Source organism: Sphingobium wenxiniae (assembly GCF_007830065.1).
Lineage (GTDB): Bacteria > Pseudomonadota > Alphaproteobacteria > Sphingomonadales > Sphingomonadaceae > Sphingobium > Sphingobium wenxiniae.
Window position 1 is genome coordinate 166534 of the sequence record NZ_VLKK01000006.1, and the last position, 57206, is coordinate 223739.

Annotated in this window: 55 protein-coding genes (2 of these 55 only partly in view); 21 read left to right on the top strand and 34 right to left on the bottom strand. The window is 61.1% G+C overall.

Translation table 11 applies throughout. From position 1 onward, the window contains the following. The 8 genes from IQ35_RS10095 to IQ35_RS10130 all read right to left on the bottom strand — a co-directional run. A protein-coding gene (locus IQ35_RS10095; protein ID WP_145073093.1) for an alpha/beta fold hydrolase crosses the window boundary here: on the bottom strand, positions 1 to 61 show its beginning. Its footprint begins 854 nt before the window's first position; the window shows 61 of its 915 coding nt (coding positions 1-61); it begins with the start codon at positions 59 to 61; the stop codon falls past the left edge of the window. A 183-nt stretch (positions 62 to 244) separates the two neighbouring features. Next, positions 245 to 949 (bottom strand): 2-oxo acid dehydrogenase subunit E2, encoded by a 705-nt coding sequence (locus IQ35_RS10100; RefSeq protein ID WP_021245444.1) that lies wholly within the window; start codon positions 947 to 949, stop codon positions 245 to 247. Beyond that, the gene (locus tag IQ35_RS10105) at positions 949 to 1182 is read right to left on the bottom strand and encodes a biotin/lipoyl-containing protein (RefSeq protein ID WP_021245445.1); all 234 of its coding nucleotides are present in this window, start codon (positions 1180 to 1182) and stop codon (positions 949 to 951) included. Before IQ35_RS10105 ends, IQ35_RS10100 begins: the two co-directional genes overlap by 1 nt. 3 nt (positions 1183 to 1185) lie before the next feature. Next, positions 1186 to 2247: an alpha-ketoacid dehydrogenase subunit beta gene (locus IQ35_RS10110; RefSeq protein WP_021245446.1), complete on the bottom strand. Its 1062-nt coding sequence runs from the start codon at positions 2245 to 2247 to the stop codon at positions 1186 to 1188. Next, positions 2234 to 3235: a thiamine pyrophosphate-dependent dehydrogenase E1 component subunit alpha gene (locus IQ35_RS10115; RefSeq protein WP_199739936.1), complete on the bottom strand. Its 1002-nt coding sequence runs from the start codon at positions 3233 to 3235 to the stop codon at positions 2234 to 2236. The genes IQ35_RS10110 and IQ35_RS10115 overlap by 14 nt, the downstream gene beginning before the upstream one ends. A gap of 14 nt (positions 3236 to 3249) precedes the next feature. Then, positions 3250 to 5394, bottom strand: coding sequence for a TonB-dependent receptor (locus IQ35_RS10120; RefSeq protein WP_145073096.1), 2145 nt, complete (start codon positions 5392 to 5394; stop codon positions 3250 to 3252). 89 nt (positions 5395 to 5483) lie between these two features. Continuing rightward, complete coding sequence (locus tag IQ35_RS10125; protein WP_021245449.1) at positions 5484 to 6596, bottom strand: NADH:flavin oxidoreductase; 1113 nt, start codon at positions 6594 to 6596, stop codon at positions 5484 to 5486. 44 nt (positions 6597 to 6640) lie between these two features. Further along, a complete protein-coding gene (locus tag IQ35_RS10130; RefSeq protein WP_021245450.1) occupies positions 6641 to 6997 on the bottom strand; it encodes an EthD domain-containing protein in 357 nt (118 codons plus the stop codon). Positions 6998 to 7178: 181 nt separating this feature from the next. On the opposite strand from IQ35_RS10130, the gene IQ35_RS10135 reads away from it, so the two are divergent. From IQ35_RS10135 to IQ35_RS10160, 6 genes are all read left to right on the top strand, one after another. After that, positions 7179 to 8864 (top strand): FAD-binding protein, encoded by a 1686-nt coding sequence (locus tag IQ35_RS10135; RefSeq protein WP_145073099.1) that lies wholly within the window; start codon positions 7179 to 7181, stop codon positions 8862 to 8864. A 147-nt stretch (positions 8865 to 9011) separates the two neighbouring features. Next, positions 9012 to 9686: a GntR family transcriptional regulator gene (locus IQ35_RS10140; protein ID WP_158636640.1), complete on the top strand. Its 675-nt coding sequence runs from the start codon at positions 9012 to 9014 to the stop codon at positions 9684 to 9686. 310 nt (positions 9687 to 9996) lie between these two features. Further along, the gene (locus IQ35_RS10145; RefSeq protein WP_199739937.1) at positions 9997 to 10440 is read left to right on the top strand and encodes a nuclear transport factor 2 family protein; all 444 of its coding nucleotides are present in this window, start codon (positions 9997 to 9999) and stop codon (positions 10438 to 10440) included. Positions 10441 to 10620: 180 nt separating this feature from the next. Then, the gene (locus IQ35_RS10150; protein ID WP_145073104.1) at positions 10621 to 10983 is read left to right on the top strand and encodes a hypothetical protein; all 363 of its coding nucleotides are present in this window, start codon (positions 10621 to 10623) and stop codon (positions 10981 to 10983) included. Then, positions 10962 to 11336, top strand: coding sequence for an EthD domain-containing protein (locus IQ35_RS10155; protein ID WP_145073107.1), 375 nt, complete (start codon positions 10962 to 10964; stop codon positions 11334 to 11336). Before IQ35_RS10150 ends, IQ35_RS10155 begins: the two co-directional genes overlap by 22 nt. Further along, positions 11333 to 12997 (top strand): FAD-dependent oxidoreductase, encoded by a 1665-nt coding sequence (locus IQ35_RS10160; RefSeq protein ID WP_145073110.1) that lies wholly within the window; start codon positions 11333 to 11335, stop codon positions 12995 to 12997. The genes IQ35_RS10155 and IQ35_RS10160 overlap by 4 nt, the downstream gene beginning before the upstream one ends. A 3-nt stretch (positions 12998 to 13000) precedes the next feature. Here IQ35_RS10160 and IQ35_RS10165 read toward each other — a convergent pair whose 3' ends face one another. The 3 genes from IQ35_RS10165 to IQ35_RS10175 all read right to left on the bottom strand — a co-directional run bounded on the left by IQ35_RS10165 (position 13001) and on the right by IQ35_RS10175 (position 17405). Beyond that, the gene (locus tag IQ35_RS10165) at positions 13001 to 13846 is read right to left on the bottom strand and encodes a TIM barrel protein (protein ID WP_021245458.1); all 846 of its coding nucleotides are present in this window, start codon (positions 13844 to 13846) and stop codon (positions 13001 to 13003) included. Positions 13847 to 14016: 170 nt separating this feature from the next. Next, positions 14017 to 16353 (bottom strand): TonB-dependent receptor, encoded by a 2337-nt coding sequence (locus IQ35_RS10170; protein WP_021245460.1) that lies wholly within the window; start codon positions 16351 to 16353, stop codon positions 14017 to 14019. Positions 16354 to 16490: 137 nt separating this feature from the next. Further along, entirely contained in the window at positions 16491 to 17405 is a 915-nt protein-coding gene (locus tag IQ35_RS10175) for a 3-keto-5-aminohexanoate cleavage protein (RefSeq protein ID WP_145073116.1), read from the bottom strand. Between the two features lie 286 nt (positions 17406 to 17691). On the opposite strand from IQ35_RS10175, the gene IQ35_RS10180 reads away from it, so the two are divergent. From IQ35_RS10180 to IQ35_RS10205, 6 genes are all read left to right on the top strand, one after another. Further along, on the top strand, positions 17692 to 18303 hold the full coding sequence (locus IQ35_RS10180; protein ID WP_158636642.1) for a TetR family transcriptional regulator: 612 nt from the start codon (positions 17692 to 17694) through the stop codon (positions 18301 to 18303). Positions 18304 to 18656: 353 nt separating this feature from the next. Beyond that, positions 18657 to 18821 (top strand): helix-turn-helix domain-containing protein, encoded by a 165-nt coding sequence (locus tag IQ35_RS10185; RefSeq protein ID WP_199739938.1) that lies wholly within the window; start codon positions 18657 to 18659, stop codon positions 18819 to 18821. Beyond that, complete coding sequence (locus tag IQ35_RS10190; protein ID WP_199739939.1) at positions 18788 to 22345, top strand: helicase-related protein; 3558 nt, start codon at positions 18788 to 18790, stop codon at positions 22343 to 22345. Before IQ35_RS10185 ends, IQ35_RS10190 begins: the two co-directional genes overlap by 34 nt. After that, complete coding sequence (locus IQ35_RS10195; protein WP_145073124.1) at positions 22342 to 22779, top strand: hypothetical protein; 438 nt, start codon at positions 22342 to 22344, stop codon at positions 22777 to 22779. Before IQ35_RS10190 ends, IQ35_RS10195 begins: the two co-directional genes overlap by 4 nt. Further along, positions 22776 to 25568 (top strand): DUF1156 domain-containing protein, encoded by a 2793-nt coding sequence (locus IQ35_RS10200; RefSeq protein ID WP_145073127.1) that lies wholly within the window; start codon positions 22776 to 22778, stop codon positions 25566 to 25568. Before IQ35_RS10195 ends, IQ35_RS10200 begins: the two co-directional genes overlap by 4 nt. Before the next feature lie 12 nt (positions 25569 to 25580). Then, a complete protein-coding gene (locus tag IQ35_RS10205; RefSeq protein ID WP_145073130.1) occupies positions 25581 to 28880 on the top strand; it encodes a DUF499 domain-containing protein in 3300 nt (1099 codons plus the stop codon). Positions 28881 to 28948: 68 nt separating this feature from the next. Here IQ35_RS10205 and IQ35_RS10210 read toward each other — a convergent pair whose 3' ends face one another. From IQ35_RS10210 to IQ35_RS10250, 10 genes are all read right to left on the bottom strand, one after another. Next, a complete protein-coding gene (locus IQ35_RS10210) occupies positions 28949 to 29143 on the bottom strand; it encodes a hypothetical protein (RefSeq protein WP_145073133.1) in 195 nt (64 codons plus the stop codon). Positions 29144 to 29208: 65 nt separating this feature from the next. After that, entirely contained in the window at positions 29209 to 29745 is a 537-nt protein-coding gene (locus tag IQ35_RS10215) for a TIGR02594 family protein (protein ID WP_145073136.1), read from the bottom strand. Positions 29746 to 29762: 17 nt separating this feature from the next. Next, positions 29763 to 29921, bottom strand: coding sequence for a hypothetical protein (locus IQ35_RS21055; RefSeq protein ID WP_158636644.1), 159 nt, complete (start codon positions 29919 to 29921; stop codon positions 29763 to 29765). 69 nt (positions 29922 to 29990) lie between these two features. Continuing rightward, positions 29991 to 30317: a phage head closure protein gene (locus IQ35_RS10220; protein WP_145073139.1), complete on the bottom strand. Its 327-nt coding sequence runs from the start codon at positions 30315 to 30317 to the stop codon at positions 29991 to 29993. Next, positions 30317 to 30859 (bottom strand): head-tail connector protein, encoded by a 543-nt coding sequence (locus IQ35_RS10225; RefSeq protein ID WP_145073142.1) that lies wholly within the window; start codon positions 30857 to 30859, stop codon positions 30317 to 30319. Before IQ35_RS10225 ends, IQ35_RS10220 begins: the two co-directional genes overlap by 1 nt. Next, entirely contained in the window at positions 30856 to 31056 is a 201-nt protein-coding gene (locus IQ35_RS10230) for a hypothetical protein (RefSeq protein WP_145073144.1), read from the bottom strand. The genes IQ35_RS10225 and IQ35_RS10230 overlap by 4 nt, the downstream gene beginning before the upstream one ends. A gap of 74 nt (positions 31057 to 31130) precedes the next feature. Next, the gene (locus IQ35_RS10235) at positions 31131 to 32390 is read right to left on the bottom strand and encodes a phage major capsid protein (protein WP_145073147.1); all 1260 of its coding nucleotides are present in this window, start codon (positions 32388 to 32390) and stop codon (positions 31131 to 31133) included. Between the two features lie 98 nt (positions 32391 to 32488). Continuing rightward, the gene (locus IQ35_RS10240) at positions 32489 to 33085 is read right to left on the bottom strand and encodes an HK97 family phage prohead protease (RefSeq protein ID WP_145073150.1); all 597 of its coding nucleotides are present in this window, start codon (positions 33083 to 33085) and stop codon (positions 32489 to 32491) included. After that, complete coding sequence (locus IQ35_RS10245; RefSeq protein ID WP_145073265.1) at positions 33082 to 34317, bottom strand: phage portal protein; 1236 nt, start codon at positions 34315 to 34317, stop codon at positions 33082 to 33084. Before IQ35_RS10245 ends, IQ35_RS10240 begins: the two co-directional genes overlap by 4 nt. Next, a complete protein-coding gene (locus IQ35_RS10250) occupies positions 34317 to 36170 on the bottom strand; it encodes a terminase large subunit (RefSeq protein WP_199739941.1) in 1854 nt (617 codons plus the stop codon). The genes IQ35_RS10245 and IQ35_RS10250 overlap by 1 nt, the downstream gene beginning before the upstream one ends. Before the next feature lie 120 nt (positions 36171 to 36290). Between IQ35_RS10250 and IQ35_RS10255 the strand changes: the two genes are divergently transcribed. Beyond that, positions 36291 to 36785: a hypothetical protein gene (locus tag IQ35_RS10255; RefSeq protein WP_145073153.1), complete on the top strand. Its 495-nt coding sequence runs from the start codon at positions 36291 to 36293 to the stop codon at positions 36783 to 36785. A gap of 35 nt (positions 36786 to 36820) precedes the next feature. On the opposite strand, the gene IQ35_RS10260 is transcribed toward IQ35_RS10255, so the two are convergent. The 12 genes from IQ35_RS10260 to IQ35_RS10315 form a co-directional block, all read right to left on the bottom strand. After that, the gene (locus IQ35_RS10260) at positions 36821 to 37303 is read right to left on the bottom strand and encodes a phage terminase small subunit P27 family (RefSeq protein ID WP_145073157.1); all 483 of its coding nucleotides are present in this window, start codon (positions 37301 to 37303) and stop codon (positions 36821 to 36823) included. Between the two features lie 12 nt (positions 37304 to 37315). Next, positions 37316 to 37633 carry a hypothetical protein gene (locus tag IQ35_RS21890; protein ID WP_158636646.1) on the bottom strand — a complete coding sequence of 106 codons (318 nt, stop codon included), beginning with the start codon at positions 37631 to 37633 and terminating at the stop codon, positions 37316 to 37318. Between the two features lie 112 nt (positions 37634 to 37745). Continuing rightward, positions 37746 to 39032, bottom strand: coding sequence for a site-specific DNA-methyltransferase (locus IQ35_RS10270; RefSeq protein ID WP_145073160.1), 1287 nt, complete (start codon positions 39030 to 39032; stop codon positions 37746 to 37748). A gap of 92 nt (positions 39033 to 39124) precedes the next feature. After that, complete coding sequence (locus IQ35_RS21895) at positions 39125 to 39391, bottom strand: HNH endonuclease (protein WP_145073164.1); 267 nt, start codon at positions 39389 to 39391, stop codon at positions 39125 to 39127. A 167-nt stretch (positions 39392 to 39558) separates the two neighbouring features. After that, positions 39559 to 40041: a hypothetical protein gene (locus IQ35_RS10280; RefSeq protein ID WP_145073167.1), complete on the bottom strand. Its 483-nt coding sequence runs from the start codon at positions 40039 to 40041 to the stop codon at positions 39559 to 39561. Between the two features lie 82 nt (positions 40042 to 40123). Continuing rightward, positions 40124 to 40360: a hypothetical protein gene (locus IQ35_RS10285; protein WP_158636648.1), complete on the bottom strand. Its 237-nt coding sequence runs from the start codon at positions 40358 to 40360 to the stop codon at positions 40124 to 40126. Continuing rightward, complete coding sequence (locus IQ35_RS10290; protein ID WP_145073172.1) at positions 40353 to 43025, bottom strand: DUF3987 domain-containing protein; 2673 nt, start codon at positions 43023 to 43025, stop codon at positions 40353 to 40355. The genes IQ35_RS10285 and IQ35_RS10290 overlap by 8 nt, the downstream gene beginning before the upstream one ends. A gap of 58 nt (positions 43026 to 43083) precedes the next feature. Then, positions 43084 to 43377 (bottom strand): hypothetical protein, encoded by a 294-nt coding sequence (locus IQ35_RS10295; protein WP_088474382.1) that lies wholly within the window; start codon positions 43375 to 43377, stop codon positions 43084 to 43086. A gap of 11 nt (positions 43378 to 43388) precedes the next feature. Next, positions 43389 to 43592 (bottom strand): hypothetical protein, encoded by a 204-nt coding sequence (locus IQ35_RS10300; RefSeq protein ID WP_088474383.1) that lies wholly within the window; start codon positions 43590 to 43592, stop codon positions 43389 to 43391. Positions 43593 to 43676: 84 nt separating this feature from the next. Beyond that, a complete protein-coding gene (locus IQ35_RS10305; RefSeq protein ID WP_145073175.1) occupies positions 43677 to 44399 on the bottom strand; it encodes an RNA polymerase sigma factor in 723 nt (240 codons plus the stop codon). Positions 44400 to 44498: 99 nt separating this feature from the next. Then, the gene (locus IQ35_RS10310; protein WP_145073178.1) at positions 44499 to 44741 is read right to left on the bottom strand and encodes a hypothetical protein; all 243 of its coding nucleotides are present in this window, start codon (positions 44739 to 44741) and stop codon (positions 44499 to 44501) included. A 79-nt stretch (positions 44742 to 44820) separates the two neighbouring features. Continuing rightward, positions 44821 to 47079 (bottom strand): hypothetical protein, encoded by a 2259-nt coding sequence (locus IQ35_RS10315; protein ID WP_145073181.1) that lies wholly within the window; start codon positions 47077 to 47079, stop codon positions 44821 to 44823. A gap of 298 nt (positions 47080 to 47377) precedes the next feature. On the opposite strand from IQ35_RS10315, the gene IQ35_RS10320 reads away from it, so the two are divergent. From IQ35_RS10320 to IQ35_RS10345, 6 genes are all read left to right on the top strand, one after another. Continuing rightward, positions 47378 to 47581, top strand: a complete 204-nt coding sequence (locus IQ35_RS10320) for a hypothetical protein (RefSeq protein WP_145073184.1) — start codon at positions 47378 to 47380, stop codon at positions 47579 to 47581. Beyond that, positions 47578 to 48054, top strand: a complete 477-nt coding sequence (locus IQ35_RS10325) for a DUF2924 domain-containing protein (protein WP_242003319.1) — start codon at positions 47578 to 47580, stop codon at positions 48052 to 48054. Before IQ35_RS10320 ends, IQ35_RS10325 begins: the two co-directional genes overlap by 4 nt. Further along, positions 48051 to 49370 carry a recombinase family protein gene (locus tag IQ35_RS10330; protein WP_145073187.1) on the top strand — a complete coding sequence of 440 codons (1320 nt, stop codon included), beginning with the start codon at positions 48051 to 48053 and terminating at the stop codon, positions 49368 to 49370. Before IQ35_RS10325 ends, IQ35_RS10330 begins: the two co-directional genes overlap by 4 nt. Then, a complete protein-coding gene (locus tag IQ35_RS10335; RefSeq protein ID WP_021245831.1) occupies positions 49367 to 49750 on the top strand; it encodes a hypothetical protein in 384 nt (127 codons plus the stop codon). Before IQ35_RS10330 ends, IQ35_RS10335 begins: the two co-directional genes overlap by 4 nt. A 333-nt stretch (positions 49751 to 50083) precedes the next feature. Beyond that, positions 50084 to 52327, top strand: coding sequence for a nitric-oxide reductase large subunit (locus tag IQ35_RS10340; protein WP_021245830.1), 2244 nt, complete (start codon positions 50084 to 50086; stop codon positions 52325 to 52327). Then, a complete protein-coding gene (locus IQ35_RS10345) occupies positions 52324 to 53517 on the top strand; it encodes an NnrS family protein (RefSeq protein WP_145073190.1) in 1194 nt (397 codons plus the stop codon). Before IQ35_RS10340 ends, IQ35_RS10345 begins: the two co-directional genes overlap by 4 nt. Here IQ35_RS10345 and IQ35_RS10350 read toward each other — a convergent pair whose 3' ends face one another. Continuing rightward, positions 53518 to 53853 carry a cupin domain-containing protein gene (locus IQ35_RS10350; RefSeq protein WP_021245828.1) on the bottom strand — a complete coding sequence of 112 codons (336 nt, stop codon included), beginning with the start codon at positions 53851 to 53853 and terminating at the stop codon, positions 53518 to 53520. It lies immediately after the preceding gene. Positions 53854 to 54563: 710 nt separating this feature from the next. Between IQ35_RS10350 and IQ35_RS10355 the strand changes: the two genes are divergently transcribed. Further along, positions 54564 to 56828: a heavy metal translocating P-type ATPase gene (locus IQ35_RS10355; protein WP_242003320.1), complete on the top strand. Its 2265-nt coding sequence runs from the start codon at positions 54564 to 54566 to the stop codon at positions 56826 to 56828. Next, positions 56825 to 57206, top strand: the 5' portion of a protein-coding gene (cueR, locus tag IQ35_RS10360; RefSeq protein ID WP_145073195.1) for a Cu(I)-responsive transcriptional regulator. The gene runs 32 nt beyond the window's last position; the window shows 382 of its 414 coding nt (coding positions 1-382); it begins with the start codon at positions 56825 to 56827; its stop codon lies off the right edge, out of view. Before IQ35_RS10355 ends, cueR begins: the two co-directional genes overlap by 4 nt.

Sequence of the window (57206 nt, forward strand, 5' to 3'; positions counted from 1 at the left end):
CCCCGACATCCACCCAGCGGTGGCTGAACGCCACCTTGTTCATTGCATTCCAGTAACTCACACCTCAATCCTCTCGTGAGACCACCAAGAGCGTAGTATATTAGTATTCCTATGTGGGAAAGACTTTTTGCATATCCGTGCCTGGCCAAATTGCAGAAATTCCTGGAAACATCCCTCGAGAGACGCGCATGACAGTCAGGCCGACCAACCATGATCGGCGCGCGGGACCCGCCTGACGGGCGTTTCAGGCAGCCGGATCGAAGGTCTCGATTTCCTCGCATATCCGCGTGAGAAGCCGGGCGGCGGGTTCCCCGTCGACCACCCGATGATCGACCGTCAGCGACAGGCCCATCATCTTGCGTTCACGGATCGCGCCGCCCTCGCCCAGCGCCAGGCGAGAGGTGATGGCGCCTATGCCCAGCAATACCATCTGTCCGCTGTTGAGAATGGGCGTGAAGTGCTGAACCCGGCTGTTGCCCAGGTTGCTGATTGTCGCCGATCCGCCCTTCATCTCCGATACCTGCAGCTTTCCGGCGAAGGCGCGCGCGACCAGGTCCTTGCGTTCCGCTCCGATGGCCTCGGCCGATTTCTGCTCCACATTGCGTATCACCGGCGTTTTCAGGCCGTCGGGCGCGGCAATGGCGACGGCGATATCGACGGTTGGAGACAATAGTATCTCATCCGCGCCCGCCGTGCCGTTCAGATCCGGCTGAGACGCGAGTGCCCGCGCGAAACAGGCGATCAGGCAATCCTCGATTCCCGTTGCCTTGCCCTCGGTCTTCCACGACGCGCGCAAGGCCAGCAAGCGGGACGCATCGGCTTCGCCATGGAAGCTGAGCTGGGCGGCCGTGCCCAGGCTTTCCATCATCCTGTCAGCAATGAACCGTCGCACCCCGCCCAGGCGAACGCGGCGGACGCCAGTGTCCTCCGCCCCCGATGCGTTCGCCATCAGCCCGCGATCTTCGCGACGATCTGACCCTTGCGGATCGGCTCCTCGGCTGGAACGAGGATTTCCAGAGCGCCGCTCGCCGGGGCGAGCAGCTCGCTCGCCACCTTTTCATTCATGATTTCGGCGATCAAATCTCCCTCATTGACCTGATCCCCGTTCGAAAAGAACCAGGACGAAATCGATCCTTCGCTGTCATCGTCCCAGAGGTCGTCGGGAATCGCCACGTCAGTCATAGATTATTTCTCCAGAACGGCTTGTCGCGCCAGGGCGACGAGTTTCTCGCTATTGGGCAGAACCCCCTGCTCCAGCACCGGGCTGAACGGAATCGGAATGTCGGGAAAGGACAAGCGCCGCGGGGTCGCCTTCAGGGTTATCGATGCGTCTTCGCAGACCGAGGCGATCACTTCCCCGCCAATGCCATAGCTCATATAATCATCGTCCACGGCGACGAGCCGGCCGGTCTTGCGCACCGACGCCCGGATAGTCTCCCGGTCCAGCGGCGCGATCGACCGCAGGTCGATGATCTCGCAGGAGATGCCTTCCTTCTGCAACTGGTCGGCCGCGTCGATGGCGTGATGGACGGTCAGGCCGAGGCCCACAAGCGTAACATCGCTGCCTTCACGGGTCACCGCCGCCTTGCCGAGCGGGACCAGATACGCCTCCTCGGGCACATGCGTCGCGGCGCGGGGAACGGTGCCCAGCCAGCCAAGTCCCTGCACGCCCTTGTGGAACATGAAGACGACCGGATCGTCATCGCGGATCGCGCTGGCGAGCAGACCCTTCGCGTCATAGGCGTTGGACGGCACCACCACCTTCAATCCCGGCAGATGGCCGAAGGTCGCATACAGCGTCTGCGAATGCTGTCCGCCGTCGCTGTAGCCGCCGCCGACCGACGTCATCAGCACCATCGGGCATGTGACCTGTCCGCCGGAAAAGAAACGCTGCTTGGCGGCAAGGCTGTAGATCGAGTTCATGCAGACGCCGACGAAATCGACGAACATCAGTTCGACGACCGGCCGGAGTCCGACGGCGGCCATGCCGACCGCGGCGCCGATAAATCCGGATTCGGAAATCGGCGTGTCGCGCACGCGCGCCGGACCGAAGGCATCGAGCAATCCGACCGTGGTCGACCATACGCCGCCGATCTTGGCGACATCCTCGCCCAGCACGACGACCGAACTGTCGGTCGCCATTTCCTGGTGAATAGCTTCATTGAGCGCTCGGGCGACGGTCAACCGGCGCTGCCTGGGGGCCGGGGTCTTGGCGCCTGTTTCCTGCATGACGTCAACCGAAGACATGGGCGAAGGCCTCCTCGAGAGCGGGATATTCCGAATTGCGCGCAAAGCTGATCGCATCGTCCGCCAGGCGCACGGCCTCCGCGTCCAATGCATCCAGTTCCGACGCCTCGTGGCCATCGCCGATCAATCGACTCCGGAAAAGCTGAATGGGGTCGAGTTCGGCCAGTCGTTCGCGCTCTTCCACCGGACGATATTCGACCGTATCCCCCACAAAATGACCTTCAAGGCGATGAGTCTCAAGTTCGATCAGCGTAGGCCCATCCCCGGCCCGCGCCCGGGCGATGGCTTCGCCCGCCGCCGCATGGATGGCGTCGGGATCATTGCCCGGCACGAAAACACCGGGAATGCCATAGGCCGCAGCGCGATCGGCATTGCTCGCGACCGACGTGCTCTCCGCCTTGCACACCGAAATGCCATAGGCATTGTCCTCGATGATGAAGACCACCGGCGCTTTCCAGAGGGCGGCCAGGTTCAAGGCTTCGTGGAACTGGCCCTGATTGGTCGCCCCTTCCCCCATGAAGGATACGGCCACGTCGTCCCGGCCCTGTATCCGGGCAGCCATCGCGGCACCGACCGCTGGCGCGATACCTTCGCCGATGATACCGCTGCAACTGAAGTTCACCGCGGCATCGAACAGGTGCATGTGGCCGCCAAGCCCCCGGGACAAGCCGGTTTTCTTTCCGAAGATTTCCGCCGCCATCTTTCGCAGATCGACGCCCTTGGCCACCGCGACATGATGCGGACGATGGGTCGCCGTCACGAAATCGGTGGGCCGCAGATGCGCACAGACCCCCACGGCGCAAGGCTCCTGTCCCATGGAGAGGTGCATCTCTCCGGGAATGGGCCCCTTCGCCATATTGAACACCGGGGTTTTCCCCTCGAAATAGATCGTCTTGATCCGGCTTTCGAGTTCGCGGCTCTTCACCATGGCCTCATACATCCAGAGGCGATGGTGAAGATTGCCGTGGGGGGCCTGACCAGGCTGCATGACGACCTTTCCGTTCAGAACGCGTAGTTGGCGGAAACGCCATATGTCCGGGGCGGAGCATAAGACACCTGGTCGCCCGCGCCGGTGAAGAAGCTTCCCTGGATCACCTTTTCGTTGCTCAGATTCTTGCCCCAGAGCGTGAATTTGAAATTCGAATGGAGCGGCCGGAAGGAAATCGAGCCGTTGAACAAGGTATAGGCGTCCTGCTGAACACGACCGCTCTGTTCGAGCGGAACATCATCCGTGTGGTACATATTGCCGGATAGGGCGATCGTCCCGAAATTGAATTCCCGCTCATATTGGGCACTCAGATTGAGCGTCCATGTGGGCGCGCGCGTAACCTTGAACCCGCTCAGGTCCACATTGGACACCGGCGTATTGCCGCCGCCCACATTGGGCACGAGAATGGTGGCGTCGTGATAGTTGCGATAGCGCGCATGGAGATAGGCGAAACCACCGCTGATCTGGAATTCCGGGCTGAGCCGCAGCGTTCCTTCGATATCCGCGCCGTAGTTTCGGGCCGCACCGGCATTGGTCAGAAGGTCGAAACCGCCGCTGTTGATCTGAACCTGCAAATCCTTGTAATCATAATAGAAAGCAGCGATATTCAAATCGAACATGCCTTGGCTGGTCTTGAAGCCAGCTTCCCATGCCTCGATCTTTTCGGGATTGACCGGAGTCGTCGCGGTGCCGTTCAGATCGTAGACTCCGCTCTTGAACCCCTTGCTGTAGGTCGCATAGATGTTCGTCCGCGGCGCGACCTCGTAACGCAGCGAGAAACGCGGCGTCCAGGCACTGTACGTTTTCTTGTGAAGGTCGGTGCCGACGAATATGGCCGCATCGCCGCCCACATATTGAACGGTCCGCTTTTCATGGGAGTATCGAATACCCGCAATACCCACCAACCCAGGCGCTATTTCGACATTGGCTTCGGCATAGGCGGCATACGCTCGGGTCGTCACGTCAGCATAGTTGACGAACGGATCGGGAAAGAATCCGATCAGCGGGTCGTAGCTGGAATCATCGCTATAATAGAAAAGACCGGCAACGATGTGGGCAGGACCGATTTTCTCGGACGCGAAATTGATTTCCTGTGTGAAGTTCTTGTCCGGAGAATCGATCGTGAAGCTGATGATATCGGCCGGACTGGCATCGCCATCCGCTGAAATATTAAGCTGCGTCTTTGAATAAGCGGTCAAGGTCGAAAAAGTGCCGATCGATGTGTCGAAGGCGCTCTTGAACGACACGTTCCAGCTTTCGGTTTCCGTCAGCGACGGCGTGTTCACCGCGACGTCATAGGGCCTGATGCCGACTTTCGGCCCCAGCGTGTTGCCGTCGAGGGCAGAATAGGCGAAAAGGCTCTCGTCGCGACGACGCGAATATTGTCCGCCCAGGGTGAACTTCACGCCGTCCGCCGGCTCGAACAGCAGCTTGGCGCGGATCAGGCGGGACTCGATCTTGCCTATGCTGCCACCATTGACCAGATCCCGGTTCCAGCCGTCCATGTCCTCATAGGCGCCGGAAATGGAGAAGGCCAAGCGGTCTTCCACAAGCGGCGCGGCGATGAAGGCCTTGACCGCGAAATTGTCGAACCGGCCATAGCTGACCGTGAAATCGGCGGTGGTCTGATAGCTGGGCTCGCGCGTGAAGATCTGGATGGCGCCGCCGGTGGCGTTACGGCCAAACAATGTCCCCTGAGGGCCCTTGAGCACTTCCACCCTGGCGACATCGGGAAGATCTATCGTATTGGCCGCCTGGTTGGGCTGATAAATGCCGTCGACATACATGGCGACGTTCGCCTCGGAGCCCGGCGATGTCGATCCGGCGGTGACGCCACGGATCGACGGCTGCGTATAACCCCCCAGACGTTCCATGCGAAGGCCGGGCGAAATCTGCTGTAGCGAATAGGTATCGGTGACACCCGCCGCGACGATCGCTTCGCTGGACAGGGCCGTGACCGATACAGGCACGTCTGTCAGACGTTCGGAACGCCGCTGCGCCGTCACCACAATGCCGATATCCGGCGGCGCACTTTCGGCAACGGACGTCTCGTCCTGAGCCAGCGCCCCTCCGGGCATCGCCGCGATGCAGAACGTCGCGGCGCCGATGATGGAGCCGCTTCCCAGAAGTTGGCGGCCGAACCTGCAAATCTTGGACATCTACCCTCTCCCCTTTTAAATCTGATGATATCTTTTTCTAATATTCTAGATGTTTAGAATGTTCAACTCTGATATTGGCTTCCGGCATTCTAAAAGAGAATTTTCATGGCCTCGGCCGAATAGGGCGTCAGTTCGCCCAGGCGGTTTTCCCGCACCTTCCTGAGCCAGGACGGATCGGACAGCAGCGCCCGGCCGATGGCCACTATGTCGAAATCACCCCGTTCGTAGCGGCGGACCAGTTCAGCCAGTGACGCCGCATTGACGCCCGATTCCCCACCCTGTTCGAAATCGGCGAACAGGTCGCGGTCAAGGCCGACCGATCCAACGGTTATCGTCGGCTGGCCGACCATCTTCTTCGCCCAGCCCGCAAGATTGAGGTCCGAGCCTTCAAATTCAGGTTCCCAGAAGCGCCGTTGGGAACAATCGAATATATCGACCCCCGCCTCGGCCAGCGGGCTGAGCCATTCTTCCAGCGCGGCGGGCGACTCCGCCAGCTTGGTATCGTAATAGCCCGTCTTCCACTGCGATATGCGCATGAGCAGGACAAAATCCTCGCCGACCGCCCGGCGCATGGCGCGGAAAATCTCCGCCCCGAAACGCGCGCGATCGCGCAATGTGGCGCCGCCGAAACGATCTCCGCGCCGGTTGGTCTCCCCCCAGAAGAACTGGTCCACCAGATAGCCATGGGCCGCATGCACCTCCAGCGCATCGAAGCCCAGATGCTTCGCATGAGCGGCCGCCCGAGCATAGGATTCCACGACATCGGCCGCATCCTCCTCCGTCATGACCCGTCCGCCATTCACATTGGGCCCGATCAGACCGGAGGGACTTTCCAGCGGCGCATGTTCCGCGTCGGGAAAGTTATAGTCCGGTACACCGCCGACATGCCATAGCTGCGGAGCCATTTTGGCGCCTGCCGCATGTACGCCGTCCAGCACCCGCTCCCATCCCGCCAGTGCTTCGTCCCCGCAGAAATTGGGAATGAAGGTGACCGCCCGGGAGGCCGCCCGATCTATGCCCAGCCCTTCGGAAATGATCAGGCCGACATCGCCTTCGGCCCTGCGCCGGTAGTAAGCCGCCATCTCTTCCGTGGGCAGGCCATCCGGGGCGAAATACCGCGTCATCGGCGACATCGCGAACCGGTTCTTCAGTTCAAGCGACTTATAGGAAAAAGGCTCGCAAAGAGCTTGCAACAAATCCATGACAATCCTGACCAGATCAAATGATCGCTATCGATGCCTGGTGATCAGGCGACATATTCCCGCACCGGATAGGTCTGGACGATCGACCGATCGAGGAATCTCTCTTCATCCTCCTGCAGACGGCGCGACACTTCGGGATCGGACAGCGCCGCCACAAACGCCTGATAGGCGGCGTCATCCTCGAACCACAATTCCGTTATGACATCGAAATAGGGCGTCGGCGCGTCGCCTTCCTGCCGCCCCGCCGATACCGACGTGTGGTCCAGATAGTTACGGACATAGCGCCCGATCGTAGGCAGCACTTCGCGCACCAGCGGCACATGGCGATTCTCATAATGATCGATGAACTGATCGACCGTCAGGTCATTCTTTCGTCGAAGCAGCACGACGGCTTTCAGCATGATTCCCTCCTCGGATGCCAGTGATTTCCCCGGCTATCTGCGTCTGATAGAAATTGCGCAAAACTCTTTTGGTTCTAGAATTTTAGTTAGTCAAGCGTTACTGACGTTCCAGAATACTAGATTGCAAATCGATTGCACGCTAAGCGAATCATCGCAGCCGGCATGCGGAAGGAAGAGGTTCATGAAAGACGTCGCTAACGACCCGCGCCCACCGCTTGTCCTGACCCGGCCGGATCAGGAGGAATGGGACGATACGGCCGATGTGCTGGTTGTGGGTTTCGGGGGCGCGGGCGCCTGTGCCGCCATCGAAGCTAAGGAAGCCGGCGCGGACGTCCTCGCTATCGACCGCTTCGCGGGAGGAGGCGCCACCGCCTATAGCGGCGGCATCATCTACGCGGGCGGCACGCCCTTTCAGAAGGAGGCCGGTTTCGATGATGATGCGGATGAAATGTTCGCCTATCTGTCGAAAGAAGTCGGCGACATCGTCCGCCCGGAAACCCTGCGGCGCTATTGCGACGAAAGCGCCGGCAATCTGGAGTGGCTGATGCGGCATGGTGTCCCCTATGCGGCCGACACCTATCTAGAAAAGACCATATATCCGCCTGACGGCAAGTTCCTGTATTATTCAGGAAACGAGAAAGTGCCCGAATTCGCGGCCCGCGCGAAACCTGCACCGCGCGGGCACCGCCCCGTCGGGACGGGCATGACGGGGCATGTCTATTTCAAGGCCCTGGCAACCGCCGCACAGGCACTGGGTGTCCGCTTGCGTCAGCATGAAAAGGTCGTGCGCCTGATCACGGATGCGCGCGGACATGTTATCGGGGTCGAGACCGCACGCATCCCCGAACGGCATCGACCCGCGCACCAGCGCCTTTATTCCAAGGTGGTCCCCATGCTGCCGTTCAAGGCGGTGACGGCGGAACGGGCCGGCGCAAAGGCGCGGGAACTGGAGGCTCGGGTGGCCGAAACCCGACGGATTCGGGCCCGGAACGGCGTCATTCTGTCCACCGGCGGCTTTGCCTTCAATCTTGACATGCTGGGTCGGCACCGCCCCTTCTTCGCCAGCAATTACCGGGCGCTGATGCGGCTGGGATCGATGGGGTGCGACGGATCGGGCATTGCCCTTGGCCAGTCCGTCGGCGGCGCGACCGATCGCATGGACAGCATCTATGCGGCACGCAACATTGCCCCGCCCAGCGCCTTGCTGGATGGCGTCCTGGTCAATCGGCACGGCAAGCGGTTCATCAACGAGGAATCCTATTCCGGCTATCTGGGCCTGGCGATCGCCGACCAGCCCGAGGGATCGGCCTGGGTGATCCTGACGGGACGCAGCTTCCGCCAGGCGATCAGGCAGGCATTGTTCGGAGGGTGGCTGTTCTTCAAATTCTATGGCGTCCCGGCGCTGCTCAACTTCGTGATGGGCGGGACGCGGCGCGCGCGCTCCATGGAGGCCCTGGCGGCAAAATGCGGTATCGATTCTGTCGGCCTCCAGGAAACCGTCGCTGAACTGAACGCCCATGTGGCGGCGGGAGAGGACGATCCGCTCGGCAAATCGGCGGAACACCATCGGAAACTCGAGGATCGCAGCTATTATGCAATCAACATGTCCATTCCCAACATATACGCCTTCACCTATCTCTTCACCTTGGGCGGGCTGCGCGTCGATGAGGAAACCGGTGGCGTGACAAAGGACGACGGGACCGTCATTTCCGGCCTGTATGCCGCGGGCCGGGCCGCCCTTGGCCTTTGTTCAAACGGCTATATCAGCGGCATGTCGATCGGCGACGGCATGTTCTCGGGGCGCCGCGCCGGCCGGCACGCCGCCCAAGGGGAATCCACCCTCAAAAGAGAACGGATTTCAGCATAGATGCGGGATGATAGCAGGTCGAAGCGACCCGGCCGGCCTAAACGTGTGCGCGTCAGAGTTGGCAACCCCTTTCAAGATGTGTATCTCACGAGGCCTGACGATGCAGTGGGCCTTGGCCGGGATGCGGCGGGCCTTCATCGGGGGAAAATGACGTTGAAAAATTCGCGGCGGGGAGGATTGGCGGAACGGGCTTACGACCACCTCAAGCAGATGCTTGTGACCGGCATCGTCACCGATCAGCAATGGTTTCCGATCGATGAGATCGCCGCCGAGCTGGACACCAGCCGCCAGCCCGTGATGGATGCGCTGCGCCGCCTCTCCATCGAGGGTTTCGTTGAGATCGTCCCCCAGGTGGGCTGCCGCCCGCGCAGACCCCAAATCAATGAAATACGCGACTTTTTCCGGCTCTTTGCCGAAGGGGAAGCGATTATCGCGGAACTGGCGGCGGAACGCGCCGATCCCAATGTCGTCCTGACGCTTCGCCTTATCTCCGCGCAGATCGGTGCGCTCTCGCAACAGCCGGACGAAGTGTCTGGCCGTTCCGATCTGTATCGCAGCCTCAACCGGCAGTTGCACGCGGAAATGCGCCGCGCCGCGCATTCCCCGGCGCTTGCCGAAATCGTCGAAAGTCTGGGCGATCGATCGGACTTCTACATTGCCTGCTTCAAGGACAAGGTGTTCGCACCCAATCTTAAGATCGCGCATGCCGAGCATGAGGAGATCATTGAAGCGATCGCCGCCGGCAACGGACGCAAGGCGCGTGGCGCGATGAAGAAGCACATCACCGCCACCGAACAACGGCTGGAAGAAAGCCTTCGATAGTCCGATCGCTCCTGGGAGCGACGACGCCCCCTTCTATTCGATCCGCGCGCTTTTCCGTTCCTCCACCGCAAACCGCCTGATCGAAGCCATGTCGAACAGGGACCGCTCGTCGGCAGCGCGACGCATACGCGGAATGAGCGTGCAGCACAGCTCGGCATCCCTCTCTTATAATGTGCGCCACATTGGACTTGACACCCACCGCCGCTTCCGCTTGTTCTGATAGCCTAGAATTTTAGAAAAGATGGTCAATCCCTTTCCTGTTGCATCAGGCGAGGGGGAAGCAGGCGAGGATCGAATGATGGAGCGCACCATGGCAACGCGCGCGGCGATCGCCGATATCCGGGCGCTCAAGGCGCGCTATTTCCGCTGCGTGGATGAAAAGGATTGGACGACGCTGGCAACGCTTTTCACCTCCGACGCGACGATGTTCTTTCCCGAGCATCAAACGGCTCCGGTCAGTGCGCGGGAAGCGATCGCCTTCATCGCCACGGCCTTGACCGGGGGCGTCAGCATCCATCACGGCCATATGCCGGAAATCGCCCTGACCTCCTCCACCACCGCCACCGGAATCTGGGGCATGGAGGACCGTATCCACTGGACTTCCAGTTTGTCCGGAGGACTCGGCCTGGAATGGCTGCATGGCTATGGCCATTATCACGAACAATATCGGCTCGTGGCGGGCGCCTGGCGGATCAGCACGCTGAAACTGACGAGGCTATGGTCGCGGACCATGAAGCCCGCGCGCCAAACTTAATTCCACCTCCCGCCAGCCGTTCAACTCCTCGATGCTGGCGAAACAGCCCATTGGAGGCCGCTCTCGCCGACAGCTTCCGCCCAGTCTCCGAAGTAAGCCGCACGCTCAACGAGGATAATATATGCCGGCGATCCTTGCCCCAGTGTTCGGGCCGCTCGAAGCACTTGTGACGATTCCGAGATGTCGGTGAACGACATACGCTATAAATTTGCCCTCAACGACGCGTTCGATTTCTTTGCGGGGAGCGCATTTACCTACAATAGCAGGATGAATTCGAGCATTGGCTCGCCCGCGGTGCCGACGATCGACGACTTCACTCTGCCCGGTCTACAAGCGGGCGTCGAAACCAGCGACGGCAAATATCGGTTCACCCTGCGGGGCAAGAATGTCACCGACAACTATCATTGGTCGAGCACCTTCCTCGGGTTCGACACGGTAACGCGTTTCGTCGCGCCGCCGGCGACCTATGGGATTAGCCTGTCGGGCCGTTTCCGGCGGCCGGAACGAAGAGGAGAAACGGGATGTTCAAGGCCATATGCCTGATCCGGCGCAAGCCGGGCATGACGCGCGAGGCTTTCATCGATCGCTATGAGAACGGCCATGCCGTGCTTTGCGCCAAGCTCATTCCCGGCATGGTCGGCTATGTCCGCCGTTATGTCGTGCCGGACCAGACCTTTCTCTATCCCGGCGCACCGGATCTCGACTTCGATGTGCTCACCGAGCTCTGGTACGAAAACCGCGAAGCCTATGAGGCATCGATGAAGAGCCTGGAGGATCCGGCGGCGGCGCACGCACTCGCCGAGGACGAGCGCAAACTGTTCGACCTGTCTTCGATCAGGCGCTTCATCGTCGAGGAACGCACATCGGCGCTGCCACCCGGGGGATCGGGCCAGTGAGCGCCGACACGATCCCCGACGAGACTGTCGACCTGCTGATCGTCGGCAGCGGCGCCGCATCCATGTCCGCCGCGCTGCGTGCCGCCGACGCCGGCCTCTCGGTGCTGGTCGTCGAAAAGCAGGATCGCTTCGGCGGTTCGACCGCGGTATCGGGCGGCGTGCTGTGGGTGCCCTGCAGTTCCGTCGCGCGGCGCGCGGGCGCCCAGGACAACTCCGCCGATGCCCATGCCTATTTTGACGCCTGCCTGGGCCCTGAGACGCGCGCCACATCGCGCGCGCGGCGCGACGCCTTCCTGAGAGAGGGGCCGCGCTGCCTCGATTTCCTTGAAGGCCTCGGCATGCGCTGGGCCTATGGCGACGGCTATTCGGACTATCATGAGGGCGAATATCCGGGTGGCAGCGTACGCGGGCGGGCTATCGTCGCGCCGATGTTCGACCTGCGTGAGCTTGGTGACTGGGCAGAGCGGATCGGTTTCAACCTGGACCTGCCGCCGGTGATGTTCCAGGAGACGGTGCCGCTGCGTTCGCGCGGACGCACATGGGCAAGCAGACTCGCCTTCCTGCGAGTCGGCTGGCGGATGATACGCAACAGGCTGGGCGCACGCCTCGTCGGCATGGGGCCGGCGCTGTACGGACGGCTGTTCCAGCAGGCGGTAAAGCGCGGCGTGATGTTCCGCTCGGGAATCACGGTTCGGGCCTTCAAGACCGACGGCGCGCGCATCAGCGGCGCGGAGATCACGTGGCAAGGGACGCCCTCGACGATCCATGCGCGCCGCGGGGTCCTGCTCAACACCGGAGGCTTCGCCCACAATCCGCGGATGCGCGAAACCTGGCAGCCGAAGCCCGCGTCGGTCGACTGGACGCTCGCCAATCCGGGCGACACCGGCGAGATGATCGAGATGGTTCGCGATCTCGGCGGGGCCATCGACCTGATGGATGCAAGCTGGTGGTTGCCCGGCACGACATTGCCCGGCGGCATCCGCCTCTATCTGGTGCCGGAACTCCAGCAGCCGCATGGCTTCGTCGTGGATTCGACCGGCCAGCGCTACATGAACGAGGCGACCTCCTATGTCGCGATCGGCCGCGCGGTCTACGAACGGCAGAAGACCGTATCCGCAGTGCCGAGCTGGCTGGTGATGGATCGCCAGTATATGGAAAAATACTGGATCCTGGGCCAGCCGATGAAAACAGTGCCGCAAGCCTGGCTCGATCAGGGCATTATCGTCGAGGCGCCGACGCTGGCCGACCTTGCCGCCAAATGCGGGCTATCTCCAGACGCGCTCAAAGCCTCGGCGGACCGCTTCAACGGCTTCGCCCGCACCGGCCTTGACGAGGATTTCGGCCGAGGTCGCAGCGCCTATCATCGGCTGTTCGGCGATCCGTTGCACAAACCGATACCAGGGTTGGGCACCGTCGAGAAGCCGCCCTTCTATGCGATGCCCTTCTATCCGGCGGATGTCGGGACGGCGGGCGGCGTGTTGACCGACGAGCATGCCAGGGTGCTGCGTGAAGACGGGTCGCCGATCGAAGGCCTCTATGCCGCCGGTAACTGCACCGCGACGGTGATGGGTCGCAGCTATCCCGGCGCGGGCGCGAGCATCGCGCCGTCTCTGGTCTTCGGCTATGTTGCCGCCGGTCACACCATCGACGGCAATCGCTGAGGTTCAGATCGCGTCGTCGATCGCCGCGAGCCTGTCGAGCACGATCCGCTCACCTTCGGCGCCTTCGCCCGACACGTCATGTTCCAATTCGATCAGCCCCGTATAGCCGAGCGAGCGGATATGGCGCAGCACATTGGCCCAGTTGAGTTCACCGCTGCCCATCTCGCCGCGCCCCGGATTGTCGGCAACCTGGATAGCAGCGACCATGTCCCAACAGCGGGTGAGCGCGTTGATAACGTCACCGCCTCGCGCCTGGGCATGATATATATCGAAGACCATCCGAACTGCGGGACTCCCCACTGCCTGCGCCACCGCATAGGCATCGGCGACATCTGCCAGCAACTGCGACGGATAGTCCCGGGTATTTACAGCCTCGAGGCAAATCACCACCCCCGCCCGCTCGGCAAGCGGGGCCGCGCGCTTGAGGTTCTCGACCAGCGCGGCGCGCTGATAAGTCGCCGCCTCGCCGTCGCGGCGGCCAATCAACGTGGTCATCAACCGTCCGCCAACGCGTCTGGCGGCCTCGATTGACCCTTCGAGCTCGGCGATCATCGCGGCCCGATCATTGGGGTCACGCGACACCCAAAGGGGCAGGTTCCAACTCGTTACATTGTTGACGAAGCAACCCATATCGAGACCGCGCCGCGCCAGCTCGACGCCAATTCGTGTCTGTTCCTCGACCGGCCGGACCTTGAGGAAATTGTCTTCGATGCCGGCAAAGCCGTTATCCTGGGCGAAAGCGATATGCTCGATCGGGTCGACCGATCCCACGAGATGGCGGAATAATGGCGTGTCGAGCGAGTTGAGACCGATGTTGGACGCATAGCGCATGATTCGCTGAGCCGGCATGGCGGTCGATCCCCTCCGACGGGCATCCCGTGTCCCATCTTTGAGATCAGTATAGTCATAAACTTCAAATATTCTAGCATCTATCGCCATGGAACGGGTGCCTGGCGAACTGACGTGCGAAAGAAGCCGGTGCGACCAACACCAGCTTCTTCCCCCCTATTGGCCATCGATCAGAAGAGGTTCGGCTTCACTGTCACCCGGATCATCAGCTCGCGCCCGCGATTGGGCGCGCCGATGATGTCCGCCTGGCGATTGGCGACCGCAGTACCCGACGCCCCGCCGCTGAACGGCTGTTCCGAGGATCGCACCACATAATATTTGTTGCCGAGGTTACGGCCCACCAACGCGACTTCCCAGCGATCGTCGGGCGCACCGACGCGCAGGCTCGCGTCGAACAGCCAATAGGACTTCTGATAGCCCAGCGGCTCGTTGTACGCATTGTTGAAATAGCCGCCGCTATAGTTGGCGTCGCCGCTCAGCCCGACCTTGAGGCCGGACATGGTCGTCTCATAGTTGAAGCCGCCGTAACCACCCCATTTGGGGGCACGAACGATCGGCTGGCCCGCGAGATTCTGCTGCGTGAACACGCCGCTGACCGGGGCGAGGCTGCACCCCTGCGCGACCGACTGCCCCTTGAAGCAGGCGAAGGTGAACAGGTCATATTCAGCCTCGTTATAGGAGACGGCGCCACGCAGCGTCAGGCCCGTGACGGGGCTGGTCCAGTTGCCATCGAGCTCGATACCGCGCGTGTGCGCCTTGCCGGCATTGGTAGACAGGTTGCTGACGCCCGTGGTCGCGGCAACCTGAAGTCCGCGGATATCATAGTCGAACAGGGCCAGGTTGAGGCGCAATGTCCGGTCGAACAGCCGCGCCTTCACCCCGATCTCGCCGCCGCGATTGGTCTGCTGGTCGTAACTGAGATTCACGCCGGTGTAGCTCGCCCCGGCCGAGCCGTTGAACCCGCCCGACAGGAACCCCCGCCGATAGGACGCGAACAGGTTCAGATCGGAAGTCGCGCTCCATTTGACGGTGAGCTCGGGCGAGAAATTCGACCAACTGTCCTGCGGCACCGCGGAAATCTGCTCGACCCCGCGGGATATGGTACGGATGCGCTTGCTTTCATGCGACCAGCGCCCGCCGGCCGACACTTCGACGCTGGCGGCCGGCTTGAGGACGAGTTGGCCGAAGAAGGAATAGGATTCGCCGCGCTGGCTGTTGTCGACATTGAAGAGGCTGGTGATCACGCCTCCCGGCGAGAAATAGGCACGGTTATGATAGTCGATCGCGCCTGACTGGTACATTGCGCCAGCGGAGATGTTGGCCAGGCCGTCGAAAGAGGTCAGGACGCGCAGTTCTTGGTTGATATCGCGGTAGGTGACCCGTTCCGGTGTGTAGAGCAGGTTGCTTTGGATATCGATCGCGCTGGTGTTGCTCAGGTTGTTGGTGTGGAACCGGTAGACGCCGGTGATCGAGGTCACCGTCACGTCGTCGACAGGCTTGAAGTTCATTTCGAGCGAGGTGAGAACCTGATTTCGGTCGGAAAACAGCTTGCCGCCATGTTTGGTCGGGAAGACCGCCTGGAACGCGGGTCCAGGATCGATCAACGATGTCTTGCCATTGGCCTGGCAGTCCATGTTGGCGCTTGCGAGTTGCGGCGTCGCGCCCGAACAATTGACGATCTGATTGATCGACGTCGGGCCGCTGTCCTTGCCCGCGCCATAAGCGAGCTTGAACCGCGCGTTGAACCGGTCGTCGGGCTCATATTTCAGCGTCAGGCGCGCGGCGAACTCATGCCCTTCGGGCCCGCGGCCGAACGACTTGAGCGATCCGGCGGCAGGCACAGAGACATTGTCAATATAGCCGCGCATGGACGAGAAATAGCCGGCAACGCGAATGCCCAGCGTGTCGGTCATCGGGCCGGACGCATAGCCTTCCAGCCGCTTCTCCCGCGCTCCGAATTCATAGCCCGCCGACACCTTCATGTCGAATTCCGCGGTTGGATCGGCGCTGCGTATCGAGATGACGCCCCCGGGGCTGTTCTTGCCGAAGAACAACGCCTGGGGACCCTTCAGAATTTCGACGCTCGCGACATCCATCGAGGCGAGGCGCTGGACGCTGGAGCGCGCGACCTGGATGCCGTCGATGTTGAACGATACGGCCTGATCCGAAAAGGGATTGATCTCCGATCCGGCGATGCCGCGGATCGCAATCGGCGCGCCCTGCACGCCGCCGGTATTCTCACCGATCAGCAGCAACGGCGTTACCCGCGACAGCCCCTCAACATTGGTGATAGACCGGCGCGACAGCTCTTCGCCGCCCACAGCCTGCAGCACGACCGGCGTGTCGAAGGCGGTTTCAGCCCGCTTGCGGGCGGTGACGATGATCTCGCCACTCGCGTCGGCGCTCTGGTCACCGACCTGCGGCGGCGCCGTTTGGGCCCATAACGGACTGGTTCCCGACAGCAGCAGCGTGACCGCGCACGTCAAGCGTAGTTGAGCTTTCATCATCAATCCTCCCTGGGTCAGCACCACGTCATCATTTCGCGGACGCGGCTTGTGATTTTACGACCGGCGTGGATCGGCATTCCGACAACGCCGGGTTCATTCTCGATTGTCGGCTTTCTACCTTCGGCGGCGACCGGACGTTACGCCGGCACCTTTTCCTTCATGCCAAGATATCCCTTGGCATCTTTCCCACTCACTACTGTCCGATCGACCTTGCTGGCCATGAGCTTGACCGCTTCGACCATCTCCAGATTGCTCATGCCGCTCGCGCCGGAAACATCCTCTATGCCGACGCGAATATGGCCACCGCGCTCGAGCGCGAGTTGCGCCACGGCTGAATCCAGTATCGCGTCCCCTTGCGCCGAAACCATCCAAGGCACGTCGATATCCCCGATGGCTTCCAGACAAGCGTCGAGCGCGCGCTCCGTCGGCGCGAGCCCAAAGCGCATTTGCGGTTCCAGGTGAGAGCCTGTGACATAGCGGCCGGCGAACCAGATCTTGATGAACGAGCCCGCCGGGATCAGACCGCGAGCGGCATATTCGCGTATCCAATAGACGCTACCAAGGGAATAAACACCGAAGGAGATCGGAGCCTGATATTCGTTGGCAAACGTCACAAGCTCATGGCAGTCCGCAAAGTCCGCAGCGGCGAAATTCTTTCGTCCCGAAGACGGAAGCCCGTCAGCATCGGACACGGCATATTCAACGCCGCCCATCTCGATCGAAAACATGTTCAAATCACCCGATTCTGCGAGTGCCTTGACATGTTCGTTGATCTCCCAGAGCCGTTCGCCCTTCATCGGCGCCGGATACATCAGCGCATCGGGATGCGTCGTGCGAAGCTCTCGTTGAAAGCGCGTGACCTGTTCGATCTGCTGCTCCCGGCTTAACGCCCAATCGTGATGGTAGTGGATGATGGAAGCTCCGGCGTCGAGGCACTCGCGTGCAGCGATCAAGGAAGGTTCATATACGCTGATTTGTTCGCTCTTTGGCCGATCTATCCTGTAATGGGAGACCGCAACCTCGATGATGAAGGGGTTTGACGACAACGTCATTTTCCTAATCCTCTCAGAGACTACCGATATATAATAATCATTTTTCTGTGATTAAAATTATATATTTACTTATTTATATAAAATAAATTCATAATTTCGTCGACGATTATCCGAATTATATTATGAGATAATATCATATTTCCCAGATATATTGTTACAATGACAGCATTGGCAGAAACTGTCAACCAATAAATTTTAGTATGTAATGCGGGAACGCGCAAAATCTTTGGCAGATTTTTCGCCGCCTCGGACCTAGGATGCGAGCGCATGATTCAGGAGAATGCGTTTGGTCCCGATCCAGTTGATTCGCGCTGTTGAAGACGAAGCGGCCCCCTCATACGACCCTGCGAGGCAGGTATCGCACGCCGCGCTGTCGCTTTTCGTTAAAGCGGGAACCACCAGGTTCAGCGTCAAGGAATTGGCAGAACATGCCGGAATTTCGGAACGCACCTTCTATCGCTATTTCCCGCGCAAGGAGGATGTCGTCCGCCCGGTGCTGTCGGCTGGCGCGAACCAGTTCAGTGCGCTGTTGGCGGCGCGGCCAGAGACGGAATCGGTGCTCGATGCGCTCAAGGCCGCCTTCGCCCTGTCCTGGTGGGGCGAATCGACCGAGCAGGCCCAGGTCTTACGCGCGCTGATGCACGAGACCGACGTGTTGCGAACGATCTGGCTCGACATCATCGCCGAAACCGAGATTCGGCTGAGGGTAGCCATCGCCGCGCGGATGGGGCTGGACGAGGGCGCGACCCGGACCCGATTGATCGCGAGCGTAGTCTGCGCCGTGATCCGCAGCTCGGCAAGCGCCTGCGACAGCAGCAATCCGCATGCCTTGGCGGACGCCTTCGCGCGCGACCTGGACTGCGTCGCGGCCGGGCTATTCGGCGTCGAGCGCGGCTAAAATCGCAAAACCGGGGCGTCGGCAAGCGCCCCTCCGTCTCTACAGACCGGACCATCGCCCCGAATGGCGCAGAGCTGGTCGCCTTCCGGGAAACCGTCCTTCGATATCAATGACTTATGAATAAATGGCGGTGGGCGAGAGCCTGCGGGCGAACTCTCTCGTCGCAGAGCAGCGCGCTGCAGCGGTTCGGATTAACAGTCTGCCGAACTTAGCTACGCCCTGACTTCAAAACTCACTGATTTTGTGGCCAGTCGCGAATGCTACGATTGCAGTTGCTGCTCAGCCAATTTTTCCCTATTTTCTCAAATGAGAACAACCCTCCTGATGGGAGTCGGCACTTGGAGAGCGACGTAATGACCATCAAGGAGGTTTCCGATTACCTCAAGCTGGCTGAGAAAACAGCCTATCGCCTCGCTGCCGAAGGAAAGATCCCCGGGTTCAAGGTTGGGGCCTCCTGGCGCTTCCGGAAGAGCGAGATTGACCGATGGATTATCGCTCAAGAGCAGGGGCGTGCCTGATCCATGGGGAATTCGAAGTGACTGTTCTCGAAGACCTGAAAAACGGGGCTGTCGTTCAGGGCATTATACCCAGCCAGCCCGTAGAAATTGTGTCCGTCGACTGGATAGGCCAGCAGGCCGTCAATCTCGTCTACCGCGTCCCTGGTGGGTCGGTGGCAGAGACCACGCTCTATCGCGACGATGAGCACCGCCTGTCCGTTGAAACCCGCGGCCACGCTTGGTCCTTTGACGCCGACGGCGCTCTGCTCCGGCTGGTGACCGAGGCAAACCGGATCAAGCTGGCCCACTTCTTCGACCCCTACCTCGCCATCCACACCAGCCTGGTCGAGCCCCTGCCGCATCAGATCTCTGCGGTATACGGCGAGATGCTCACGCGCCAGCCGCTAAGGTTCCTGCTGGCCGATGACCCGGGCGCCGGCAAGACGATCATGGCCGGCCTGCTGATCAAGGAGCTGATTGCCCGCAGTGATCTCGAACGCTGCCTGATCGTGGCGCCAGGCAGCCTAGTCGAACAGTGGCAGGATGAGCTCGGCCAGAAGTTCGGCCTGGAGTTCGACATACTCACCCGCGACATGATCGAAACATCCCGGTCCGGAAACGCTTTCAACGATCACCCGCGGCTCATCGCGCGCCTGGACGTGCTGGCCCGCAATGAAGACCTGCAGCAGAAACTCTCCAGTTCCACCGAGTGGGATCTAGTGATCTGCGACGAAGCCCACCGCATGTCGGCGTCCTATTTCGGTGGCGACGTGAAATACACCAAGCGTTACCAGCTGGGCCAACTGCTGGGCCAGGCGTCGCGCCACCTACTGCTCATGTCGGCCACACCCCACAACGGCAAGGAGGAGGACTTCCAGCTGTTCATGGCCCTGCTGGATGGCGACCGGTTCGAGGGCCGCTTCCGAGACGGCGTCCACTATGCCGACACGGCCGATATGATGCGTCGCCTGACCAAAGAGGAACTGCTCCGGTTTGATGGCCGACCACTTTTCCCGGAGCGCCGCGCCTACACCGTAAAGTACGAGCTCTCGCCTGTGGAGGCCGAACTCTACAGTGCCGTCACCGAATACGTCCGGACAGAGATGAACCGCGTTCAGAGGTTTGCTGATCAGGATGGCAAGAAGCGCAACAACGTCGGATTCGCCTTGCAGATCCTGCAGCGCCGCCTCGCATCGTCGCCGGCCGCGATCTACCAGTCCCTGAAGCGTCGTCGCGAACGCCTCGAAAACCAGCTCGCAGAGGCGCGTCTTGCTCGCCGCGGTGGTCGGACCGACTTCAGCGTCGTGAACGTGCGGGAAGACGACCTGCGCGACATTGAGGAATACGGCCAGGACGAGGTCGATGAGATCGAGGACCTGATCTCGACCGGTGCGACCACCGCCGAAACCATCGAGCAGCTGGAGATCGAGGTCCAGACCCTCAAGGGTCTGGAGAGCATGGCGTTGAACGTTCTCGGCTCAGGCCAGGACACCAAGTGGACCCAGCTCAACCGCATCCTCGACGATGACCTGATGGTCGATGCCGATGGCAACCGGCGCAAGCTGATCATCTTCACCGAGCCCAAGGACACCCTGCATTATCTCGTCGACAAGGTGCGGGCGCGCCTTGGCAAGCCTGACGCTGTCGATGTGATCCATGGTGGCGTCACCCGTGAAGAACGACGCAAGATCGTCGAGCGGTTCATGCAGGACCGCGACATGCTGGTCCTCATCGCCAATGACGCAGCCGGCGAAGGCGTGAACCTTCAGCGCGGCCACCTGATGGTGAATTACGATCTGCCCTGGAACCCCAACAAGATCGAACAGCGCTTCGGCCGTATCCACCGGATCGGCCAGACCGAGGTCTGTCATCTCTGGAACCTCGTCGCGGCCGACACCCGTGAGGGCGAGGTTTATGGCCGTCTGCTGGAAAAGCTGGAGGCCGCCCGTGAAGCGCTCGGCGGCCGCGTCTACGACGTCCTGGGCGAATTGTTCGAAGGCACGGCCCTGAAGGACCTGCTGTTCGAGGCAATCCAGTACGGCGAACAGGAGGATGTCAAAGCCCGCCTGTTCCAGGTGGTCGACGGAGCCGTTGATCAGGACCACCTACTGCGGCTGCTTGAGCGCCGGGCGCTCACCAACGACACCATGCCCCAGACCAAGGTGCATGAGTTGCGGCTGGAAATGGAAAGGGCTGAGGCCCAACGGCTTCAGCCCCACCACGTTCAGAGCTTCTTCGTCGAGGCCTTTCAGCACCTGGGTGGCCAGATCAAACGCCGGGAGGAAGGCCGCTGGGAAATCCTTCATGTGCCCGTGGTCCTGAGAGAGCGCGACCGACAGATCGGCTCGGGCGCGCCGATCCAGAAGAGGTACGAGCGGATCTGCTTTGAAAAGGGCCGGATCAATCAGCAGCCAGTGGCGGCCTTCCTCTACCCGGGGCATCCGCTGATGGAGGCGGTGATCAGCGTCATCCGCGAGCAGTACGACCACCTGATGAAGCGCGGCGCTGTTCTGGTCGACGATACCGACCCCGGAGAGGGCATCGAGGCCCTGTTTCTGCTCGAACACAGCGTGCAGGACAGCCGCCTGACCTCCACAGGCAAGCCGCACATTATTTCCGAGAAGCTGCAGTTCGCGGCGATCGACAAGGATGGCAGGGCCACGGACGCCGGGATCGCGCCGCACCTCAATCTGAGGCCGGCCACCCCCGCCGAGGTCGCCCTGGTCGATGACCTCCTGCATGAGGACTGGCTGCGCAACGATCTGGAGAAGACAGCCGTTCGCTTTGCCACGGTGGAGCTGGCTCAGAGTCATGTCGCCGACGTCAAGGCCCGTCGGGTTCCAGAAATCGACAAGGTCGAACAGGAAGTCCGCGCGCGGCTGAAAAAGGAAGTGAACTACTGGGACGCCCGGGCCTTCGAGCTCAAGGAAGAAGAACGGGCCGGCAAGAAGACACGCCTTAACTGGCAGAACGCCCAGCGCCGTGCAGAAGACCTGGCTGAACGGCTTAAGCGCCGGATGGCGATCCTGGAGCAAGAGCGGTTCATTTCATCCCAGCCACCGCGGGTGCGGGGCGGCATGATCGTCATTCCGCGCGGATTGCTGCAGGCACGTCAGCCAGAAGGTGGCGCTGGAGGTGGCGGCTTTTCTGAAGACCCGGTTGCCCGCCGGTTGATCGAGATCGCCGCCATGACTGCAGTGATCAATGCGGAACTTGCGCTCGGCAATTCGCCCAAGGACGTTTCGGCCCAGAAGGTCGGCTACGACATCGCATCCTACGACCCCAAGACGGATCACCTGCGCTTTATCGAGGTCAAGGGCCGGATCGATGGTGCCGATAGCGTGATGATCACGCGGCAAGAGGTCATCACCTCCCTGCATGAGCCGGACAAATTCATCCTGGCGATTGTTCAGGTCGAGGCCGGGTTCGCCCGAGAACCGCGCTATGTTCGCGGCGCTCTCGACACGCGTGAACCCCCGTTTGAACAAAACGCCATTCAATTCAATATCAATCGTCTATTGGAAAGGGGCGAGATTCCATCATGACCGCAAAAATAGGGTCAAAGCCTAAGGCTGTTGTCTATTCGTTTGAAGGCAGGTGGGAGGATTCGCTCCGCTCTGGTAAAGTGCGCGTGTTCTTTAGAAAGCGGCGCCCCGTTAACGTACCAGAACGCATATATTTATATGTAGGCGTCCCTATAAAAAAGATAATTGGGTATGCAGAGGTAGATAAAATTGCAGATATTTCCCAATCCGAAGCTATTTCAATTAAGTCTTATGGGCATATAACTAAAGACGAAATAGTCACCTATATGGGTGAAAGAAAATATATAAATGCCATTTATATTAAAAATCATAAAATATTTAAAACTCCACTATCTCTAAACTTTTTAGAGGAAAATTTTGGATTTAATCCACCCCAAAGCTTTTCCAATCTAGATGAGAAAATGGAAGCAGAATTTATAGCGAGTGGACGATGAAAAAAAAGCTAATTGAAGTCGCCATTCCGCTTGAAGCAATCAATACGGCTTCGATAAGGGAAAAATCGATACGTCATGGGCATCCATCTACGCTGCATTTGTGGTGGGCGCGACGCCCCTTAGCTGCGTGTCGCGCAGTTCTGTTTGCCCAACTCGTTGACGACCCCTCGAGCCATCCGGATAGGTTCCCGACCCCTAAAGCCGTGGAAGCGGAGCGGCTGCGACTGTTCTCGATTATTGAGGAACTAGTTCAGTGGGAAAGCACGACAAATGACGAGGTTCTAGAGCGGGCGCGAGCCGAAATCAGAAGCTCTTGTGGCGAAGATCTCCCGCACATCTACGACCCATTTTCTGGTGGGGGCTCGATTCCACTAGAAGCCCAGAGGCTGGGATTGCCTTCCTACGGATCAGATTTGAACCCGATTGCAGTCATGATCGGGAAATCCATGATCGAAATCCCTCCCAAATTCCTGCATCAAGCTCCTGTCCACCTGGGCGCTGGCGGTCGCACATCATATAGGTATGCGGAAGGCCTTGCCGAAGATGTGCAGCATTATGGCGAGTGGATTCGCCAGCGAGCATTCGAGAGAATTGGGGAATACTATCCATCAGTCGAAATTCCCGTTGGCACCAATGCTGCCGGCGGAAAGAAGGATGGCAAGGTAGTTGCGTGGATATGGGTTCGAACGGTTCCAAGTCCTGATCCAGCATTTGCTGATGTCGAAGTGCCATTGCTTTCGAGCTTCACACTTTCTTCAAAGAAGGGGCGTGAAGTTTGGATCGAGCCAATTGTTGATAAAAATTCAAAAACAATCTTATTTAGCATCCGCACTGGAGGGACCAGTGCCGAGATCAAAGCTGCCGAAATGGGAGCAACTGCTGGTAAACGGCAGGGTTTTCGTTGCCTGATTTCTGACGCTGCAATAACATATGATTACATTCGAACTATTGGGCAAGCTGGCAAGATGGGCACGAGGCTTGTAGCAATTGTCGCCGAGGGCAAACGGGGGCGTATATTTCTTCCTGCAAATGATGAGCACGAACGCATAGCGCACTCGGCAAATCCAGAGTGGAAGCCTAGACTAGTTCTTCAAGGTAAGGCACAAGTGAATGTCGCAAACTACGGCATAACGACAGTCGGAGACCTATTCACAAATAGACAATTGCTGGCATTAGATACAATTTCGAACCTTATATCTGAGGTTAAAAAGAAAATCGAGAGCGATGCAATTAGCCGCGGCATGGCTGATGATGCAAGGCATCTCAGAGATGGTGGTGCAGGCGCACTCGCTTATTCCGAAGCGGTTAGCCTTTATCTTTCTTTTGGTGTCAGCAGGCTGGCTGACATATCTAATGCTCACTGCAACTGGTCCAGGTCGGCAAATCAGGCGGTCCACTTATTTGGCCGGCAGGCCATCCCGATGGTCTGGGATTTCGCTGAAACAGCTCTTTTCTCAGACATGGCAGGAGACTTCCGCACTTCTCTGAATAGCATCGTTAAGGCGTTGGTGCGATTGAACCCTGCATCTGAAGGATTTGAAGTGCAGCACGATGCACAGTCCATGTCCTATCCGGAAAATGCGGTTATAAGCACCGACCCCCCATACTATGACAACATTGACTATGCAGATTTATCTGATTTCTTTTTCGAACTAATGAAGAGGAATGCTTCAGATATTTATCCAGATATATTTCAAGTTCTTGCGACTCCAAAAAATGAAGAGCTTGTCGCTTCTCCATCAAGGTTTGGTGGAAAAGATGCCGCGGAAAGCCATTTTCTAAATGGAATGAGTGTCGCAATTGCTAATATGGCTAGGGGGGCAAATTCGAATTTTCCAACGACGATATATTATGCATTCAAGCAGAGTGAAATTCAGGCTGAAGGCATTAGTTCAACCGGGTGGGCTACATTTTTATCAGCCGTCATGTCGGCTGGATTTCAGATAGTTGGCACATGGCCTATCCGGACCGAACGCGATACTGGGCTTAAAGTCGGGATGAATGTTCTGGCGAATTCCGTCGTGCTGGTGTGCCGAAAAAAGATCTCTACTGCGGAGGTCATCACTCGTGCGGAATTCATCCGCGCTCTAAAGCGAGAATTGCCGCCAGCAATCGCTGAGCTTCAGGCCGCCAACATTGCCCCCGCAGACATGCCCCAATCGGCCATTGGCCCCGGCATGGGTGTGTTTTCGCGCTACAAAGGGGTTCTAGAGTCCGATGACAGCCCGATGAGCGTAAAAGCCGCCTTGCAACTGATCAACCGGGAGCTTGATGACTATCTCGGCGGTATTCAGGGGGAGTTCGATGCGGACACCCGTTTTGCCATTACCTGGTTTGAGCAGAACGGGTTGAAGGCCGGTGATTATGGCACAGCGAACAACATCGCCACTGCGCGTGGGATTTCGGTCGAAAGCGTTAAGCACGCCGGGATCGTCGAAAGCCAAGCCGGCAAGGTTCGAGTTCTCCGCCGGGACGAACTGGATGACAAATGGGAGCCTGGGACCGATCAACACCTGACGATCTGGGAATGCCTTCAGCATCTTGTGCGCTTGCATGAAAAGGACGGAATTTCACATGCAACAAGCGTCCTGCTTAAGAAGATCGGCGACAAGGGCGAGGCTGTTAAGGACCTCGCGTATATCCTTTATGATATCAACGCAAACAAGCGTCAGGACGCCAAAGAGGCGATCGCCTACAATGCTCTGATTGCAGACTGGACTGAACTGTCCCGCCAAGCTGCGACGGTATACGATACGCGTGGCGACCTTCAGCAGCGACTTGACCTTTAAGGACGATAGAAGATGGCCAAGAGCACCCGCCAATATGTCTTTGAAGGCATGGAGCTTCTTCCCGAAGCCCTGGTCCCGTTCGTTGAGAAGCGCCTAGAAAGTTCACTCACCGGTCACTGGCAGGTGGAGGTGGTGCAGCGTGTATCCGGCCTGAAGCCCAACTCCAATGGGGAGGTCGGCTGGGATCAGCAGGGTCTTTTGAAGACCATGATGGCGTTCTGGAAGGACGCGTTCTCCATGGTGCTAGGGCACCCGGAGCGCTCCTACATCTCAGAGCTTCTCGATGTGCGAAATAAGCTCTCGCACAATGAGACCTTCACCTATGACGACGCGGAGCGCGCCCTTGACACCATGAGGCGGCTCATGGAGTCGATCAGTGCAGGGGATGTGGCGACCGAGATCGCCAAGATGCGCGATACGATCCTGCGCACCAAGTTCACCGAGTTGCAGCGCAATGAGGAACGTCGGAAGACCCACCGCCTTGACATCTCGGTCGAAACCGTTGCCGGCCTCATGCCCTGGCGCGAAGTGGTGGAGCCCCACCAGGATGTCGCCACCGGCGAGTTCCAGCAGGCGGAGTTCGCCGCGGATCTTGCCAAGGTGCACAATGGCAGCGCGCCGTCAGAGTACAAGAACCCGACCGAGTTCTTCGCTCGCACCTATCTAACAGAGGGCTTGAGCAACCTACTGATCGGCGCAGCCAAGCGGCTGTCCAGCGCAAGTGGCGATCCGGTCGTTGAACTTCAGACCAATTTTGGCGGCGGCAAAACGCACTCGATGTTGGCGCTCTATCACATGGCTAGCGGCACGGCGGCCCAGGACCTTCCGGGACTAGACCAGTTGCTGTCGCAGCACGGACTGACCGTTCCTAAGAAGATCAACCGGGCTGTCTTGGTCGGCACCTCGCGCGGCCCGCAGGATGTCTTAAGCGTTGAAGGTGGTCTGAAAATTCGCACCACTTGGGGCGAATTGGCTTGGCAGCTGGGCGGGGCCGAAGGCTTTACCATGGTAGCCGACAATGACGAGCGTGGGATCGCTCCAGGCTCCAACCTTCTGGAAGCCCTCTTCAAGAAGTATTCGCCATCGCTGATCTTGATCGATGAGTGGGTCGCTTATCTTCGTCAGGTCTACAAGGTGGAGGGCCTGCCATCGGGCTCCTTCGACGCCAACCTCTCCTTCGTCCAATCGCTGACAGAAGCGGTAAAGGCGAGCCCAGGCACATTGCTTGTGGCGTCGCTTCCAGCATCGCAGATCGAGGTCGGCGGCGAAGGCGGGCAAGAAGCGCTCGTGCGGCTCAAACAGACCTTCAGCCGCGTGGAGTCATCATGGCGGCCGGCTTCTCAGGAAGAGAGCTACGAGATTGTCCGGCGACGCCTGTTCAAGGAAATCCCCAGCGATCGCTTCCATCACCGCGACAACACGCTGAAGCAGTACGCAAAACTCTATCGTGAAAACGCTGACGATTTCCCGAAGGGATGTGCAGACGAGGACTACCGGCGCAAGCTGGAAAAGTCTTACCCGATCCATCCCGAGATGTTCGACCAGCTCTATACGAGCTGGGGCTCGCTGGAGAAGTTCCAGCGCACGCGTGGTGTGCTGCGTCTCATGGCGCAAGTCATCCACGAGCTTTGGATGGGCAATGATCCGTCGGTCATGATCATGCCAGGGAGCGTGGCCATCAGCTCGGCACGCGTGGAGCCAGAGTTGCTCCATTATCTCGATGCCAGCTGGCAATCGATCATCGCTGGAGACGTCGATGGCATTACATCAACGCCATACAAGATTGACCAGTCTGCGCCGAACCTAAACCGCTACTCCGCGACCCGCCGGGTCGCGCGCACCATTTTCATGGGCACAGCGCCCACACATGGGCAGGAGAACAAGGGGCTCGACGACAAGCAGATCAATCTGGGTGTGGTCCAACCAGGAGAACGCCCTGCGATCTTCGGGGATGCATTGAGGCGTCTCACCAACCAGGCCAAGTTCATGCACAGCGACCTTGGGCGCTATTGGTATTCGATGTCGGCGAGCCTGAACCGGATCGCCGCAGATCGTGCCGGGCAAATCGAGGAGGCGTTGGTTCTTCTGGAGATCGACAAGGCGCTGGGGAGCTACATCAACGGCCTGTCCGATCGCGGGCATTTCGACGCCGTACAGGTCGCGCCGGGCAGCTCGTCCGACGTGCCTGACGAAGCTGGAGGCGTGCGCGCAGTCGTGCTGGGTGTGGCGCACTCCCACACCGGTCGCGAGGGCTCAGAGGCCATGACCGAGGCTAAGGATATCTTGTTGCAGCGGGGCACGACCCCGCGCGTCTATCGCAACATGCTGGTCTTCCTGGCTGCGGAACAGCGCCAGCTAGACAACCTTAAGGCCTCCATGCGCTCGGCCTTGGCCTGGGCGGAGATCGTCCGGGAAATCGACCGGCTGAACCTGACCCAGAGCGACAGCGCCCTGGCGAAGGCCAAGCTCGTCGAGGCTAACGAAACGCTGAAGACGCGGCTCAAGGAAGCCTGGTGCTATCTGATCTACCCTGTGCAGGAAACCGCACAGGCCGATCTGGAATGGACGACGGCAAAAGTTCCGGCCCAGGACGGATTGCTGGCCAGGGCAAGCAAGAAGCTTGTCAGCGATGAGGGCCTGCTCCCCGAGCTCGGCCCGGCCCGCCTTGACCGCGAGCTGCAGAAATACATCTGGAACGGCAAGTCCCACCTGCATCTCAAGGACCTGTGGGAGTATCTGAACCGCTACACCTACATGCCGCGGATCAAGAACCGCGAGGTTCTGGCCAAGACGGTTCAGGCAGCCGTCGGCGGTATGCTCCCGGGCCCGTTTGCGTATGCCGAGCGATGGGACGAGGCCAAGAAGACCTATGCTGGTCTGGCGATTGACCACGCAGGTGGGGCGCAGATCGTCATTGATAGCGAGTCCGTTATCATCCAGCCGGATGTCGCTGAGGCTAATCGGCCCAAGCCAGCGGTTGTGCCGGAGGGCGGAGGCGCCGCTCCGGGGACTACGCCACCAATCCCCGGCGGTGGTCAGGCGGGAACACCTCCAATCGAACCTGGACCAGTGGTCGAGAAGAACCCGACGCGCTTCTCAGGAACAGTCATGATCTCACCAGATCGGCCGGCGCGTGTCATGCACCAGATCGTTGAGGCCATTGTCGAACAGTTGACCACGATGGCCGGCAGCGAGGTGACCCTCAGGCTTGAGATTGACGCGGAGGTTCCGACAGGTCTGGACCGCGCCAAAGTCCGGACCCTGATCGAGAATGCGACCACGCTTGGGTTCATCGAGAAGATCATCAAATAGGTAACGCCATCACCAAGGCCGGCTCGATGCTGGCCTTGGTGAATGTCGTACTCCCCGCAGCAACCATGCTAACCAATCCGCGCTTTCGCCGTCCTCCGGAATACCACGCTGCCGATACCGGTCAGCGCGAGTACGGCGGTCAGGACGTCCGCCTGTGTCAGCCCGTCCGGCAGAATGTCGAGCGCGGCGGCCACGCCCCAAAGGCTGCCGATGACGCCGGTCCAGATGGCCTTGGACGCCCACCAGGGTTTCAGATCTTCCATGTCGTTTCTCCACAAAAAAGCCCGCAGGGATTGCGGGCGGACGGGTTGGTGATGATGTCGGCCGATCAGGCCTCGTTGGGCGACAGCACGCCGTTGGCCGCGAGCTGGACCGGCTTCGCGCTTGCAGGCGCCTTGCGGTAGGTAGGCCGGCGAATGGCGATGCAGCGGTCGCGGGCGATCCGGGTGATGGTCACACCGTCGGACTGGTTGCCGCCCAGCACGTGGAAGGCGCCGTAGTCCTCGCCAACATAGAGCCCGACATGGCCCGAACCCTGTCCGCGGCGGAACACCAGGATATCGCCCAGCTGGGCCCGGTCGGCGGGATTTCCGAACTTCGCCCAATTGCGCGCCCAGAGCGGACCTTCCACGATCGGCCTGCCAGCGCGTTTGGGGACCACGGCCATGAACAGCCCGCACCACGGAATGGCGTCGTCATTATAGATCTTGGCGAGGCCCGTCTCCTTTGCCCAGCCGAGGATCGCGGGATTGTCGGCCGGTCCGACGACCTCGAAGGTGCCGTAGAGCTTGCGGGCTTCTTCCAGCATCCTGGGCAGCGGACGCAGGTCATCGATCCAGCCATAGGCCGGTGGTAGCGGTTTCATGGATGTCTCCCGGGAAGTTAGCGGCCGGACAGGCCTTTGACGGTGGCGTAGAGGACGGCGAGCGCGGTCGCGAAGGTCGACAGCCACTTGACGAACCGGACCATGCCAGTCGCGGTGTTCCAGGCCTCGAGGAGGTCCTTCACATCCGCGCGCAAGGCGAGAAGCTCGGCGCGCACGTCGGCATGCTCCGCCTTCAGGCTCGGCGCTTCTTTTCCATATCATCCATGGGTTTCTCCTGCTGACGGTCACGCCGCCGCGCGGATGGCGGTCACTTCCACACCCTCGTTCAATGCTAGCGGCACGACGGAGGTGATATTCCACAGCCCGCCGGCAAAGCTGATGCGGTCAAGGACGCTGAGCGCCAGCGTCTCGCTGTTGCCCAGCACCCGAAACGTCGCTGGCTGCGAGGCTGAGAGCTGCGCCGCCTCTCGCCGTTCAGCGCCTGTACCCCAGATGACGCCCGCCCAGAGGATTGCGTAATCGGTCCAGGTTTCAATCTCACCGCCATAATCGTCTATGACGACCGTCTTGCGCTGGAACACGATCCTGCGATTCCGCGGTCCGGCCCTCATCAGACGCCCCGGCGGTGGTTGCACAGCAGGCTGTCGAGATTGGTCCAGTCGCCTGCTTTGGCATGCTCGCGCCGATCGAAGCTGTCAGCGATGAACAACAGCATGGCGTGGAGCACATCGTCGGGAGGAAGGGTGCCGACCGACGCGGTGAGCGTAATGCGTGATCCCGGCTGAACCGCCGGCCATGCCGCTCCCGGCTTCAGGACGATGGCCGCATCAAGCCCGTCAGCGCGCAGTTCATAAATAGCAGCGGACATGGACTGCGCGGCGCCGGCCACATCAATATACTCGATCGACGTGACGGAATTGACCGGCGCGAACGGAAGCCGCGCCATATCGGTAAAGCTGTCGCAATGCGCCACCAGCGTTCGCTCAGCGAATGCCACGCCGCAATAGGCTTCCGCGTGCGCCCGCGCAGAGGCGATGTACAGATCGAGCGCATCGTCTTCGTCAGTGCCAATGACCCGGCACTGGGCCTTGGCCTCGGCGAGGCTGACCGGCTCGACCGCAGGCGCAACGGGGGCGACCGGGTACCAGCTCATGGTGCTGTCTTCTTCCTGGTACCGGCACGCAGCTCGGGTACCGATTTCACCGTCCGCTCCACCTTGGGCGCGGCGTCTGGCACCGCGAAGCCCGCCTCAATCAGGCTGCAGGCTTCCTCGTCGCTGCATATATATTCGTCGCCCGCGCTCCATGCGCCGTTTGCGCCGGACAGGCTGGCGGTGAGTTTGACCTTCATGGGATGCTCCTCTCCAAAAGGGCGCGGACACGCCGCTCAGGAAATGGGCGGAGCCGAAGCCCCGCCCGATCCAGTTACGATGCCTTGGTGATGAGGTGCTTGACCGCGGCGGTATCGCCGAGCTCGCCGTCGAAACGGATCAAACCTGCGATGCCAAGGTCAGGCCAGAAGCGCTCACGCATCACACCGATGACCGGCGCGCCGACCTTGCGGACAAAATACTTGCCGAAGTCACCGAACACAGCCACCCGCGCGGCGGCCGCGGCGCCAGGCACAGAGCCAATCGCCTGATTAACGTGGTAGTTGTAGCCCAGCAGCGAACCGGGGACGCCGGCGCGCACGTCGCCCATCTGCCACAGATAGTTGCCGGCGCCGTCCTTGAGCTTGCGGATCAGCTTCAACGTGCTGTCATTGAACATGAAGCCGACCTTCGGTCCGGTGCGGTATGCCGGGTCGACCGAATGCACGAGGTCGATCAGCTCATCCGCGATGATGGCGGTGGCCGATGCGGTCGTGACACCCAGTGTGGACGCGGTGACGATGCCGTTCGGATCACCCGTGCCATCGCCGATGGTCAGTTCACGGTTGGCAATACGGCCAAGACGCTCGCCGAGCAGCGAACCCAGCAGCGCTTCCATGTTGAAGATGCTGTCGGTGTCGAGTTCCCACGACCAGCGGATAAACTCGGTGTCGTAGGCATAGGCATCAAGGCTCTTCTGTCCGAACGTCACGTCACTGCCGCCATCGTCGGTCAGGGCGGTGGCTTCGGTGTGCTTCACAGCCGGAACAGCCGTGTCATCGGTGGTCGGAATCTTGATCGGGTTGCCGCTTGCCGTGACCATTTCCGTCACGACGCTGCCGTCATACATCGGACCCCATGCCAGCATCGACTTGATGATCTGGTTCGACAGTTCGGTCGGGACGGTGAAACCGCCCGCCGTGGTGGTGCCAGCCGTCTGTGCACGAAATTCAGCGCGGCCCTTTGCGAGGACGGCGCGCTCTTCCTGCGTCAGGTCTTCGAGCGGGCCGCAGATGGCCTTGGCGAAGGCGGTACGATATTCGACGGCCTCGACCTCATCAACGCCGCGCGCTTCACTGTCCTTGGGGTGCGGGCGCTGCCTGGCGCGCGCTTCATCGGCGCGGGCCTCGGCGGCTGCGGTGCGCTCTTCGCGGGCGATTTCCACTTCCACCTTGTCGAAGTCGGCCATGATCATGTCGTGGCGCGCTTCCAGTTCGGCGGTGCGGCTTTCGTCGGTGTTGGCCTTGATCTCGTCGAGGGCTTCGCGGGCCTGGGTAACGAGGCGGCCGCGTTTGTCGTGCAATTCAGTGGTCATGAGAATATTCCTTAAAGCAAGAAGGCCGCCAACACGGCGGCCTCGATGCCTTTCCCAAGGGCAGACGATGGGCTCCGCGTTGACACGCGGGAATCTCGTTAAATCTTGCGGAATCTCTGTTCGGCAGCGGCCTTGCGCTCAGCAATGCGGGCCTCGGCGCGCTTGCGGTTATGGTCCGCGCGGGCTTGTCCGGCCGCCGTCCGCGCGGATTCAAGCGAGCGGAGCGCAAGAGACGTATCGTCATAGGCCGGGAAGGCGACGGCACTGACCTCGCGCAGATCGACCGCCTGGATGGTGCGGACCGGGATATCGCCGGTCTCGTCCCAGAGCTGACGGGTGACGATGAACCCGAACGACATGCCCGAGATGTCGCCGCGGGCAATCAGCGTCGCAAGATCGCGGCCATCCTGCGTGTCGGGCAGATCGATTTCGACCGCGAGGCCCACGTCATCTTCTATAAGCCGCAGGGTGCCCGCCGTAGTCCGGCCGATCACGCGCCCGCTGTCATGGTCGATCAGTGCGCGCACGTCACCGGCGATCGTGCCCTGGAAGGCCCCGGGGGCAATGATCTCCCGGAACTGACCGCCAATGTCGGCGGCGCTGCCAAACACTGCTGCATAACCGGCGATGGTGGGGCCATCACCGGCCGATCGGATAGCAAGGGGACGCACCAGCGCACGTCGTTCCATCGTCATACGGTATCTCCATTGGGTACGGCAGCGGCGTCGGTGCCTGTCGCCGCGTTACTGCCCAGCGGCACAGTCGCGCCCTGGATGTAAAGCTGATCCCCTTGCGGTCGCGGCGGCCGGTTCTCCAGCGCCCGGGCTTCATCGGGGGTAAGGATCGCGTTCTGGATCCCCTGGGCAAGCCCGGCCATGCGGGCGGCAAAGTCGCCGCGCATCAGGCCGTCGAGATTATGCTCGACATAGCGTGCACTGCCGCGGGGCCCGAATAGCTTGAGGTTGAGCTCTTCTTCGAACGCCTTGGCCCATTGCGCAATGAGGTGTTTGACCAGGTGGAGGTCCTGCTGCTCGGTGTTGGAAAATGTGCCGTGGGTCAGGTCCTGCAGAAATACCGGCGGCAAATTATAGACCCGGGCAATCTCCTCGACCTGAAAGCGGCGGGCCTCGGTCATCTGCCCCTTGGCGGGATCGAACCCGACCTGTTTGAGCTCGTGACCGGGCGGCATCGGAAACACCGGCTTGCGGCTCGCCTTGGCCGCCTCGATGGCGCGGTGAATATCGCCCATCGCCCGCTTCATCGCGTCCGCGCCCTGCGGCAGCGGGCCCGACAGGGCGAGTGGCGGAACCCCGCCGCCCGCGAAGAAATCCCCGGCATAGTCACCCATGGCCAGTGCCAGCGCGACTGCCTTGGCGCCGTTGATGATCGGGCTGTAGGAACCAAGCTGGTCGCGCTTCAAGAGATACGGAATGTCGATGACGTCGGCGGCCGGATAGGCCTGCGCTTTGCCGGCAACGGCATAATATTTGCGGCCATCGATCCGCTTGACGGTGGTGGCGGCCGGATCCATCGGCCAGATGGCAATAATATTGGCACCGCTGCGCTCGATCCACGACACGCCGCGCCCGCCGGTGAACACCTGCTGCCACATATATTTGCGCCAGCCGAAGCTGGTCCATTCCGGATTGGGGGCTTCATTGAGCAGCCGCTGGATGCCGCCGCGGATCCGCTCTGCCCCGTCGTCCTTGGTGCGATAGGCATGGAGCGGCAGGTTCGCCATGGATGAGGCCAGGAACGTGACCGCCGCCGAGACCGCCGGCACGGTGAGCGCGCTGTCGATGGTGACGCTGGGTAGATTGCCCGACTGGACACCGAAGAAAGCGAGGAAGTTTTCGGAACTCACCGGGATGGTCGGGTTCTCGATCGAAGCCCGCGTCTCGCGCCCGAGCCAGTCACGCCAGCCCATCACGCCACCAACCGGAAATTGGGATCATCCCATGGGGAGACGGGAAGGGCGATCACGCTGCCCATGGCCGCGCCCAGCGCCATGCACAGCGCTACAGCACAATCGATCTTGTTCACGGCTCTCTCCTTGGCCAGCCAGTGGTTGCCCCATCGGTCCTCATCGGTGACGGCCGACATGATGGCTGAGACGAGGACGGGGCTGCGTTTGAGGCGCAGGCGCCGCTCGAGCAGCGCTTCTTCGACCAGCCGGACCGAGCCCGGCATCCACAGGCCTTCGCTCATTCCCTCAGTCGGTTTTCCGCGCCTTGTGCCGCCCTGGGGATGTTCGACAAAGGGCAGGGCAAGCCCGAGTTCGGCTACTTCGTCCTCTAGCCTCCGGAACGCATAACGATCGTAGGCGGCGACACTGATGTCGAACATCCGGTCATAGTCCGCGAGTGCCTGGGCGACTTGGCGCAGGCTGATATTCTCGCCCCTGGGGGCATGCAGATATCCATCGCGCACCCAGGTGTCATAGGGCGCCTTGTCGCGCAGTTCGCGGGCGACAAGCGTATCGCCCGGCGTCCAGGCTTCCACCCAGCCATCGAACAGCGGTTTGCCGGCATGTTCGCCGGACTCCACGACGCCGGTTTGCACGATAGCGGCGAGCGCGGTGATGTCGCGGTTTTGGCTGAGGTCGAGCCCGAGCGCCACGCGCGCACCGGCGTGATCGGCAATCTCGAAGTCGGCGAGTGCCGGCTCCACGGTCGCCCGGGTCATCCAGGCGGTTTCGGCATCGGTCCAGACGCAGAAGTGAAGGCGCAGAATTCCGTTGAGCTGCCCCGGGATCGCTTTGGCCTGCGCCACCGTCTCGGTGAGATATTCTGCTGTGATGGTGACGCCGAGCAGCGGGTTGGCCTTGATCCAGCATCCCGGGTCGGTGAGCGGATCATCGCCTTCGTCGAGCGCGCAGACATAGGAAAATGTCGTGTCGTCGATGACCGCGCCGAGGTAGGTCGGGTCGGTTACGGCATCGATATTGCCGGCCGCGACCTTGATGGCGTGCTCATGCTCTTCCCACGCCACCGAATTGCGGTTGGAGCCCGAGTTGGTGATCATGAACAGCAGCGGGTCGCGGCGGAATTTGAAGCCGCGCTCCAGCATCTCGATGATCGAGCGGTCGGGCAGCTCGTGGATCTCGTCCGCCAGCACGAAATAGGGCCGCGGGCCCGAGCCGGTCCTGCCGGTATCGCGGGACACCGGGCGGAAGAAGGATCCCGACCCATGATGCGCGATGTTGAACTCGCGGCCGGCGCCGCCCGAGAACTCCAGCCGCTTTGCCAGCGCGGGTGATTGGCGGACCATCTTGACCGCGTCGGCAAACAGGATGCCGGCCTGTTCGCGCTTGGCGGCCGCGGCATAGATCTGCGCGCCAGCCTCATTGCAGGCGGTCATGCCGTACAGACCAATGCCGCCCGCGACCGGGCTTTTGCCATTACCCTTGCCCTGTTCGATATAGGCCCGGCGGAAACGCCTGCGGCCATCCTTGCGCTTCCAGCCGAACACCGAGCCGATGATGAAAGCCTGGCTCGGTTCCAGTCGGAAAGGCTGACCATCGAATTGGCCTTCGGAAAGTTTGAGCACCTCCTCGAAAAAGCCAAAGGCGTGGGCTGCGGCCTCCGGGTCGAAGCGGATCCCATCGGTGCGGTTCAGGTCATCGAGATGCCGACGACAGGCGTTGCGGACATGCGGACCAGCGATAAACTCGCCGGCAATGACGGCCCGGGCGTAATCGGTGGTGCGATCAGCCGAAGAAGCGGTCGGCGGGGTCGTCGCTTTCCGCCGGCGTTTCTGCGGCGATGCGGGTTCTGGCACTGGGCGTTATCCCGAATTCCGCAGCGTACGCATCCTGTCCGCCCAAAATCACAATATTGGGCGATATCCCCGACGTTTCCGCTCCACCGATGATTAACAAATCGCCGATATATCGGCGGCATGAACGACATGCCCCGAGACTTACTGCCGCCTGAGCCGGCCAGCCGCGAGAAGGCGCTTCAGTCCGCGCATATCTTCCGCAGCAAATTGATCGAACGTTGCGCACAGGTCGAACGATGGATTGCCCAGATGATGGCCAGCATTACACCTGCGACATCCGGGAAAAGTCGTCCGGCGCTCGTCCTGCTTGGAAACAGGTTAGATGAAATCCGTGACTTGGCGCGCAAGAGCCCCGAACGATTCAAAAACCCTGGACGGATCATCGAAAAGATGGACCAGTTCCAGATTTACTCGGAACTCCGCAGCGAGCTCGCCCACGCGACGACTGAGGTACTCGTTCTGGAAGATGGGTCAGTCCAGATACAGTTCGACAATGCAGGCCTCGTACATCCCCTGATCGAACGGCGGATAATCTTGAACGAAGACAAAATGCGAGAAATCGCAAACAGCTTGGCAAGCCTGGTCAATCAAATCAGGCAGCTTGAACTCAAATAATCACGGCTTTTTCACCGACTCAGCTGATCGTCCGATCAGCCGAAGAAGCGCTCGGCGGGATCCTCGCTTTCCGCCGGCGCTTCGGCTGCAATCCTGGTTCTGGCACTGGGCGTCATCCCGAATTCTGCAGCGTAGCGCATCATGTCTGCGGCGGCCTTGTTGGCGGTGCCGACGAGCGGGTTCTGGATGGCGTTGCCGTTGGTGGTTTTGATCATCAGGCCGCCGGTCAGCTGGTCCTTCTCAGCCATCTTGGCGATCGCGCGTTCAGCCTGGACCCAGCGGCCATAGGCCTGGGCGTAGGCAGCAAGGGCGGCGCGATCGACCTCAGACAGGAGCCCGATACGGTGTAGCCAATGGGCGACCCGGTTCCATTCCTCCAGCGCGTCAGCGGTCAGATGCGGCGGCGCCGATGGCAATGCCGTTACGGTGCGAGGCTCCTTGCGATTGAGCGGTCGTTTGCCGCGGTTGCCCTCGATCAGCTTCAGCTGCGTCGGTTTGGGTTTGGTACCGGGTTTCACTGGGACGGTCCTTCAACTATGCGTCGTGACCAACCTGCTCCCACCACCAACGCCAAGGTCATGACGATTTTCAATTTTCTGCTGTTTGCCGTTGCGGCCGTCGCGCCCTCTGGAGAAACCTTCACCTGCACGCCCATCCGGGTGTGGGACGGCGATGGGCCGATCTGGTGCGCCGAAGGCCCGCGCATCCGTCTGTCTGGTATCGCAGCGCGAGAAATGGATGGCACCTGCCGGCCCAATCACCCATGCCCGAAGGCATCGGCCGAGCAGGCCCGTGATGCGCTGGTCAGTTTGATCGGCCGTCCGGTTGGTGTTTCCCGCGAGGGCCATATCCTTGTGAGCGGCCAGGCTTTGCGTTGTCGTTCCGAAGGCGGCGCTGGTGGTTCACGGACTGCGGCCTGGTGCGTGTCGCCCAAGTCAGGTGACCTTTCCTGTGCGATGGTCAGGGGCGGCTGGGCACTGCGGTGGGATCGGTACTGGCGGCAGCACCGATGCTGATCTGAGCTGAGACCTCATCAAATGTCAGGCCATCAGCTTCCAGCGTCGCGGTGTCACCGGCAAAATCCTGCCAGCGTTTGACGATCACGTCGCAATAGCGCGGATCGAGTTCCATCAGGCGTGCGATGCGGCCGTTCTTTTCGGCGGCGATCAATGTGGTCCCCGATCCGCCGAAGCTGTCGAGCACGATATCGCCGCCCTTGGTGTTGTTGAGCATCTGATACTCGAACAGGGCGACCGGTTTCATGGTCGGGTGCTTGCCATTGCGTGACGGCTTGTCGAACTTGAGGATGGTCGTCTGCTTGCGGTCGCTGGCCCACAGGTGCCCGGCGCCGTCCTTCCAGCCATAGAGGCATGGCTCGTGCTGCCAGTGATAATCCTGCCGGCCCAGCGCCAGCGATGACTTTTCCCAGATCAGACACTGGCGGATTTTCCAGCCAGCATCGATCGCCGCGCCCCGGAAATTATAGCCTTCGCTGTCAGCGTGCCAGATGTAGAACACCGCTCCGGGTTTCATCACCGTGCTGGCGGTGACATAGGCATCGCGCAGGAACTGGCGGAACTCGTCATTGCCCATATTGTCGTTCTGGATGGTCAGCTTGTCCTTGGTGCCGCCCTCATAGGCGACATTGTACGGCGGATCGGTCAGCCACATGTCGACCATCTGCCCGGACGTCAGCTTCTCCATGTCGTCGACGCTGGTGCTGTCGCCGCACATCAGCCGGTGCTTGCCGAGCAGCCAGACGTCGCCCGGGCAACTCACCGGAATTTCCGGAGGGTTGGGAGCCGCGTCGGGATCGGTTAGGCCTTCGGTCTTGTCGGCCGTCAGGGCGGCCAGTTCGTCATCGGAGAAGCCGGTGAGGCCCAGATCGAAGTCGAAGGCCTGCAGGTCCGTCAGCTCGACGCGGAGCAGTTCGGCGTCCCAGCCGGCGTTCAGCGCCAGCTTGTTATCGGCCAGCACATAGGCTCGCTTCTGGGCCTCGGTCCAACCGGCTGCCACCATCACTGGGATGTCGGCAATGCCCAATTTGCGTGCAGCAAGCACCCTTCCATGGCCAGCGATCAGGCCGCCGTCCTCGTCGATGAGCACCGGCACGGTCCAGCCCCATTCGCGGATCGAAGCGGCAATCTGGGCCACCTGTTCCTCGCTGTGGGTGCGGGCATTTCGGGCATAGGGCACCAGTGCCGAGACGCTCCTGCGCTCGACCTTATCTGCCGGCCAATTCACCATGTGACCCCCGGTCGTTAACTCGCGGCTGCGTGAAGTTCTGATCCCCAGCGGTTTCCCACCCGAGAGCGACTGAGAGCGAACCGCCCCCCGGGTCAGGCACAAGGCCAACCGTCGGCATTGACCTCGATCCGCCGGCGATATCCAAACTGCTCGGCGGTGCGGGCCTGGTGGCAGTCAGCACAAAGGCATCGGATATTATTGTCGTCGTCGCTGCCGCCCTGGGTGAGCGGAACGATATGGTCTGGCACCGTCGCGGCCGTGATGATGTCCCGGGATTTGCAGTCGCGGCAAAGCGGTTCGGCCTGGAGACGGCGTCGGCGCTGGGCGACAGCAGCCCGTCCGCGCAATCGCTCAGCCATGGGCAACACCTCAAATGAACAACGCCCGAAAGCCTGTGGGCTCCGGGCGCAGTTCTGAATTCTCTATTTCGGAAGGTCTACGGCATCTGGCAAGATTGGTCAATGGAAAATCACAAATAATATAATATATTCAGTTTGTTAGTGATATTGGTAGGGGAGGGGATCCATCACGAACTGTCTCTGCGGTCCCCGAACAAACGCACCAGCGCATCAAGCCCATGGCCAAGGTTGATGATGTCCGCTGCCGACCAGGTCGCTGCTTCAACCTCATGGCAAACCACTGCATGAACGAGGGTGCTGGGCTTGCGATCGACGGCGCCAGGCGCATCCGCGTCGGCGGTGCGCAGCATCATCATTGCGGCAGCAGCGCGGCGGCGAACCTTCTCGACCAAGGCCGGGTCATGGTCAGGCGTACTGCCACCGAAGATGCCCTCGTTGATTAGCAAGCCGGTCACGGAGCGGGGCTGGTCCATGGGCAGACCCATGACGGCGCGGTTGCGGGCCATGATCTCCCCGTACATGTCGCCTGCCGCATATTGGTCAGCGGCAATCTTGCCAGAAAAGGCGAGGCGGCCCAGCGCGGTGCCCAAACGCTTATCCTTGGCCTGCTTCGCCGTCACCCCATAATGGCGTTGGCGGGCCTGCAGCACCGTGGCGACTGCGTCGCGCTGGGTTTCGCCAACACTGGCCCGAACCAGCTTGCCGCATGGGTGCCGGCGCCCGGCTTTCCGCTTACGACCGCGCGCCATCGCTCGCACCTCCAGCAGCGGAAGCGTCGATGGCAGTTGTCACCAGTTGTCCCTTGTGCGGGCGCGAGGCGAAAACATCACGCGGGCGAAAAAGAGAGAAGAAGTTCAAAATATACTTCTGCTCGCGTACACAAGGGACAACTGGTGACAACTGGAACGCAAAACTGCCATTTTTTGACACCACAACCGCCTCCACGCTAATTTTCATCATCCTATTCATCGCCGGCTCCCTTGGCTGACATTGCGATTGCATCCTTGATTGCCGCCTGCGCTTTTGCCCTGCGCGCCTCCTCTTTCGCCGACCGTTCGACGAACCGGGAATGCACAATCGGGTTGACTGCCCAGCGCGGCGTGTTGCTGCGGGCCGCAGGTCCGGCCTCGATAAGCCAGCCCATGCTTTCCAGCTTTTCGCACAGCTTCCGGCTGTCATCGCTCGTGAGGGATCGCAGAGCCCGTCCTGCGCGCTGAATGACGCGGCTGTTCACCGTGTCGAGCTTATGCGTGACGATGTGCGCCGCGAGATCCACGAGCGTTTCATGGTCATCTGCAAGGCCGAGCATCCCGCAGTAAAATGCCACCGCGTTCGGCGCGATATACTCGTGCATAAATTTGGCCACACGCGCTGCGGTGGCGGCTGTGATGACGCTGGGCGCGCATGGGAGCCCCTGCGCCTCGATACAGTGCCACAGGACGCACAGGCGGGCGAAAATGCCGTCATATTTGCCGAAGTGCGACGCCATCTTGGGAGAGATGACCTCGGTCGACATCATCTCGTGATGCCGCTCCTCAAGCTCGCGGCGTATTTCCTGCGCTAAGGGGTCGAAGCGCATAGCCTCCGCGCCATGATCGTGCGGCCGCAGCTGCCACATATCGACAACAAGCTGCTCATAGGCCTCGACCTCGCCACTGCGGGGCGCGTCAATGCCGACAGATGCCTGGTGAAGCGGAATTGGCAACAGGCGCTGCACAAGGCCGTCATCGACCGATTCCCCGACCAGGCGACGCAGCGGCTCCGGCTGGATTCCTCCAAGGACGGATATGGATAGGTTCGGGATGAGCGCGGCCCCGCGAGCAACGCGGTTAAGCGCATATTCGCCGCCGTTGAAGGCTTGCAGCCAGAATGCCCGGTCGCCCGCAGCGCCTTTGGCCGATCCATATTTATCCATGGCGCCGAACCAGCCGGATAGCTCGTCCTGCACCGACAAGATGCCATCAGGCGAGCCTTTCATGACCTCTTGGGCGGCTTCGACCGTCGCATCGCTGATACGCAATCGACGTTGCAAAGGCTTTTGGATGCCCTCGCGCTCGGTCTTTTTCCTCGCCTGATCCTCGTCATAGGCGTCCAATTTCACCATGTATTCGGCGAAAAGCTGGGCGTCCAAACGGTTGAGCGGGCGGGTGGCTGCGGACATGATCGGCGTTTTCTTGGCGCTCGGAGGTCCGATCAGCGCCACCCATAGACGGGCGCTTTCCTTCCACGAGGGATCGTGCTGTTTCACCTGTACGCAAATGCGATCCGAAATTACGGCGGAGCAGACGGCGAGCGCCGACATGGCAATGCCGCCGGGATCCACACCCATGAGTTCCGCCTGGGATTCCGCATATTTTTCGATGACGTCAGGGAGCAGTCCGCGCGGCAGAACGGCGGGATCATAACGCGCCCATAAATCTACCGGGTCGGGATAATCCGCTTCGTCGATTACGGCTTCTGGTTGGTCGAAAACCTCGCCACCCACCGCGTTCATCGAATCGATATCTTCGGCGCATATGCCCGGATCGTCAGGGTGCATCGCCGGCGGCGCGCTATATGGCTGCGGCTGAGCGGCGCGGCGCTCCTGATAGAGCGTGCGGAAAGCCGACTTATGATCGCCGCTATGCTCGAAATGGACGAAAAGGTCATAGGCGTCGCCGAAGCACCCCGCCTGGCATTTCTGACCAAGGCCGGACGCCACGTCGCTGGCCGACAGGCTGATCCAGGAATCCTCGACGATACGGGTCGCGTAGCTATCGCTCTGCTGGTGCGGCGAGCGCCAATCCGCCGGATTGCGCGGGCTTTGCTTATATCCGTAGAGTTCGAGCAGGTTCGCAACCGGAGTGCCGCGGTTGAACTCCTCCATGATCGGCGCGTCGTCATTGCGCGGACGATTGGCACGGCGCCGGGCTGCCTCCTCGCGCATCTGCTTGCGCTCTGCCTCATCGTCCTCGCGCTTGCGGGCGATCGCGGCCATGCCGGATGCGAGCGGGCCGTCTGTGGTCAGGCCTGGGGCATTGGTGCCGGTGGTCGCGCGTTTATAGAACAGCGGCGCCCCGTCATCGTCGCGGAGCAATTCGCCGGTTTTGGCATGGTGATCGGGGACGTTGGGTAGATAGACGGGCTGGCCGGCGCGATCGAGCGCGCGGTCCATATCGATGCCGCCATATTCCATGAAATTGAAAAAGGCGTGCTGCGCGTCGTGCCAATCATCAAAACCTATCGGCTGGGCAAGCGGGATGACAATGCGCCACCTTTTGTCATCGGCGCGGGCGTGGGCGGTCGAGAAGATCAGCCAGGCCGCGTCCCTGGCAAACCCGCGCACCATGGACTCGATGCGGTGCAGCGGGTGGTCACCATGGTCAACGTCGCCGCACAGAGCCACGAAGACCCCGTCAGACCGCTGGGTGGCGTGGCTGCGGGCGTCGTGGGCGCTGTAGCTGCTGGGGATGAATGCGAGCCCGTCCAGCTTGTCCGCATTGCCCGGTTCGAGCGCGAACAGGCTGGCGAGGGTCCGCGTGTCATATTCGCCGCCGGTTGTTATGCGCGTATCGTGCTGGCCGTTGAAGGTGACGACCTGGCGCGCGTTCCACGACGGCGCGAGCTTGTGAATGTTATCGGCCTCGGTCGCCATTATATGGACTCCCGATCACCCCGGCGCTGCAACTCCGCCGAAATGATCGGGAGAGTCATCAGCTGGCGCTCCTCTTCAGCGCCGATTTCACAGCAGGGTCGACGCCAGTCGCACCGGCCTCGCGGGCCATCTGGTACAAGCGCCTCAGTGCCGAGGCGCGACGGTAGGCCGCGGAGTATTCCTGATCGGCAGCGACGATCGCGAACGCGACATCATCGATGGTCGCGTCCACGAGGGGGAGCAGATCTTCGCTTTCGCATGCCGGATGCTGCGGAAACGTGATGGTATCGGGCAGGCCTTCGAGGGCGTAATGCGCCTTGCGCAGGCGCGCGACAGGGTTCGAGAACAACATGGGAGGACCTTTCATTTGGGGAGATCGCTGGCCTGGGAATCGGCCTCAGGCTCGCTGGAATAGACGGCCAATAGCGGGGTGCCGTCGGCGTGGGTGCCGGCCTCTTCGATGTGGTACCGGCGCTGAGCCTCGAAGATTTCCGGCAACTCCCAGCGACGGTAGAGGCCGGGGATCCGCTTCAGAGACTCAATCGGGATGGCAGTCGTATCGGTCATAAACTGGGGTTTCCTGTTTGTGAAAAGACGCTCGGTGCGTCCGAAGTTGAAAAGCCAACGGCGCGCGCCGAGCGGGACAAAGGGTCAGGAATTTTCGTCGACATGATCGCGCAGGCGCTTCAACGCGCGCTGGAACCGTTTGCGGGCCGCGGGTTCTGACAGGCCGAGATCCTTGCCAGCTTTGACCTGCGTGTACCCATCTACGACAACGCGGATGACGAGATCGGCGTCGGCGCCGATCAGACTGGTCAATTTGGCCAGCAGGCTTTCGGGAAGCGCGTCGGCATCAGGAGCATGCATCGTTCCGCCATGGGTGTCGGGATCGAACGCGTCCTGCTGCTGTTGCAGGAGACTTTCCCGCCGATGTGCCCGGAGCACATCGCGTTCGACATTCTGGAGGATCGTGGCCGCGATCCAGTTGACCTTCGTGAGATCAAGGTTCCGGATCCCGGCGGTTGCACGGGCGAGGATCTCGGAGGCAAGCTCGTCCACATGGCCAAGACGCCGGGCTCGCGAACGAAGGAAGACACCATCGAGCCCGGGCCAAAGCGCCAGCAGCATGAGCGTGAGCGCACAGTCACCGGCACGGTCGTCTGATTTCGCACTCCGGATCAGCGTGCTGAGCACGATGTTCTTCTTGTCCGAAGGAGCATCGCCACGGTGCAGGTGGTCCAGCAAAGCCGCCGGGTCCGCAAAACGGGTCAATTCCGGGTGTCTGGACCGCACCGTGTTGAAGCCGCGCTGGAAGTTGAGGGTGGAAGATGAATGCATGATATTTCCGTGGAAATCGTGCCACGTGAAGGACATTGGACGCCTGCCTTGCGGCCGGGCGTCCAGTGCCTCCTTCCGGCCAGGTCAGGGCGTCGAGCACCTCTGCGTTGTTGGGATTTGGGTGGAGTTTGCGCCTCAGCGCAGTGCGGGACCGGTTGCCTTGTTCAGCGATCCGCAACCGCGGCAGGTGGCCACCACAGGAAAGCCCACGAGATATTCGTGCCCCCGCGCAAAGCGCAGGTGCATCTGGCCGTCACGGCAGACGCCGAGCAACTTGGCGCAACTGCTGCAGCGCCATTCGCGTTCAGTGGTGGAAGGGGCGGCGCCGGGGTTGTGGCTCTGATTGGCCACACGGCGCGAGAGGTAGGGAGTCGTCATCGGGGTGCTCCTCGTTTCAGGAGCACACCTAATAATCAGCACTTTGTCAGACCGTCGCCTGCGGCATGTTAGACCGTTGTCAGACGGGTTCTTCGATCGGGGATTCCACGGCGTCTTTCGTCGTCAGTCCGGCGACGAGCAGGCGCCAGTAGCCACGCTTGGCGCCGGTGCCGATGTAGACGTCCCGGATGCTCTCCCACATCTCCTTCCGGAATGCCTGCTGGGGGCTTCTGGAGTCGAAGCCATCCATCAGCGCCTTGACCTGAATGTCGGGGCTGCCTTGCCCGGCTGCGACGACGAGGCGTTCGAAGATTGTAAGCTGATCGTTCCCGGCGAGGTGCAGCGGTTCCTTACCCGGAATGTACAGAGTACCGGACTGTGTGCTCGTCCGCACCACCCGCGGTGACACGCCCCCGCGTGCGAGCGAAAGGCTGCTCCGATATGCGAGTTCGAGGCCGTCCCGAGCGAACAGGATCTCATCGTCCGCTGATGCGAGGTGGGACAGGAGCGGCATAACCACGTTCGGGCCGAGGTGCGATGGCATTTCCTCGCTTGCCGCGAGGATGATGCCGACGCCGGCTGAGTTCCGCGCGCGCAGGGCCAGATCCAGCCGCTGCGCCGTTTTCGGATCATTGAGACGCCGGGCGAAATAGATGGGCGCTTCGGTGCCATCGACCTGTATCGTACCGAGAAGGGTCAGGTCAGGGTCGAGAATCTGCGCTGCCAGCCTGCTCAGGAGCGGTTTCATCAGGCGCATGAGCGTCTCGTGAAGCCATTGGGCGTTGATCGTGTACATCTCGACATCGGACGCTGGCCGTTTGCCGGCATCCTCGCCGAACGGGCCTACAATACGGACCATGCCTCCTGTCGCTGACGGCTTGATGGTGCCTTCCCCGTCGAGGTCGTCCTCCTCGATGAGGACCACATCCTGCCGGTCGCGCCGCTCGAGTAGCCCGCCTTCGATCAGTCGGCTCGCGTCGAGCCCCAGTTCCAGCAGATACCCACCGCTGACCTCGTCCTCGACCCGGTCGTGGAGTTGAACCAACTGGGGAAAGATCGCGCGCAGATCGTCGGGTGAAATCTGTCGGAATGCACTGAGAATTCCCCATTCTTTCAGAAGATCGAAGCCGAGGCTGCGATCTTCCGGATCCGCCTTGCTCTGCAGGTTGCAGCTTTTCGTGCCTGCGATCGTGATGTTCAGCGTCCGCTCTTTCTCGTCGCCGACCCGATTATAGGCAACCGCTATCCCGATGCGGCTGAAGGCTTCTGCGCGTTGGAAGATGTTCCCGGCTCCGAGGTACTGGTCAGCCACCTCCTCGATATTGTCCTCGACGGTGACTTTGAGCTGCAGCTTGCGCCCCCAGTGGCCGAGCCGGACCTCTGCTTCCACGACACGGGAAAATTTGAGCTCGTAGCCGTCGATCGTGGGAGGTTGCAGCAGAAGCGAGGTGCGGAACCGCGTGAGATTGTAACGCTTCCAGGTCAGCGGCTTCTGGGAGAGGTCCTGGCCGAGTGCGACTTCGGCAAACGAGTTGCTGACTGTCTGGCGCACCACCGGGTTGTCCGCACAGATCTCGATCTGCCGCAGCGATGGCGTGTAGATCAGCGTCGCCTCGTTCGGTGGTCGGTAGTAAATCGTTGCCCGACGTCCATCGTGTCGGTGGTTGTAAACGCTCGACAGCGGTCCGCCATGCCGGACGATCAGCATGATGGACGCGGGGTGCGCATCGGTGGCGGGCAGATCGAGCGCTTTCACCGTACAGGAAATCTCGGGCTTGAGCTCGAGCAGCTCCTTGATCCTGGTGGCCAGCACCGCCTCGTCGATTCCCACAGCATCGAGAGCAACATGATTTTCGAGATCAACCTCAAAGGCGTCGTAGAGCTTGCCGTGGTCGCGGAACTGCCGGGCAAAATGAAAACTCTCGGCATCCTCGAACGTTTCGCGCGCGTTTAGGTAGACCCAAATGCTCCTGCAAAGCCGATCGGGCTGTCGATCGAACTCCAGCGACTGGTCATCACCGAGCTGCTGCTTGACGATTGTCGTAAGGGACGTGGCACCTTTGCTGTCCGCGAGAGACCGGATTCTACGCGATCGCTGCTCTGCCGGTCGTAATTCGTCCTGATCAAAGTCCGATAGCGTTTGGATGAGCCCTTGTCGAAACGCCTCGACCGCTTCCTCGTCCACTTGATCGGGGCAGTCTTCAGGCAAATTGAAGTCCGGTTCGTTGTCACCCTCTCTGAGAGCAAGAGCTGCCCGGGCAAGATCGATGCGCGCGTCCTCGATCAGTGCCAGGACCTGAGGACCGATAGAATTTGCCTTTCGTGACACCACGCTCACCCCTTTGATCAATTTCCTATTCAGATGATTCGCAATCAATGATTGCTGGCAGCATGGCAGTGCGCAAGGATGATATTCCAGATTTATTCATAGCTTCATGTGAAGCGCCGCGAACCCACTGTCCCGTTTCGCAGGGTCATTTGGCTTTTCCGTCTCAGTACTATCGCTCGACCCAGTCGGGTGCCAGACGGAGATGCCAAGTGAAACGCCCGTACCCGATATATCCCGATCATATGCCTTCGGCCGCACGCCGCGGGCCATGTTTCGCGTTGCCAGACACCAAAGTTGGGGTGGCAGCATGAGCAGAGAAAACGGCATCAATCCGGACATCATGTCCGTGGATTCCCGACTGTCCGAGTTGGGCCGCATCATCGCTGCGGGCATTCTGCGCATGCGCGAACAGTCCAGTCCTTTACCTGCGCGCAGCGGAGATAGTTCGCTCGCTATCCTGCCCGCCAAGAGCGTCAGTCGTCCCCGGGCAAAGGCCCGGATTGGAGAATGATGATGCAAAAACAGGACAATGCGAAGGTGCTGGCCAGGCTGGCCAGGCTGGCCGCGCTGAAGGCGATGACGGTCAGGGAACTGAAAACAGAATGGCAGGGCCTGATGGGATCGGCGGCACCCAACAATAGCCGATCGTTTCTGGAGCAGCGGCTGGCCTACCGCATCCAGGAGCTGACCTGGGGCGGGCCTTCCAAGCCGGTCATTCGACTGCTCGATGCGCTGGCCGACGAGGTTGAGGGCAAGAAGGTCCGTAAGTCGGTGATCAGCGATCCTCGCAATCCGGTGATTGGCACGAGGCTGGTGCGCGAATGGGATGGCGCCGAACACATCATCACGGTGCTGAAGGACGGGTTCGACTGGCAGGGGCGGCGCTACAAGTCCCTGTCGGCAGTCGCCCGCGACATCACCGGCACGCAATGGAACGGCTACCGCTTCTTTGGCCTGCGGGAAAACAGGAAGGACGCCGCATGACGGAGATGACACCCCGGCGGCGACTGCGCTGCGCCATCTACACCCGCAAATCCAGCGAGGAAGGGTTGGACATGGAGTTCAACAGCCTCGATGCCCAGCGCGAGTCCTGCGAGGCCTATGTCGCCAGCCAGCGCGCCGAAGGTTGGGCCTGCATGCGCGAACGCTATGATGACGGGGGGTTCTCGGGCGGGACGCTGGATCGCCCGGGCCTGAAAACCCTGATCGAGGATATCGAGGCCGGGCTGGTCGACGTGATTGTCGTTTACAAGATCGACCGCCTGTCACGGTCGCTGATGGACTTCGCCAAGCTGGTCGAGGTGTTCGACCGGCACGGGGTCACGTTCGTGTCGGTGACGCAGGCGTTCAATACCACTACCAGCATGGGCCGCCTGACACTCAATATCCTGCTGTCCTTCGCCCAGTTCGAGCGCGAGGTCACCGGCGAGCGGATCCGTGACAAGTTCGCGGCCAGCCGTGCAAAAGGCATGTGGATGGGCGGGTTCGTGCCGATGGGTTATGATTTGGTCGCCCGCAAGCTCATCATCAACGATGCCGAAGCCGCCACGGTGCGCGGCATCTTCGAACGGTTCGTGGAGCTGGGCTCGGCGACGACGCTGACCCGCGAGTTGGTGGCGAACGGGACCCTCAACAAGCGTGGGCGCCCGATCGACAAGGGGTTTCTCTACAAGCTTTTCCGCAACCGGCTCTATCTCGGTGAGGCCGTGCACAAGGGCACCAGCTATCCCGGCGAGCATCGGGCCATCATCGACCAGCCGCTGTGGGATCAGGTGCATGCCATATTGCAGGAGAGCCCACGGCAGCGGGCGGCCAACACCCGTGCGCAGACCCCGGCGCTCTTGAAGGGGCTGATATTCACCACCACCGGCATCGCCATGACACCGACCGCTACCAAGAAGGGTGGCCGGCATTATCGCTACTATACTTCGATGGACGCCATCCGGAACCGGGCTGCCGAAGGCACCGACGGGTTCGTCCGGCTCAACGCGGGGATGGTGGAAACGGCCGTAGTCCAGCACATTCGGTCGCTGCTGCGCACGCCAGAGATCGTCACGCGGGCGGTTGAAGGTGCGCGCCGGACTGACCCGACCGTCAACGAGACTGAAGTCGTCACTGCGCTGTCGGACTTCGATGGGCTGTGGGAATCGCTGTTCCCGGCCGAACAGGCCCGCATCGCCCGGCTGCTGATAGAGCGGGTCACGGTCAGCAGCGACGGCCTCGCGGTCGATCTGCGCACCGAGGGTCTCGGATCGATCATCCGCGAAATGGTCACCCCGAAACAGGAGTTGGCAGCATGAGCGCCCCCACCACCATGCGGGTTTTCATCCCGCTCACCATCCGCAAGCGCAACGGACGGCCGAAGATCGTGCCTCCCGCCGACATGGCACCGGATATCGGCGGGGTGGATCCGCATGTGCTGAAGGCGATCGCCAAGGCGTGGAGCTGGCGGCGGAAGCTGGAGAGTGGGGAAGCGGCGACGATACAGGATATCGCGCAAGCCGAGGGCATTTCGGATCGTTATGTCGGGCGCATGCTGCGACTGGCCTATCTTGCCCCGGCCGTGCTGGAAAAGCTCCTGATCCAGCGCATGGCCCCGACCGTGTCGATCAAGGACATGACGGCCGCTGCCGAACTGCCGTGGGCGGAGCAGGAGGCGGTGGTATATGGTCAGGGATAAAGGTCCGCTTCGCCGCTCGATGTGGTCAAACAGGCGGCTCTCGATAGATCCCGAAAGCCGCCAATTTCAGGTTAGTTTCGAGCGTCGCCGATGATTCCAGGAGGTGAAAGCAGCGGGAAGCCGCGCGAGCACATCAAGGCCGGTGTATGGGATCGACCATCGCGCCGGCCGGGCCGACGCGCCGCGCTTTCTAGCTTTCAGTGAAGTCACGATGAATCGTCTTATCGACCGTTCATTTAGCGTACACCGATCGGCAAACGAGAATGTCATCAACAACGCTCCTTCAATCTGTTATCGGTTGGCTGCTTCGTTGAAACTGCAAGAGGATCTGCCGTGGGAGAATATCGCAAGTTATGGTGGACGCTGATCGCGGTCCTCGCCGTCACATTCAGCATATTGGGTTTCTACGGCACCGAATTCTATCGGAAGCCGCCGCCGATTCCGGCGCAGGTCGTATCGGCCAGCGGTACGGTACTGATGACCCGCGGCGATATCCTCGACGGACAGACAGCCTGGCAAAGCACCGGCGGAATGCAACTCGGGTCAATCTGGGGGCATGGCGCCTATCAGGCGCCCGACTGGTCCGCCGACTGGCTGCATCGCGAACTGACCACCTGGCTCGATCTCACTGCGCAGGAGACCGCTGGCAAGCCGTTCGATGCCCTCCAGCCGGGCGAGCAGGCCAAGCTCACCTATTGGCTGGAGCAGGAATATCGCCGCAACACGTACGACCTCGACACCGGCACCTTGACCGTTTCCGACCGGCGCGCTCGGGCGATGGCTGCAGTTGCCGACCACTATCAGCGACTTTACGGCAATGATCCGGCGCTGACCCAGCAGCGCGACAATTACGCCATGAAGGACAACACCCTGCCCGATCCGGCGCGGCGGGAGAACCTGACTGATTTCTTCTTCTGGACCGCTTGGGCTACCGCCACCGAACGGCCGGGAACGAATGCAACCTATACCAACAACTGGCCGCCCGAGCCGCTGATCAGCAATCACCCGACACCCGAAAACATCATGTGGTCGCTGGCATGCGTCATGATTCTGATCGCTGGCGTCGGCGCGCTGGTCTGGGGCTGGGCATTCCTGCGCAGCCACGAGCCCGAACCCCAAGCGCCGAAAAACGATCCGGTCCTCGCCATCGGGCTGACCCCGTCGCAAAAGGCGGTCGGGAAATACCTCTTCGTCGTGATGGCGCTATTCGTCTTCCAGGTGTTCCTCGGCGGCCTGACCGCCCATTACACCATCGAAGGACAGGGTTTTTACGGCATCGACCTGTCATGGCTCCCTTACTCCCTCAGCCGTACCTGGCATGTCCAGAGCGCGATATTGTGGATCGCCACAGCCTTTCTGGCGGCGGGACTATTCCTCGCGCCCGTCATTAACGGCGGCAAGGACCCGAAATATCAGGCGCTTGGCGTCCATATCCTGTTCGCAGCGCTGCTGATCGTTGTCGTCGGTTCTTTTGCCGGCAATTATTTTGCCATCGCCCAGACCATGCCGCCCGAACTCAATTTCTGGCTTGGCCATCAGGGGTATGAATATCTCGACCTCGGCCGACTGTGGCAGATCGCCTTGTTCATCGGCATATTGTTCTGGCTCGGCCTGATGCTGCGGGCGATGATCCCGGCCTTGCGCGGCGACGGGGACAAGAACCTCATCGCCCTGCTGTGCGTCTCGGTTGTCGCCATCGGGCTGTTCTACGGCTCCGGCCTGTTTTACGGCGAACGCACCCACATCACCATCATGGAATATTGGCGTTGGTGGGTGGTGCATTTGTGGGTGGAAGGCATCTTCGAGGTCTTCGCGACCACCGCCTTGGCGTTCATCTTTTCCTCCATGGGGCTGGTGTCGCGCCGCATTGCTACGGCGGCGGCTTTGACCTCAGCGTCGCTGTTCATGGTCGGCGGCGTGCCCGGCACCTTCCACCATCTGTATTTCTCCGGCACCACCACGCCGGTGATGGCGGTCGGCGCGGCGTTCAGCGCGCTCGAAGTCGTGCCGCTGATCGTGCTCGGCTACGAAGCGTGGGAGCATTGGAGCTACCGGACTCGCGCGCCGTGGATGCAGCGGGTGAAATGGCCGTTGATGTGCTTTGTCGCGGTCGCCTTCTGGAACATGCTGGGTGCCGGCGTCTTCGGCTTCATGATCAACACGCCGGTCGCGCTGTTCTATCTGCAGGGCCTCAACACCACCGCCGTCCATGCGCATGCCGCGCTGTTCGGCGTCTATGGCTTCCTGTCGCTGGGCTTCGTGCTGCTGATCCTGCGCTATCTGCGCTCGGAGATATTGTTCAACGAACGGTTGATGAAAACGGGCTTCTGGGCGCTGAATGCCGGTCTGGTGCTGATGATCTTCACCAGCCTGCTGCCAGTCGGGCTGTTCCAGTTCCAGGCGAGCACCAGCGTCGGCATGTGGTATGCGCGCAGCGACACCTTCTTGCAGCAGCCCTTCCTCGAAACCTTGCGCTGGATCCGGACGTTCGGCGATGTCGTGTTCATCATCGGGGCTGTAGCGGTCGCCTGGCAGGTCGTGATTCTGGGCCTGTGGCGAAAGGGTGCTCGCGCATGATCGGGAAAACTGCTGAAGAGAATCGCAGTGCCGAAACACCGATATGCCTCCAAGGCGGGTTCCGGCTGCTTTTCACCGGCGCGGCGCTCTGGGCGCTGGTCGTCGTCGCGCTGTGGGTCGGTGCGCTGGATGGAGCGTGGTCGCTGCCGACCGCGATGGAGCCGCTCGCCTGGCACCAGCATGAGATGCTGTTCGGCTATCTCGGCGCGGTCATCGCCGGGTTCCTGAGCGCGGCCATCCCCAACTGGACGGGGCGGCCAGTAGTGACCGGCTGGCCGGTGGCGGCGTTCGTCGGCCTGTGGGTCGCCGCCCGGCTGGCGGTGCTGTTTTCCGCCTATGTGCCGCCGCTCGTTGGCACCGTGCTCGACGTCGGCTTCCTGCTTGCGCTGTTCGGCTATGCAGCGCGGCAGATATTCGCCGCGCGCAACCGCAACAAGCCGATCCTGATCGTCCTGCTCCTGTTCGCCGCCGCCTGCGGACTGGATCATGCCGCGGCGATGGGGTTCACCGCCGACCCGGCGATCGGCATGCGAGCCGGCTTCGCGCTGATCCTCATGCTGATCGCGATCATCGGTGGGCGGATCATCCCGGCCTTCACCCGCAACTGGCTGGTCCGGCGCGGCCAGACGGACGGGTTGCCGATCATGGCCAACCGGTTCGACCATGCGGTGCTCGCAATCACGGCGATCGCCCTAGCCGGCTGGACACTCGCACCGGCTGCGCATCTGGTGGCCTGGCTGCTGCTTGGCGCCGGCGCGTTGCACGCCGCGCGGCTGACCCGCTGGGCCGGGCTGCGTGCGGTGGCCGACCCTTTGGTGTTCGTGCTGCATGTCGCCTACGCATGGCTGCCGTTGGGGTTGCTGCTGCTTGGCGCCGCCACTCTGTGGCCGATCGTGCCCGTATCGAGCGCGATGCACGCGCTGGGTGCCGGCGCGATGGCGGCGATGACACTGGCGGTCATGACGCGGGCGACGCGCGGCCATACCAGCCGGCCGCTGGAAGCGGACGGCGCGACGGTCGCGGTCTATATGCTGGTCAATCTGGGCGCACTGCTGCGGGTCGCCGCTCCGCTGCTGCCGTTCGACTATATGCTGAGCATTCGTCTGGCCGGCGGTCTGTGGGGCGGCGCTTTCCTGCTGTTCTTATTCATTTACGGGCGTATGGCAATGGAACGGCCCGTCAAATCCTGATCACCGCGCCGGGGGCGTGTCGAACAATATCGTGAGCAGCAACCGTGCATCTTCGACGCAATGAACAGAATGATGATCGCCGCGCTCCAGATAGACCCAGTCCCCGGCGCCGAGTTCAATGTCCGATGGACCCAGTGTGACGTGGCCTTCCAGACAATGCAGCGTCAGATAACCGGACACATGGTGTGGCGGTATGGTTGATCCCGCGGGAACGACGAGGTGAATTGCCTCGAACCGATCCGTTTTGACCAGCGCGGCGGTCCTGGTGGCGCCCCGCTCGACAGCTAACGCCTCCAGATGGATCACTTCGCCGGGCTTTACGTGCTGGAGTGCCATCTCAACTTCCTTCGATATTTGGTACCGAAGGCCTATCAGCTGTCAAAATTTCTGGCGACCAAAATACGTTGGGGATTAGCGGACCGGACTGCCGCACCTTAGCATCTCGAGGCGTCTCCTAGTTCGCACGCCTCTCTGCTTTCTGGTCAATCGCGTAAAAGAAAACAGGTTATTCGACTGCGCTCAGGCGCTGACAGTCACAGGCCCATACGAGCCGCTTCGCTGCAAACCGCCCTCCTCGGGTCTCCGGATGCACGCGGGTGCCGAGCTCTCGCAGAAAATACCCGATGGGGCAACGTCGTTCAACCTGACGTAAATTAACGATATTTTTCGGCCGAACCCTTGATGTGGTCCGGGTGAAAAGAGACAAAGGCTATTTAGAGACTGATTTTTGCGCTTCCGGCAGCATCCGAGGTTCGGACGGCGTAGCCAAAATGGCGCGGAAGCTGGGGGTTTGTGGCCCCAAAAAGACCCATGTCATTGGTTCTCATTCAGATGTTAGCAGACGAAGCGATTATCGAACCTGACACTGTGTCGAGGTCAGCGGCTATTGACTCTGACAAGATGTCAAGCACCAGATTGCAGGCTATTGAAGGAGACGGTTGGTGGCCGAGTCGAACCATAGCGCGCATTCCGGGGCCCATAGCTGTTGTGGTGGGGGCCACGGCGAGGCAGATTCCACGGTCCCCGTTGTCGATCCGGTTTGCGGCATGACCGTCGATCCGCACAAAACTACGCACCATGCGGTTCATGACGGCCACAACTATCATTTTTGTAGTGCCGGGTGCCGCGAGAAATTTGTTGTCGATCCGGAGCGATACCTGAACAAGTCCAATGCACCTGCTGCGGAAAACCCGCAGGGGATGATCTGGACCTGCCCGATGCACCCCGAGATCCGGCAGGACCATCCCGGCGCTTGCCCCATCTGTGGCATGGCGCTCGAGCCGGAACTGGTTAGTGCGGACACTGGGCCCTCTGCCGAACTGACCGACATGTCGCGCCGCTTCTGGATCGCGCTGGTGCTGGCTCTTCCCGTATTTATCCTTGAAATGGGCAGCCATCTGTTTCCGGCGCTGCATCATTTCGTCCCCGTGAAGCTGTCGGCCTGGATCCAGTTTGTGCTGGCGACGCCGGTTGTGCTCTGGGCGGGCTGGCCCTTCTTCGAGCGCGGCTGGGCCTCGCTGAAGACGCGCAACCTCAACATGTTCACGCTGATCGCGATGGGGACCGGCGTCGCATGGGGCTATAGCGTCGTCGCGACACTGGCGCCCGATGTGTTTCCGGCGGCCTTCCGGGCCGCCGACGGGTCGGTCGCTGTCTATTTCGAAGCGGCGGCTGTGATCACCGTGCTGGTGCTGCTCGGGCAGGTCCTCGAACTGCGCGCGCGCGAGCGGACCTCAGGGGCGATCAAGGCGCTGCTCAATCTGGCGCCGAAAACCGCGCGGCGTATAGCCGATGATGGCAGCGAAGAGGAAGTCTCGCTCGACCTGGTAGCGGTGGGGGACCGGCTGCGGGTGCGGCCGGGCGAAAAGGTGCCGGTCGATGGCGTGGTCGAGGAAGGGCGCTCGGCGCTCGATGAATCGATGGTGACGGGCGAATCCATGCCGGTAACGAAAACGGTCGCCGACACGGTGATCGGCGGGACGATGAACCAGAGCGGCGCGCTGGTGATCCGCACCGACAAGGTCGGACGCGACACCATGCTGTCGCGCATTGTCCAGATGGTCGCCGAGGCGCAGCGATCGCGGGCGCCGATCCAGCATATGGCCGATCAGGTCGCCGGCTGGTTCGTCCCCGCCGTGCTTGCGGTCGCGGTCGTCGCCTTCGCCGCCTGGGGCATCTGGGGACCCGACCCGCGCCTGGCGCACGGATTGGTCGCGGCGGTAGCGGTGCTGATCATCGCCTGTCCCTGTGCGCTGGGCCTAGCGACGCCGATGTCGATCATGGTCGGCGTTGGTCGCGGCGCGGGGCTTGGTGTCCTGATCAAGAACGCCGAAGCGCTGGAGCATATGGAGAAGGTCGACACGCTGGTCGTCGACAAGACCGGGACATTGACCGAGGGGAAACCCGCCGTCACCCGGATCATCGCGGCGGATGGTTTCGAGGAACGCGAACTGCTGCGGATCGCTGCCGGTGTCGAACGTGCGTCGGAACATCCCCTGGCGCTGGCGATCGTCAATGCGGCGCTGGATCGGAACATCGACATTCCATCTGTCAGCGGCTTTGATTCGCCGACTGGCAAGGGCGCACTGGGTATGGTCGAAGGCAAGCGGGTGACGCTTGGCAATGCCCGTTTCCTGAGTGAATCGGGGATCGACACCTCGTCCCTCGCGGCGCAGGCCGAGCAGCTTCGTGCCGATGGCGCGACTGCGATTTTCATGGGGCTGGACAGTCGGGCCGCGGGCGTGTTCGCCATTGCCGATCCGATCAAGCCGACCACGGCCGAAGCATTGGCCGCTTTGCGCGCCGATGGCATCAAGGTGGTGATGCTGACCGGCGATAATCGCACGACTGCCGAAGCCGTCGCGCGTCAGCTCGGTATCGATGCTGTCGAGGCCGATGTGCTGCCCGATCAGAAAGCGGCTGTTGTTGTGCGGCTGAAACAGGAAGGACGGATCGTCGCAATGGCGGGCGACGGGGTCAATGATGCACCGGCGCTGGCGTCAGCCGATGTCGGCATCGCGATGGGACATGGCACCGACGTCGCCATGGAAAGTGCGGGCGTAACCCTGTTGAAGGGTGATCTCATCGGGATCGTCCGCGCCCGCCAGCTCAGCCAGGCGACGATGGCCAATATTCGGCAGAATCTGTTCTTCGCCTTCATCTATAATGCCGCTGGCGTGCCGATCGCGGCGGGGCTGCTCTATCCGTTCTTCGGCATCCTGCTCTCGCCGATGATCGCGGCGGCAGCGATGGCGCTGTCCTCGGTCAGCGTCGTCACCAATGCGCTGCGGCTCAATCGGGTGCGGCTGTGAACATCGGCGCGGCCTCGAACGCCAGCGGTGTCTCGCAGCGGATGATCCGCCATTACGAAAAGATCGAGCTGATCCCCGCGCCCCTGCGCCGGGACAGCGGCTATCGCGATTATGCCGATGCCGATGTCCATCGCCTCCAGTTTATCGCCAATGCCCGCGATCTCGGCTTCCCGATCGAGGATATCCGCGATTTGCTTGGCCTGTGGAGCAACAGCCAGCGCGCCAGCGCCGAGGAGAAAGCCCTCGCCATGGCCCGTGCCGAAGAACTGGGTCGCAAGGCAGAGGTCCTTCAGGCGCTACGCCACACGCTGCTGGAACTGGCCGAACGCTGCCACGGCGACGACCGCCCAGACTGTCCAATCATTGAGCGCATGTCTA

What these genes read in the sequence shown, in the direction of transcription:
- IQ35_RS10230 (WP_145073144.1), bottom strand. Translation starts at nt 31,056, where the DNA reads ATGAAGGTCAAACTCACCGCCAGCCTGTCCGGCGCAAACGGCGCATGG.
- IQ35_RS10150 (WP_145073104.1), top strand. Translation starts at nt 10,621, where the DNA reads ATGTCGGTGAACGACATACGCTATAAATTTGCCCTCAACGACGCGTTC.
- IQ35_RS10195 (WP_145073124.1), top strand. Translation starts at nt 22,342, where the DNA reads ATGACCGCAAAAATAGGGTCAAAGCCTAAGGCTGTTGTCTATTCGTTT.
- IQ35_RS10215 (WP_145073136.1), bottom strand. Translation starts at nt 29,745, where the DNA reads ATGAAACCGCTACCACCGGCCTATGGCTGGATCGATGACCTGCGTCCG.
- IQ35_RS10285 (WP_158636648.1), bottom strand. Translation starts at nt 40,360, where the DNA reads ATGAATAGGATGATGAAAATTAGCGTGGAGGCGGTTGTGGTGTCAAAA.
- IQ35_RS10220 (WP_145073139.1), bottom strand. Translation starts at nt 30,317, where the DNA reads ATGAGGGCCGGACCGCGGAATCGCAGGATCGTGTTCCAGCGCAAGACG.
- IQ35_RS10355 (WP_242003320.1), top strand. Translation starts at nt 54,564, where the DNA reads ATGACCGTCGATCCGCACAAAACTACGCACCATGCGGTTCATGACGGC.
- IQ35_RS10190 (WP_199739939.1), top strand. Translation starts at nt 18,788, where the DNA reads ATGGATTATCGCTCAAGAGCAGGGGCGTGCCTGATCCATGGGGAATTC.
- IQ35_RS10255 (WP_145073153.1), top strand. Translation starts at nt 36,291, where the DNA reads ATGAACGACATGCCCCGAGACTTACTGCCGCCTGAGCCGGCCAGCCGC.
- IQ35_RS21895 (WP_145073164.1), bottom strand. Translation starts at nt 39,391, where the DNA reads ATGGCTGAGCGATTGCGCGGACGGGCTGCTGTCGCCCAGCGCCGACGC.
- IQ35_RS10205 (WP_145073130.1), top strand. Translation starts at nt 25,581, where the DNA reads ATGGCCAAGAGCACCCGCCAATATGTCTTTGAAGGCATGGAGCTTCTT.
- IQ35_RS21890 (WP_158636646.1), bottom strand. Translation starts at nt 37,633, where the DNA reads ATGGCCCTCGCGGGAAACACCAACCGGACGGCCGATCAAACTGACCAG.
- IQ35_RS10100 (WP_021245444.1), bottom strand. Translation starts at nt 949, where the DNA reads ATGGCGAACGCATCGGGGGCGGAGGACACTGGCGTCCGCCGCGTTCGC.
- IQ35_RS10135 (WP_145073099.1), top strand. Translation starts at nt 7,179, where the DNA reads ATGAAAGACGTCGCTAACGACCCGCGCCCACCGCTTGTCCTGACCCGG.
- IQ35_RS10305 (WP_145073175.1), bottom strand. Translation starts at nt 44,399, where the DNA reads ATGTCCTTCACGTGGCACGATTTCCACGGAAATATCATGCATTCATCT.
- IQ35_RS10140 (WP_158636640.1), top strand. Translation starts at nt 9,012, where the DNA reads ATGACGTTGAAAAATTCGCGGCGGGGAGGATTGGCGGAACGGGCTTAC.
- IQ35_RS10170 (WP_021245460.1), bottom strand. Translation starts at nt 16,353, where the DNA reads ATGATGAAAGCTCAACTACGCTTGACGTGCGCGGTCACGCTGCTGCTG.
- IQ35_RS10225 (WP_145073142.1), bottom strand. Translation starts at nt 30,859, where the DNA reads ATGAGCTGGTACCCGGTCGCCCCCGTTGCGCCTGCGGTCGAGCCGGTC.
- IQ35_RS10165 (WP_021245458.1), bottom strand. Translation starts at nt 13,846, where the DNA reads ATGCCGGCTCAGCGAATCATGCGCTATGCGTCCAACATCGGTCTCAAC.
- IQ35_RS10345 (WP_145073190.1), top strand. Translation starts at nt 52,324, where the DNA reads ATGATCGGGAAAACTGCTGAAGAGAATCGCAGTGCCGAAACACCGATA.
- IQ35_RS10330 (WP_145073187.1), top strand. Translation starts at nt 48,051, where the DNA reads ATGACGGAGATGACACCCCGGCGGCGACTGCGCTGCGCCATCTACACC.
- IQ35_RS10300 (WP_088474383.1), bottom strand. Translation starts at nt 43,592, where the DNA reads ATGACCGATACGACTGCCATCCCGATTGAGTCTCTGAAGCGGATCCCC.
- IQ35_RS10210 (WP_145073133.1), bottom strand. Translation starts at nt 29,143, where the DNA reads ATGGAAGATCTGAAACCCTGGTGGGCGTCCAAGGCCATCTGGACCGGC.
- IQ35_RS10350 (WP_021245828.1), bottom strand. Translation starts at nt 53,853, where the DNA reads ATGGCACTCCAGCACGTAAAGCCCGGCGAAGTGATCCATCTGGAGGCG.
- IQ35_RS10175 (WP_145073116.1), bottom strand. Translation starts at nt 17,405, where the DNA reads ATGACGTTGTCGTCAAACCCCTTCATCATCGAGGTTGCGGTCTCCCAT.
- IQ35_RS10310 (WP_145073178.1), bottom strand. Translation starts at nt 44,741, where the DNA reads ATGACGACTCCCTACCTCTCGCGCCGTGTGGCCAATCAGAGCCACAAC.
- IQ35_RS10320 (WP_145073184.1), top strand. Translation starts at nt 47,378, where the DNA reads ATGAGCAGAGAAAACGGCATCAATCCGGACATCATGTCCGTGGATTCC.
- IQ35_RS10295 (WP_088474382.1), bottom strand. Translation starts at nt 43,377, where the DNA reads ATGTTGTTCTCGAACCCTGTCGCGCGCCTGCGCAAGGCGCATTACGCC.
- IQ35_RS10105 (WP_021245445.1), bottom strand. Translation starts at nt 1,182, where the DNA reads ATGACTGACGTGGCGATTCCCGACGACCTCTGGGACGATGACAGCGAA.
- IQ35_RS10120 (WP_145073096.1), bottom strand. Translation starts at nt 5,394, where the DNA reads ATGTCCAAGATTTGCAGGTTCGGCCGCCAACTTCTGGGAAGCGGCTCC.
- IQ35_RS10235 (WP_145073147.1), bottom strand. Translation starts at nt 32,390, where the DNA reads ATGACCACTGAATTGCACGACAAACGCGGCCGCCTCGTTACCCAGGCC.
- IQ35_RS10290 (WP_145073172.1), bottom strand. Translation starts at nt 43,025, where the DNA reads ATGGCGACCGAGGCCGATAACATTCACAAGCTCGCGCCGTCGTGGAAC.
- IQ35_RS10125 (WP_021245449.1), bottom strand. Translation starts at nt 6,596, where the DNA reads ATGGATTTGTTGCAAGCTCTTTGCGAGCCTTTTTCCTATAAGTCGCTT.
- IQ35_RS10145 (WP_199739937.1), top strand. Translation starts at nt 9,997, where the DNA reads ATGGCAACGCGCGCGGCGATCGCCGATATCCGGGCGCTCAAGGCGCGC.
- IQ35_RS10115 (WP_199739936.1), bottom strand. Translation starts at nt 3,235, where the DNA reads ATGCAGCCTGGTCAGGCCCCCCACGGCAATCTTCACCATCGCCTCTGG.
- IQ35_RS10200 (WP_145073127.1), top strand. Translation starts at nt 22,776, where the DNA reads ATGAAAAAAAAGCTAATTGAAGTCGCCATTCCGCTTGAAGCAATCAAT.
- IQ35_RS10110 (WP_021245446.1), bottom strand. Translation starts at nt 2,247, where the DNA reads ATGTCTTCGGTTGACGTCATGCAGGAAACAGGCGCCAAGACCCCGGCC.
- IQ35_RS10245 (WP_145073265.1), bottom strand. Translation starts at nt 34,317, where the DNA reads ATGGGCTGGCGTGACTGGCTCGGGCGCGAGACGCGGGCTTCGATCGAG.
- IQ35_RS10240 (WP_145073150.1), bottom strand. Translation starts at nt 33,085, where the DNA reads ATGACGATGGAACGACGTGCGCTGGTGCGTCCCCTTGCTATCCGATCG.
- IQ35_RS10270 (WP_145073160.1), bottom strand. Translation starts at nt 39,032, where the DNA reads ATGGTGAATTGGCCGGCAGATAAGGTCGAGCGCAGGAGCGTCTCGGCA.
- IQ35_RS10185 (WP_199739938.1), top strand. Translation starts at nt 18,657, where the DNA reads ATGACCATCAAGGAGGTTTCCGATTACCTCAAGCTGGCTGAGAAAACA.
- IQ35_RS10335 (WP_021245831.1), top strand. Translation starts at nt 49,367, where the DNA reads ATGAGCGCCCCCACCACCATGCGGGTTTTCATCCCGCTCACCATCCGC.
- IQ35_RS10130 (WP_021245450.1), bottom strand. Translation starts at nt 6,997, where the DNA reads ATGCTGAAAGCCGTCGTGCTGCTTCGACGAAAGAATGACCTGACGGTC.
- IQ35_RS10155 (WP_145073107.1), top strand. Translation starts at nt 10,962, where the DNA reads ATGTTCAAGGCCATATGCCTGATCCGGCGCAAGCCGGGCATGACGCGC.
- IQ35_RS10325 (WP_242003319.1), top strand. Translation starts at nt 47,578, where the DNA reads ATGATGATGCAAAAACAGGACAATGCGAAGGTGCTGGCCAGGCTGGCC.